General features: G+C 68.4%; 49 protein-coding genes (1 of these 49 cut by a window edge). 26 read left to right on the plus strand and 23 right to left on the minus strand.

Features of this window, described 5'->3' with window-relative positions:
- Both C9E82_RS10550 and C9E82_RS10555 read left to right on the plus strand, forming a co-directional pair.
- Window positions 1-1,073 carry the 3' portion of an AMP-binding protein gene (locus C9E82_RS10550; protein ID WP_119897006.1) on the plus strand. It extends 88 nt beyond the left edge of the window, so only the last 1,073 of its 1,161 coding nucleotides appear in the window; the start codon falls outside the window, past its left edge; its stop codon occupies window positions 1,071-1,073.
- Entirely contained in the window at window positions 1,070-2,182 is a 1,113-nt protein-coding gene (locus tag C9E82_RS10555; protein WP_119897005.1) for a thiolase family protein, read from the plus strand. Before C9E82_RS10550 ends, C9E82_RS10555 begins: the two co-directional genes overlap by 4 nt.
- Here C9E82_RS10555 and C9E82_RS10560 read toward each other — a convergent pair.
- A complete protein-coding gene (locus tag C9E82_RS10560) occupies window positions 2,179-2,853 on the minus strand; it encodes a nitroreductase (protein WP_119897004.1) in 675 nt (224 codons plus the stop codon). The genes C9E82_RS10555 and C9E82_RS10560 overlap by 4 nt on opposite strands.
- Before the next feature lie 364 nt (window positions 2,854-3,217).
- Between C9E82_RS10560 and C9E82_RS10565 the strand changes: the two genes are divergently transcribed.
- Both C9E82_RS10565 and C9E82_RS10570 read left to right on the plus strand, forming a co-directional pair.
- Window positions 3,218-5,491 carry a FepA family TonB-dependent siderophore receptor gene (locus tag C9E82_RS10565; protein WP_240643438.1) on the plus strand — a complete coding sequence of 758 codons (2,274 nt, stop codon included), beginning with the start codon at window positions 3,218-3,220 and terminating at the stop codon, window positions 5,489-5,491.
- A gap of 138 nt (window positions 5,492-5,629) precedes the next feature.
- Complete coding sequence (locus C9E82_RS10570) at window positions 5,630-7,537, plus strand: BTAD domain-containing putative transcriptional regulator (RefSeq protein WP_119897002.1); 1,908 nt, start codon at window positions 5,630-5,632, stop codon at window positions 7,535-7,537.
- Here the strand turns inward: C9E82_RS10570 and C9E82_RS10575 are convergent.
- From C9E82_RS10575 to C9E82_RS10585, 3 genes are read right to left on the minus strand one after another with little or no spacing between them, the layout of a single operon-like run.
- The gene (locus tag C9E82_RS10575) at window positions 7,534-8,262 is read right to left on the minus strand and encodes a hypothetical protein (protein WP_119897001.1); all 729 of its coding nucleotides are present in this window, start codon (window positions 8,260-8,262) and stop codon (window positions 7,534-7,536) included. The genes C9E82_RS10570 and C9E82_RS10575 overlap by 4 nt on opposite strands.
- A 1-nt stretch (window position 8,263) precedes the next feature.
- On the minus strand, window positions 8,264-9,703 hold the full coding sequence (locus C9E82_RS10580) for a peroxidase family protein (RefSeq protein WP_119897000.1): 1,440 nt from the start codon (window positions 9,701-9,703) through the stop codon (window positions 8,264-8,266).
- Between the two features lie 24 nt (window positions 9,704-9,727).
- Complete coding sequence (locus C9E82_RS10585; RefSeq protein ID WP_170162003.1) at window positions 9,728-10,612, minus strand: YcaO-like family protein; 885 nt, start codon at window positions 10,610-10,612, stop codon at window positions 9,728-9,730.
- Between the two features lie 297 nt (window positions 10,613-10,909).
- On the opposite strand from C9E82_RS10585, the gene C9E82_RS10590 reads away from it, so the two are divergent.
- The 9 genes from C9E82_RS10590 to C9E82_RS10630 all read left to right on the plus strand — a co-directional run bounded on the left by C9E82_RS10590 (window position 10,910) and on the right by C9E82_RS10630 (window position 22,873).
- Window positions 10,910-12,175 carry a nucleotide sugar dehydrogenase gene (locus C9E82_RS10590; RefSeq protein ID WP_119896998.1) on the plus strand — a complete coding sequence of 422 codons (1,266 nt, stop codon included), beginning with the start codon at window positions 10,910-10,912 and terminating at the stop codon, window positions 12,173-12,175.
- A 24-nt stretch (window positions 12,176-12,199) separates the two neighbouring features.
- Entirely contained in the window at window positions 12,200-13,600 is a 1,401-nt protein-coding gene (locus C9E82_RS10595) for a glycosyltransferase family 2 protein (RefSeq protein WP_119896997.1), read from the plus strand.
- 19 nt (window positions 13,601-13,619) lie between these two features.
- Entirely contained in the window at window positions 13,620-16,097 is a 2,478-nt protein-coding gene (locus C9E82_RS10600; RefSeq protein WP_119896996.1) for a glycosyltransferase, read from the plus strand.
- Complete coding sequence (locus C9E82_RS10605) at window positions 16,094-17,644, plus strand: hypothetical protein (protein ID WP_119896995.1); 1,551 nt, start codon at window positions 16,094-16,096, stop codon at window positions 17,642-17,644. The genes C9E82_RS10600 and C9E82_RS10605 overlap by 4 nt, the downstream gene beginning before the upstream one ends.
- 5 nt (window positions 17,645-17,649) lie before the next feature.
- Window positions 17,650-18,924: a class I SAM-dependent methyltransferase gene (locus C9E82_RS10610; RefSeq protein ID WP_170162002.1), complete on the plus strand. Its 1,275-nt coding sequence runs from the start codon at window positions 17,650-17,652 to the stop codon at window positions 18,922-18,924.
- Window positions 18,925-19,008: 84 nt separating this feature from the next.
- Complete coding sequence (locus C9E82_RS10615) at window positions 19,009-19,557, plus strand: hypothetical protein (RefSeq protein ID WP_122449266.1); 549 nt, start codon at window positions 19,009-19,011, stop codon at window positions 19,555-19,557.
- The gene (locus tag C9E82_RS10620) at window positions 19,554-20,558 is read left to right on the plus strand and encodes a glycosyltransferase family 2 protein (RefSeq protein ID WP_170162001.1); all 1,005 of its coding nucleotides are present in this window, start codon (window positions 19,554-19,556) and stop codon (window positions 20,556-20,558) included. Before C9E82_RS10615 ends, C9E82_RS10620 begins: the two co-directional genes overlap by 4 nt.
- Before the next feature lies 1 nt (window position 20,559).
- The gene (locus C9E82_RS10625; protein ID WP_119896991.1) at window positions 20,560-21,672 is read left to right on the plus strand and encodes a glycosyltransferase family 2 protein; all 1,113 of its coding nucleotides are present in this window, start codon (window positions 20,560-20,562) and stop codon (window positions 21,670-21,672) included.
- A 34-nt stretch (window positions 21,673-21,706) separates the two neighbouring features.
- Window positions 21,707-22,873: a nucleotide sugar dehydrogenase gene (locus C9E82_RS10630; RefSeq protein WP_119896990.1), complete on the plus strand. Its 1,167-nt coding sequence runs from the start codon at window positions 21,707-21,709 to the stop codon at window positions 22,871-22,873.
- A gap of 7 nt (window positions 22,874-22,880) precedes the next feature.
- Here the strand turns inward: C9E82_RS10630 and C9E82_RS10635 are convergent, their stop codons facing one another.
- From C9E82_RS10635 to ehuR, 11 genes are all read right to left on the minus strand, one after another.
- Window positions 22,881-23,156 (minus strand): DUF6522 family protein, encoded by a 276-nt coding sequence (locus C9E82_RS10635; protein ID WP_119896989.1) that lies wholly within the window; start codon window positions 23,154-23,156, stop codon window positions 22,881-22,883.
- 176 nt (window positions 23,157-23,332) lie between these two features.
- On the minus strand, window positions 23,333-24,331 hold the full coding sequence (gene doeB / locus C9E82_RS10640) for a N(2)-acetyl-L-2,4-diaminobutanoate deacetylase DoeB (RefSeq protein ID WP_119896988.1): 999 nt from the start codon (window positions 24,329-24,331) through the stop codon (window positions 23,333-23,335).
- Window positions 24,328-25,524, minus strand: a complete 1,197-nt coding sequence (gene doeA / locus C9E82_RS10645; RefSeq protein ID WP_119896987.1) for an ectoine hydrolase DoeA — start codon at window positions 25,522-25,524, stop codon at window positions 24,328-24,330. Before doeA ends, doeB begins: the two co-directional genes overlap by 4 nt.
- Window positions 25,525-26,490, minus strand: a complete 966-nt coding sequence (locus C9E82_RS10650; RefSeq protein WP_119896986.1) for a cyclodeaminase — start codon at window positions 26,488-26,490, stop codon at window positions 25,525-25,527.
- Window positions 26,487-27,452: a hydroxyectoine utilization dehydratase EutB gene (eutB, locus tag C9E82_RS10655; protein WP_119896985.1), complete on the minus strand. Its 966-nt coding sequence runs from the start codon at window positions 27,450-27,452 to the stop codon at window positions 26,487-26,489. The genes C9E82_RS10650 and eutB overlap by 4 nt, the downstream gene beginning before the upstream one ends.
- A complete protein-coding gene (locus tag C9E82_RS10660) occupies window positions 27,446-28,150 on the minus strand; it encodes a maleate cis-trans isomerase family protein (RefSeq protein WP_119896984.1) in 705 nt (234 codons plus the stop codon). Before C9E82_RS10660 ends, eutB begins: the two co-directional genes overlap by 7 nt.
- A gap of 18 nt (window positions 28,151-28,168) precedes the next feature.
- Window positions 28,169-28,612, minus strand: coding sequence for a universal stress protein (locus C9E82_RS10665; RefSeq protein ID WP_119896983.1), 444 nt, complete (start codon window positions 28,610-28,612; stop codon window positions 28,169-28,171).
- Between the two features lie 9 nt (window positions 28,613-28,621).
- Window positions 28,622-29,905: a TRAP transporter large permease gene (locus C9E82_RS10670; protein WP_119896982.1), complete on the minus strand. Its 1,284-nt coding sequence runs from the start codon at window positions 29,903-29,905 to the stop codon at window positions 28,622-28,624.
- Between the two features lie 3 nt (window positions 29,906-29,908).
- Window positions 29,909-30,496, minus strand: a complete 588-nt coding sequence (locus tag C9E82_RS10675) for a TRAP transporter small permease (RefSeq protein ID WP_119897022.1) — start codon at window positions 30,494-30,496, stop codon at window positions 29,909-29,911.
- Between the two features lie 147 nt (window positions 30,497-30,643).
- Entirely contained in the window at window positions 30,644-31,711 is a 1,068-nt protein-coding gene (dctP, locus tag C9E82_RS10680) for a TRAP transporter substrate-binding protein DctP (protein WP_119896981.1), read from the minus strand.
- 188 nt (window positions 31,712-31,899) lie between these two features.
- The gene (ehuR, locus tag C9E82_RS10685) at window positions 31,900-33,273 is read right to left on the minus strand and encodes a MocR-like ectoine utilization transcription factor EhuR (RefSeq protein WP_183154064.1); all 1,374 of its coding nucleotides are present in this window, start codon (window positions 33,271-33,273) and stop codon (window positions 31,900-31,902) included.
- A 73-nt stretch (window positions 33,274-33,346) separates the two neighbouring features.
- Between ehuR and C9E82_RS10690 the strand changes: the two genes are divergently transcribed.
- From C9E82_RS10690 to C9E82_RS10700, 3 genes are all read left to right on the plus strand, one after another.
- Window positions 33,347-33,859, plus strand: a complete 513-nt coding sequence (locus C9E82_RS10690; protein WP_119896979.1) for an Lrp/AsnC family transcriptional regulator — start codon at window positions 33,347-33,349, stop codon at window positions 33,857-33,859.
- 212 nt (window positions 33,860-34,071) lie between these two features.
- Complete coding sequence (locus C9E82_RS10695; RefSeq protein WP_119896978.1) at window positions 34,072-35,532, plus strand: NAD-dependent succinate-semialdehyde dehydrogenase; 1,461 nt, start codon at window positions 34,072-34,074, stop codon at window positions 35,530-35,532.
- Between the two features lie 39 nt (window positions 35,533-35,571).
- Window positions 35,572-36,942 (plus strand): aspartate aminotransferase family protein, encoded by a 1,371-nt coding sequence (locus C9E82_RS10700; protein WP_119896977.1) that lies wholly within the window; start codon window positions 35,572-35,574, stop codon window positions 36,940-36,942.
- A gap of 19 nt (window positions 36,943-36,961) precedes the next feature.
- On the opposite strand, the gene C9E82_RS10705 is transcribed toward C9E82_RS10700, so the two are convergent.
- From C9E82_RS10705 to C9E82_RS10735, 7 genes are all read right to left on the minus strand, one after another.
- Window positions 36,962-37,633, minus strand: coding sequence for a class I SAM-dependent methyltransferase (locus C9E82_RS10705; RefSeq protein ID WP_119896976.1), 672 nt, complete (start codon window positions 37,631-37,633; stop codon window positions 36,962-36,964).
- A 59-nt stretch (window positions 37,634-37,692) separates the two neighbouring features.
- Window positions 37,693-38,433, minus strand: a complete 741-nt coding sequence (gene pssA, locus C9E82_RS10710; protein ID WP_119896975.1) for a CDP-diacylglycerol--serine O-phosphatidyltransferase — start codon at window positions 38,431-38,433, stop codon at window positions 37,693-37,695.
- The gene (locus C9E82_RS10715) at window positions 38,433-39,116 is read right to left on the minus strand and encodes a phosphatidylserine decarboxylase (protein ID WP_119896974.1); all 684 of its coding nucleotides are present in this window, start codon (window positions 39,114-39,116) and stop codon (window positions 38,433-38,435) included. The genes pssA and C9E82_RS10715 overlap by 1 nt, the downstream gene beginning before the upstream one ends.
- Before the next feature lie 117 nt (window positions 39,117-39,233).
- Window positions 39,234-40,259 carry an L-threonine 3-dehydrogenase gene (gene tdh / locus C9E82_RS10720; RefSeq protein ID WP_119896973.1) on the minus strand — a complete coding sequence of 342 codons (1,026 nt, stop codon included), beginning with the start codon at window positions 40,257-40,259 and terminating at the stop codon, window positions 39,234-39,236.
- Window positions 40,256-41,449, minus strand: a complete 1,194-nt coding sequence (locus C9E82_RS10725) for a glycine C-acetyltransferase (protein ID WP_119896972.1) — start codon at window positions 41,447-41,449, stop codon at window positions 40,256-40,258. Before C9E82_RS10725 ends, tdh begins: the two co-directional genes overlap by 4 nt.
- Before the next feature lie 86 nt (window positions 41,450-41,535).
- Window positions 41,536-42,096: a helix-turn-helix domain-containing protein gene (locus C9E82_RS10730; RefSeq protein ID WP_119896971.1), complete on the minus strand. Its 561-nt coding sequence runs from the start codon at window positions 42,094-42,096 to the stop codon at window positions 41,536-41,538.
- A gap of 70 nt (window positions 42,097-42,166) precedes the next feature.
- Window positions 42,167-42,619 (minus strand): Lrp/AsnC family transcriptional regulator, encoded by a 453-nt coding sequence (locus tag C9E82_RS10735; protein WP_240643436.1) that lies wholly within the window; start codon window positions 42,617-42,619, stop codon window positions 42,167-42,169.
- Between the two features lie 127 nt (window positions 42,620-42,746).
- On the opposite strand from C9E82_RS10735, the gene C9E82_RS10740 reads away from it, so the two are divergent.
- The 10 genes from C9E82_RS10740 to C9E82_RS10785 all read left to right on the plus strand — a co-directional run bounded on the left by C9E82_RS10740 (window position 42,747) and on the right by C9E82_RS10785 (window position 53,570).
- A complete protein-coding gene (locus C9E82_RS10740; protein WP_119896969.1) occupies window positions 42,747-44,213 on the plus strand; it encodes an aminotransferase class V-fold PLP-dependent enzyme in 1,467 nt (488 codons plus the stop codon).
- A 220-nt stretch (window positions 44,214-44,433) separates the two neighbouring features.
- A complete protein-coding gene (locus C9E82_RS10745; protein ID WP_119896968.1) occupies window positions 44,434-45,891 on the plus strand; it encodes an NAD(P)-binding domain-containing protein in 1,458 nt (485 codons plus the stop codon).
- Complete coding sequence (locus C9E82_RS10750; protein WP_119896967.1) at window positions 45,888-46,367, plus strand: hypothetical protein; 480 nt, start codon at window positions 45,888-45,890, stop codon at window positions 46,365-46,367. Before C9E82_RS10745 ends, C9E82_RS10750 begins: the two co-directional genes overlap by 4 nt.
- The gene (locus C9E82_RS10755; protein ID WP_119896966.1) at window positions 46,364-46,951 is read left to right on the plus strand and encodes a peroxidase-related enzyme; all 588 of its coding nucleotides are present in this window, start codon (window positions 46,364-46,366) and stop codon (window positions 46,949-46,951) included. The genes C9E82_RS10750 and C9E82_RS10755 overlap by 4 nt, the downstream gene beginning before the upstream one ends.
- Window positions 46,952-46,990: 39 nt before the next feature.
- A complete protein-coding gene (locus C9E82_RS10760; RefSeq protein WP_240643435.1) occupies window positions 46,991-48,109 on the plus strand; it encodes an NAD/NADP octopine/nopaline dehydrogenase family protein in 1,119 nt (372 codons plus the stop codon).
- Between the two features lie 53 nt (window positions 48,110-48,162).
- On the plus strand, window positions 48,163-49,272 hold the full coding sequence (locus tag C9E82_RS10765; protein ID WP_119896965.1) for an ABC transporter substrate-binding protein: 1,110 nt from the start codon (window positions 48,163-48,165) through the stop codon (window positions 49,270-49,272).
- A 108-nt stretch (window positions 49,273-49,380) separates the two neighbouring features.
- On the plus strand, window positions 49,381-50,352 hold the full coding sequence (locus tag C9E82_RS10770) for an ABC transporter permease (RefSeq protein WP_119901060.1): 972 nt from the start codon (window positions 49,381-49,383) through the stop codon (window positions 50,350-50,352).
- On the plus strand, window positions 50,349-51,140 hold the full coding sequence (locus C9E82_RS10775; protein WP_119901059.1) for an ABC transporter permease: 792 nt from the start codon (window positions 50,349-50,351) through the stop codon (window positions 51,138-51,140). The genes C9E82_RS10770 and C9E82_RS10775 overlap by 4 nt, the downstream gene beginning before the upstream one ends.
- Entirely contained in the window at window positions 51,137-52,213 is a 1,077-nt protein-coding gene (locus C9E82_RS10780) for an ABC transporter ATP-binding protein (RefSeq protein ID WP_119901058.1), read from the plus strand. Before C9E82_RS10775 ends, C9E82_RS10780 begins: the two co-directional genes overlap by 4 nt.
- A gap of 7 nt (window positions 52,214-52,220) precedes the next feature.
- Window positions 52,221-53,570, plus strand: coding sequence for an MATE family efflux transporter (locus C9E82_RS10785; RefSeq protein ID WP_119901057.1), 1,350 nt, complete (start codon window positions 52,221-52,223; stop codon window positions 53,568-53,570).
- 172 nt (window positions 53,571-53,742) lie between these two features.
- Here C9E82_RS10785 and ku read toward each other — a convergent pair whose 3' ends face one another.
- Window positions 53,743-54,540: a non-homologous end joining protein Ku gene (ku, locus tag C9E82_RS10795; protein ID WP_119901056.1), complete on the minus strand. Its 798-nt coding sequence runs from the start codon at window positions 54,538-54,540 to the stop codon at window positions 53,743-53,745.
- Window positions 54,541-54,709: the final 169 nt, after the last annotated feature.

The following is a 54,709-nucleotide window of genomic DNA, read 5'->3' on the forward strand; positions in this document are numbered from 1 at the left end:
TGCGCGCGCTGCTGGACTGCCTGGCCCGCGGCCTGCCCATCCATGCCAGCCAGCAGGGCATCCGCCCCGCCACGCCCGATCCCGCGCCGTTCCTCTATTGCCAAAGCTCGGGCTCGGGCGGGCGGGTCAAGACGATCCGGCGCAGCCATGGCTCGTGGATCGCCAGTTTCGAGGTCAATCGCGACAGCTTCGGCCTCTCGGCCCATGACCGCTATGGCGTGCTGGGCAACCTGGGCCATTCGCTGTCGCTCTATGCCACGCTGGAGGCGCTGCATCTGGGCGCCGGGCTGCTGGTCCTTGCCGGAGACAGCCCGCGCAACCAGATGCGACAGCTGGCCCAGGCGGGCGTCAGCGTGCTCTACGCCACGCCGACGCAGCTGCGGCGGCTGCAACTGGCGGGCGGCCCTGGCCTGCCCGCCGTGAGCCATGTCTTCTGCGGCGGCGGCAAGCTGGACGACGCCTGCCGCGACGGCATGGCGGCGCTGTGCCCGAATGCGGCGATCCGGGAATTCTACGGCGCCTCGGAGACCAGCTTCATCACCATCGCCGATGCCGGAACCCCGGCGGGCTCGGTCGGGCGGGCCTATCCGGGGGTGCGGATCCGCCTGGGCGAGGCCGGGCGGATCTTCGTCGCCAGCCCCTATCTGTTCGACGGCTATCATGAGCCCGACCTGGCCCCGCCCCCGCGCGAGGGCAACCATATCGGCACCGGCGATATCGGCTGGCTGGATGCGGGTGGCCATCTGTTCCTGCGCGGCCGGGAAAGCCGGATGGTCACCGTCGCCGACCGCAACCTGTTCCTGGAGGATGTCGAGGCCGCGATGGCCGCGGCGGGCGCGGGCCCTTGTGCCGCCATCGCCCTGCCCGACCCGCAGCGCGGCCATGCGGTCATCGCCGCGGTCGAGGGCGCCCAGGACGACGCCCTTGCCGCCCGCCTGCGCCGCGCCTGCCGCGACGCCCTGGGCGATCATGCCGCGCCGCGCCGCGTCGTCTTCCTGCCGCGCCTGCCGCTGCTGGCCTCGGACAAGCCCGACCTGGCGGCGCTGGCGCGCCTGTTCGGCGCGGCGCCGTGATCGATCCGGTCATCGTCGCCGCCCGCCGCAGCGCCGTCACCCCGCGCGGCGGCGCCTTCCGGATGCTGGAGATCCACCAGCTTGCCGCCCCGGTCATGACCGATCTGCTGCGCGACGCGGGACTGCGCCCCGAGGACGTGGACGAGGTGATCCTGGGCAATGCGCTGGGGGCGGGCGGCAATCCGGCGCGAGTGGCCGCCCTGGCGGCGGGGCTGCCCGAGCGGGTGGCGGGCCTGTCCATCGACCGGCAATGCTGCGGCGGCCTGGACGCGGTCCTGCTGGCCGATGCGCTGATCCGCGCGGGGCGGCACGAGGTCGTCATCGCCGGCGGCGCCGAAAGCTGGTCGCGCCGCCCGCTGCGGCTGCGCACCGACCCTGACGGTGGCCCGCCCGCCGCCTATGAACAGCCGCCCTTCACCCCCTGGCCCGAGCGCGATCCCGGCATGACCGAGGCCGCCGAGGCCATCGCCGCCCGGCTGGGCATCTCGCGCGCGGAACAGGACGAATGGACCATCGCCAGCCATGCAAGCGCCCTGGCTGCCCTGCCCCGCATCCGCAGCGAAATCACTGTCATTTCAGATATATGCGCCGACAGTTTCACGCGCCGCATGAATGCGCGGACCTGCGCCCGCGCGCCGGTGCTGGCGGGCAGCGTCACCGCCGCCAATACCGCCGTGGCCGCCGATGGCGCGGGCTTCTGCCTGCTGGTCTCGGGCCGGGTCGCGCGGCGCCTGTCCACGCCCAGGCTGCGCATCCTCGCCGGCGCGACCCTTGGCGCCGATCCCGAACTGCCCGGCCTTGCGCCGGTTCCCGCCATCCGCGCGGTGCTGAAGGCCGCCGCGCTGACGCCCGACGCGCTAGATGCCATCGAGCTGATGGAGGCCTTCGCCGTCCAGGCCATCGCCTGCGCCCGGCTGGCCGGGCTGCCGGCGGACAGGATCAATCGCGGCGGCGGGGCGCTGGCACGCGGCCATCCGATCGGCGCCTCGGGCGCGATCAACCTGGTGCGGCTGTTTCACGAACTGGAAGCCGGGGGCCGGACCGGGCTGGCCGCCATCGCCGCCGCGGGCGGGCTGGGCACCGCCGCCCTGCTGGAACGCCTGGCCTAGAAGCCCCGAAAGCTGGTGAAGGCGGGCAGGTCCTCGCGCGCGGTGCGCAGGCCGTTTTCCGGCGCATCGGGATCGGGCCAGCCAAGCGCGATCCCGCAGACGACCATTTCCCGGTCCGGCAGGTCCAGCAGCCTGTGGACCGTCGGCCCGTAATTCGCCAGCGCGCCGATGCCGGTCGCGCCCAGCCCGCGATCCTCGGCCGCCAGCAGGAAGGCCATCAGGCTCATCCCCAGATCCATGAAGCCGCCCTTGCCCATGCCCCGGTCGATGGTCACGACCACGCCCACCGGCGCCCCGAAGAACGCATAGTTGCGCCGGAACTGCCGCCGCCGTCCCTCCAGGTCGCGCCGCTCGATCCCCAATTCCTGATAGAGCGCATGGCCCGCCGCCCGCTGCCGCGCCTTCAGCGCCGCGGGCATCGGATCGGGGAACCAGGAATATTCGGGCGCCTCGGGCAGGCCCGCCGCGATCGCCGCCTCAAGCCCTGCGACAACATCGCGCAGGGGCGGGCCGGTCAGCACGTGGAAATGACCGGGCTGCAGGTTGGCCCCGCTTGGCGCCATGCGCGCCAGCCGGCAGATCTCCTCGATCTCGGCGCGCGCGACCGGCCGGTCGCGATAGGCCCGAACCGAGCGCCGGCGCCGCATCAGGCTGCTGAAATCACGTTCCATTTCCCGCCTTGCGCAAGGGGCCGATGCGAGGCCGCGGCGCTTGCCGCAACGGATCGCGAACCCCGCGCAAATTGTCGGAGGCGACGCGGGGCGTCAAGCCGCGACCGATTCCCGACAATTGTTGTCGGAATACCACAGTCGCCGCGCCGGCCGATCACGGCTTCTTGACTTCGCGGCAGGGCTGGGGCCCCTGTCGCGCCCAAGGTGGTCTTTCGTTCCCCCGGTGCAGAATCCCCGTTTCCCGCGGATCGTGCCGGTGAAACGCCCGCACCGCTTCCATGCAGCTACGCCAGCTTCCCATGCCAGCAATGCCTCCTCTTTATCTGTAACCACGGAGTGAACAATGAGGTTCAAGGCGCAACGCTTGGCATCAAGCACCGCGATCGGACTGGCGCTGGCGATCCTGCCCGGCCAGCTTGCCGCGCAGGACACCGGCGAGACGCTGGTGCTGGACGATATCGTCATCACCGCGCAGGAACAGGTCAAGCAGGCGCTCGGCGTCTCGCAGATCACCGAGGAGGATCTGGAGAAGACCCCGGTCGTCAACGACATTTCCGAGGTCGTCCGCAAGATGCCCGGCGTGAACCTGACCGGCGCCACCGCCTCGGGGCAGCGCGGCAACCAGCGCCAGATCGACATTCGCGGCATGGGACCGGAGAACACGCTGATCCTGATCGACGGCAAGCCGGTCATGTCGCGCAACTCGATCCGCATGAGCCGCAACGGCGAACGCGACACGCGCGGCGATTCCAACTGGGTGCCCGCCGAGATGATCGAGCGGATCGAGGTCCTGCGCGGACCGGCTGCGGCGCGCTATGGCTCGGGTTCGTCGGGCGGCGTGGTCAACATCATCACCAAGCGCCCGGACACTTTCTCGGGCCAGGTCGGAATGCATTACAATTCGCCGGAAAGCCGCAAGGAAGGCGACACGGTGCGCTCGAATTTCATGCTGGCCGGCCCGGCGGGCGAGAATTTCACGTTCCGGCTGTTCGGAAACCATAACAAGACCGACGCCGACGCGCCCGACATCAACCTTGTCCCGGTGCTGGACGATGACGGCAATCCGGTTCTGGACGAGGAGGGCAACCCTACCTTCCGCAACCTGGCGGGACGCGAGGGTGTCGTCAACAAGGACCTTGGCGCGCTGCTGACCTGGCACGTCGCCCCCGGCCATGAGATCGACTTCGAAGCCAATTTTTCGCGTCAGGGCAACATCTTCGCCGGCGACACCATGTTCGGTTCGGTCATCGAGGACGTGAACGGCACCAACCTGATCGGCACCGAGACCAACCGGATGTATCGCCGGACGCTGGCCCTTACCCATCGGGGCGAATATGATTTCGGTGACTCGCTCAGCTATCTGCAATGGGAAAACACCCGCAACACCCGTTTCTGCGAAGGCACGGCGGGCAGCGTAGAGGGCTCGATCACCGGCTGCGTCGATACGGATGGTGACGGTGAACACGATGCGCCCGGCTACAGTACCGCCAAGCTGGATAACGTAGCCGCTAAAACCGAATGGAACATGCCCATGGATCTGGGCACAAAGCGCAGCCGCGTGACCTTCGGTGCCGAATATCGGGGCGAATTCATGGAGGACTCGGTTTCGATCCGCGGAAACCTAAACAATCCGGACGGGACGCCCAACGAAGAACTGGGAGAAGAGTTTGATATCGATCCAGTTGGCGAGAACCGCGATCCGAAGGTCGACCAGCACACGATCGGTCTCTATGTCGAAAGCAATATCGAATGGAACGACCGGCTGACGCTGACCCCGGCGCTGCGTTTCGACTATAACGACAATTTCGGCAGCGCGTGGTCGCCCAGCCTGAACGCCACCTATGCCTTCAATGACGAATGGTCGATGAAGCTGGGCGTGGCGCGGGCCTTCAAGGCGCCGAACCTGTTCCAGCTGAACCCGAACTATGTCTACACGACCATGGGCAACGGCTGTCCCTATGTCGATGGCGAACGCCTCAGCGGTCCCTGCTATGTTCTGGGCAACCCGGATCTGGAAGCGGAAACCAGCGTCAACAAGGAAATCGGCGTCGCCTATCAGGGCTTCAGCGGCATCGACGCCAGCCTGACCTACTTCCACAACGACTACAAGAACCGCATCGCCTCGGGCCAGATCCAGTACAACCCCGGCGCCGAGACCAACCGCCTGTTCCGCTGGGACAACCAGGAAAAGGCCGTCATCTCGGGGCTGGAGGGCAATTTCTCGACCCCGCTGGGTGATCGCTTCGCCTTCAACGCGAATTTCACCAAGATGATCAAGTCCGAGGACGGCGACGGCCAGCCGCTGAGCCTGGTGCCGGATCATACGATCAACGCCTCGCTGGACTGGTACGCGACCGAGGCGCTGACCCTGACGCTTTCGGCCACCCGCTATGGCGAGATCGAGGCGGCCACCGCGTCGAACACCACCGGCGGCGTCTACGAGGACCCGGAAAATCGCCCCGGCTATACGTTGGTCAATCTGGGCGCAAGCTGGGAGATCACCGATACCGCGCGGCTGTCGGCCGGGGTGACGAACCTGTTCGACAAGCAGATCCTGCGCACCAATACCAGCGACGGCGCCAACACCTTCAACGAACCGGGCCGGGCCTTCTATATCTCGCTCAACAAGTCCTTCTGAGCGGGCGGCCTGCCCGTTCCTTGCGCCGTCCCGGAAACGGGGCGGCGTTTTTCGTCGGAAGCAGCGATTGAACCATTCTGTTCTTGGCGCGACCGGGCTGCGGTGCTTAATGGAAATGCAGTAACGATCAGCCTGACGATGCCCCTGAACCGGACGCCTTCGACCTTTCTGGCGCTTTTGTCGTCACTCCGGCTGCGCCGCGCGCAGGCGCTGCTCTATTACCTGCTGGCCGATTCCGACCGCGTCCACCGGGTCGAGAAGGTCGTGGACCTGTTCTGGCAGGACTCCGACGGCCAGCGCGCGGCGGCATCATATCGGCAGGTGGTGCGCCATATCCGCCGCGCCACCGGCGATGCCGGCGGGGTCGCGCTGGATACCGGCGGCGGGCAGATCGCGCTGCGGCTGGCCGAGCCCTTCAGCCTGTCTGATTATTTCCTTGCCGGCCTTTCCGCCAATCCCTGGGACGCGGCTGCGGCCGAGCGGATCCGGGAAATCGTCGGCTTCACCCTCCGGCTTCAGGGCATCAGCAGCTCTTTCGACAGCTGGCTGGCGATCACCCGCTCGACGCTGTTGTCGGTGGTGCGCCGGGCGCTGGACCGGCGGCTGGCCGTCGCGGGCGAGGACGCGGCGGGCGAGACCCGGCTGGCAGCGGAATTCGCGCTGGAGCTGGAGCCCGCCAACGAGGTCGCCGTCCGCTATCTGATGTCGCAGGACTGGCAGGCCGGGCACGCCACCCGCGCCATCGAGCGCTACAACACGCTCTATGCCCATCTGGCCGAGGAATTCGACCAGGAGCCCGAGGCCGAGACGATCGAATTGCTGGCCGCGATCAAGCTGGACCCGGTGGCACCGCCCCGGCGGCAGGCCGCGACCGACCGGCGGCCGCAGATCAGCCTTGCGGTCGCGCTGCTGCCCGCCCAGACCGGGGACCGCGAGCTGGCCAGCTTTCACACGGTGCTGTTCGCGGACCTGCGGATGCGCATGGGGCGGTTCCGCGAATGGCGCGTGATCGAGGCCGAGGGCCCGGAACGGCCCAAGGCGCGCATCACCCTGCGGCCGGTCCTGGCCCAGGGCCTGCACCGGCTGTTCGTCGAGGTGCAGCGCGGAGAGGATGGCGATCTGCTGTGGTCAGAGGTGATCGACCAGCCCGAGGCGGATTGGGAGGCGAAGGTCCGGGTGCTGCTGGCCAATATCGCCAATGCGCTGTCGATCGTGGTCTCGGACCGCTCGCTGACCGATTTCGGTGCGGCGATCTATGACCGCTGGCTGAAGGCGCAGGCGCTCCTGGATGCCTGGTCGCCCGAGACCGAGGGCGAGGCGCTGGCCATGCTGCGCGAGATCACCGAGGAATCGCCGCGCTTCGGCCCCGCCCATGCGGAACTGGCCGGGGCGCTGAATGTGCGCCACGTCCTGCTGCCCGGCACCCGGCAGACCGAGGACGTCAAGCAGGACGCGCTGCATCACGCGATCATCGCCGTCTCGACCGATCCGATGGACACCCGCGCCCACCGGGTCCTGGGCTGGTGCTATTGCCACAAGGGGGAATTCGGGCTGGCGGGGTTCCATTTCGACCAGGCGCTGAACCTCAACCGCAGCAGCCCGCTGACGCTGGCCTCCTGCGCGCTGGGTTTCGCCTTCGCGGGCGAAGAGGCCCGCACCGCCGAGCTGGTGGCCGAGGCGCGGCGGCATTCGGCCGTGGTCGAGCCGTTCCACCTGATCTACCTGGCCGCCGCCGACTATCTGCTGGGCGACTACGAAAGCGCGGCCGAACAATGCGGGCGCGGCGCCGGGCTGATGCCGACGGTCGGCGGCTGGCACAGCGCGGCGCTGTGGCAGCTGGGCCGCCGGGACGAGGCCGCGCGGCGCCTGGCCGCCTATCTGGACGAGATCCGGGCCGAATGGTGCGGCCCGCCCGCGCCCTGCGACGGCGACATCCTGGACTGGTTCACCTCGATCTTTCCGCTGCGCGACGAGCAGATCCGCCTGGACCTGCGCGCCACGCTGGAAGGGATCGCCCGCGCCGCGACGCCGCGCCGCGCCGGCTAGCGGCACATGTTCGTCGCATAGATCCCGACCGAGCGGTGGAAGGCGCGCATCGGGCTGGTCATGATCTCGTTCTTGACGTCGTCGGCGGGCAGCCCGCCGCCATCCTTGAAGACCGAGCGTTCGGCCACGGCCTCTGCCATATGCGTCTCCAGAGCGGCCTGCAGTTCCGGGGTCCACTTGTCCGGCGGCGCCTTTCCGGCGAATTCGCGCACCATCGCGAGGATCTCGGATTTCAGGCTGGCCAGCATCAGCGACTTGTCCAGCTCGTAGGACAGCGGCGGGCGAAAGCCCTCGGCCTTGCCCTGCCGTTCCAGCATCTCCTGGGTGATCTCCAGCGTCTTGTCCGAAGGCACGACCAGGATGCGGCTGTTGCGGTCCGGGCCGCAGGCATCCCGGCTGCGGCTCTCGAACTCGATGCGGACGGTGGTCCGCTCCAGGATCGCGGCGCGTTCGGCATCGCTCAGACCCGCGCTGCCGTCCAGCGCCGAGAAATCCTGTACCATCAGCGCCGCCCTGACCTGCTCTTGCGCGCGGTCCAGTTCCTGCCTGGACAGCTGCGCCTTGCCGCGGATCGACAGCTCGACCATCAGCCGGCCGATGAATTCCACGTTCAGCGGGATCGCCCCCGGCGCCGGCTGATCGGCGATCGTGCCATCGGGCAGCAGCCAGCGCTCGGTCTGGTCGACCTCGGCGCCCACGATCACATAATGCTTTTCGTCACTCATCTCACACTCCCTCTCGAACAAGATTGATCAGCTCCAGCATCGTTGCCGGCACCGGCAGCGCGCGCGCCGCCTCGGGTTCGGGCGCAAGCCGCACGCGGCGCATGGATTCGGTGATCGAGCGGCGCAGAAGCGCGCTGCCCAGGGGGCCGAAACCGCCGGCCTGGCCATGCAGCTGCGCCTCGACCATCAGCGCCTGGAACAGCGGCCCCCATTCGATCACCGGACCGGTCAGGCGGACCGGCGCGTCGGGATAGCGGGCGGCGAAGTCGCGGGCCATGGCCTCGGGGCGCAGCTGCCGGGGCCAGTCGTCGGGCAGCCTTGCCAGCGCGGCGCGCAGTTCGTCATTGCCCAGGCGCAGCGGCTTGGCCTGGATTTCCGTCTGATCGTCCATCTGGATCACGGCGGCGGCGCTGACCGGCGCGCGCAGTTCCGGCGCGACGCTGGCCGACAGCCCGCTTATCGGCCCGCCCGGCCTCTGGCCGAAGAACAGCGGCCAGTCGACATGCCAGTCGGTCTCGGCCTCGCTGGGGCCGAAGCCGGTCTTCAGCAGGGCCGACAGATTGTGCAGCCCCGAGCGGCCCAGCTGATAGGCGGCCAGCGGCATGGCGTGGAAGGCGCGGAACAGCCCCTGCAGCAGCGTCGCCTCGTCCAGGTGCCATTCGTCGGCCAGCGCCTCTTCGGGCAGGGCGGCGATCCGGGGATGCAGGAAGCGCGGCAGCACGTCGGTGCGGATGATGCCGTGCCAGACCCGCACCGCATGGCCGCGCGTGGCGACATAGGCGGCGAAGGGCGGCATTCCGCCCGCCATCAGCCGGCGCGCGCAGAGATTGTGGAACTGCATCCAGGCGACGGCCAGCTCGTGCAGCATCAGCGTGTCGCGGTTGCGTTCGTCGTAAAGCGCGCGGAACGGCACCGGGTCCGGGTCGCGCCCGGCGCCGCGGCCATAGACCCGCGCCAGCCGCGCCCCCGGCGTCAGGCGGAACAGCATCGTCCCCGGATCGTAGAGATGCGACAGCATCATCGGGCCGGGGCCATAGACCGTCTCCAGCGTCAGCGGATTGTCGATCAGGTTGTAGTGATGTTCCCCCAGCAGCGCCGCCGCGCCGGTCGCATTGCCGCGCGTCACATGCGGCACGCTGTCCTGCGTCACGCTGCTGCCGATGTCATGGCCCATCAGCTGGCCCAGATAGGTATAGCCCGCCGGCACATGCGAAACCTCGGCCAGGCAGGCGCGGCGCCAGGCGGGTGTCGTGCGCAGCAGGATCTCGGGCATCTGCCGCGCCCCTTCGACGCGGATGTCCGCGGCCGACGGCTGCACGGCGGCGTTCCCGCCCGCATCCGCGCCATTGACGGCGACGGGCAGGGCCGTGTCGATCGGGCCGGGGCTGCAACCGAAACGACAGACGGGGGCGAAGCGTCGGGTGGCGGTCGTCTGTGGCATTGCATCCTCCATCTTGTTGCGGCCCTAGAGAAAGGGCAGGCCATGCGCCGCGTCCTCTGCGGGCGCCGGCAGGTCGGGACGGCACAGCCAGACGGCAAGCGGGCCGTCGGCGGGGGTAATGGCGTGAAGCGAAAGCCCGGTCCCGAACCATTCGCGCGGCGCGGGCAGCGCGGCGGGCTGGACCGGCGTCACCGGCGGGCTGGCCGGCAGAAGCTGCGGCCCGCGCCGCGCATAGGCCAGGATGCGGTCCTGCACATGCTGCAGTTCCGCCTCGCGCCCGGTGCGCCGCGCCGCCATCAGCTCCATCAGGTTCATCTCCATCAGGAACAGCTCGCGCAGCGCCTTGCGCGCGGCGCGCAGCGGATCGGGATCGGCGCCGAAGCCCAGGACCGGGTCCTGCCCCTCGGGGCTCATGCTGCGGCAGATCATCACCGTGGGCCCGGCGCTGCCCGCGATCCGCCACCAGCCCGTGCGCCGCCTCAGCGCCGCCCCCCAGCGCGCCGTCTCCAGGTGCGAGCCAAGCCCCTGCCCCGCCAGCCAGCGTTCCGACAGCGGCTGCGCCTCGGCCAGCCCGTGCCACCAGCGCAGCACCGCAAATCGTTCATAGGCCTCCAGCAGCGCGGCCTGGCGGGCGCGGTCGGCATCGGGATGGGCGGCGATCCCGTCGCGCCGGGCCGCGAAATCATTCGCCCCCACATGCGCGCGCGCGGCCAGCGCGTGAAGCTCGGCGGTCTCGCCCAGGCAGCGCAGGAAGGCCGCCTCGCGCGTGCGGCCGGCGCCGCTGGCGGTGCGGCCGTCCAGCGTCAGGGCCTGCAGGATGTGGATGCTGGGGGTAAAAAAGCTTTCGCGCCAATCATATCGTTGCCAATAGCCAACCAACTCGTTCGGCTTGCGCTGCAATTCGGTCATTGTCGTTCTCACGTCGCGGGGCATTTTCTGCTCATGTCAGCGATGTTCGAAACCGAACGTGATCTTTTCGTGATACACGCCCCTTGCGGTGAACCAAGCGGTTTCTTGCCTGACCCGCGAAATAGCCCCCGCCCCTCCGATATGTATGCACAATCAAGCCGTTGCGGCGCGCCCGGCCCGGCGAAAATCTTCACGATCTGCAACTCCGCGGGGCCATTTCCTGTCGCGGTCCGGTTGCAGCCGGGGCCGGAATTCTCCATACAGGGCGGGTTGCCGCTGTAAGAATGTGTAGGAAGTATGGATCTGGAACGCGCCCGCATCGCGATCATCGGGCTGGGCTATGTCGGCCTGCCGCTGGCGGTAGAATTCGGAAAACAATATCAGACCGTTGGCTTCGACGTCTCGCGCAAGCGCGTGGACGAGCTGCGCCGGGGCGAGGACCGCACCGGCGAGGTCGAGGACCTGGGCGTCGCCCCGCATCTGCGCTACAGTTCGGATCTGGACGACATCCGCGACTGCAACGTCTATGTCATCGCCGTCCCGACGCCGATCGACGACAATCGCAAGCCGGACCTGACGCCGCTCGTCTCGGCCTCGGAAACGGTCGGGCAGGTCATCGCGAAGGGCGATATCGTCATCTATGAATCGACCGTCTATCCCGGCGCGACCGAGGACGACTGCATCCCGGTGGTCGAGGCGCGCTCGGGCCTGCGCTTCAACCGCGACTTCTTCGCCGGATACAGCCCCGAGCGGATCAATCCCGGCGACAAGGCCCGGCCGATCACCAATATCGTCAAGGTCACATCCGGCTCGACCCCCAAGATCGCGGATTTCGTCGACGCCCTCTACGGCTCGATCATCCCGGCGGGCACCTTCAAGGCCAGCTCGATCCGCGTGGCCGAGGCCGCGAAGGTGATCGAGAACACCCAGCGCGACGTCAACATCGCGCTGATCAACGAGCTGTCGATGGTCTTCGCGCGGCTGGGCATCGACACCTCGGACGTGATCGACGCGGCCTCGACCAAGTGGAACTTCATGCGCCTGAAACCGGGGCTGGTCGGCGGCCATTGTATCGGCGTCGATCCCTATTACCTGCTGCACCGCTCCGAGAAGGCCGGGCATATTCCCGACATCATCCGCCTGTCGCGCGAGATCAATGACGGGATGCCGCGCGAGGTGGCGCGGCGGCTGGTCAGGGCGATGATCGACAGGGACCTGCCGGTCAAGGATGCCCGCGTGATGATCCTGGGCGCGACCTTCAAGGAAAACTGCCCCGACGTGCGCAATACCAAGGTGGTCAACCTGATCTCGGCCCTGCGGGAATGGGGGATCGAGGCCATGGTGGACGATCCCCATGCCGATCCCGAGGAACTGGCCCAGGAATATGGCGTGACGCTGTCGCCGGCCAGCGAAGCGGCCTATGATGCACTGGTCCTTGCCGTGCCGCATGACGACTATGTCCGGCAGGGGGCGGATCGGCTGCGGCGTTTCCTGCGGCCGGGCGGGGTCTTCTTCGACATGAAGGCGGCATTCGCGAAATCGGCCAGCGACCTGCGGCTCTAGTCATCGGCGCGAGGGGAGGCGGCCATGGCGGCGATCGACAAGACGGAACGGCTGCGCAAGGCGCTGCTGGCATCGGGCCTGTTCGATGCCGGCTGGTATGCCGCCGCCTATCCCGACGTGGCGCTGACCGGGATGGACCCGCTGGAGCATTTCCTGCGCATCGGGCTGCTGACCCATCGCGATCCGGGCCCCGATTTCAGCGAGACCTTCTTTCGCATCGCCGCGCCCGGCATCGGCAATTCGGGCGGATCGGCGCTGATCCACCGGCTGGAGCACGGCCCGCTGCCGGTCCAGGCAAGCCGGGTGATGATGGCGGCCATGGCGCTGGCCCGGACCGGCCGCGACGGTGACGCGATGCGCCTTGCCCGCGCCCATCTGGGACCCGAGGCGGACCGGCCGCTGCAGCTGTTCCAGGCGAACAAGGCCGTCGCCGCGGGCGGCTGGAACGCGTGGCTGGCGCATCTGAACGCCTACCTGGCCCCCTACCGGATCGCACCCGTCGCGCTGCGGGACGGCGGCTCGCTGCTGCACCGGCTGACCACCGCGCCCCTGCCCGCCGTCACCGGCGGCCCGAAGGTCAGCATCATCATGCCCGCCCATGACGCGGCCGCGACGGTCGGGGCCGCGGCGGGCTCGATCCTGCGCCAGACCTGGACCAACCTGGAGCTGCTGATCGTCGACGACGCCAGCAGCGACGGCACCTGGCGGGTGCTTGAGGGGCTGGCCGCCGCCGATCCGCGGGTCAGGATCCGCCGCAATCCGCGCAATGTCGGCCCCTACGTGTCCAAGAACCTCGCCCTGCGCGAAGCCAGCGGCGACTGGATCACCGGCCATGACGCCGACGACTGGGCCCATCCGCAGCGGATCGAGAACCACGTCGCGGCCGTGCTGCAGACGCAGGGCGCGATCCGGGCCGGGACGAATTTCATGCTGCGCGTCGCCTCCTCGGGCCGGTTCGGCAACGTGATCGGCACCAGCCCGCATCATTCTCCCGACGGGATCCGCAGGCGGGCCTTCATCTCGTGCCTGTTTCATCGTCAGACGATGGACAGGCAGCTGGGCTTCTGGGATTCGGTGCGCTTCGGCGCGGATGGAGAGATGCTGAACCGCGTGCAGCGGGTGCTGGGCCCGGCCTATCGGGATTTCGACCTCTTCGCGATGCTCTGCCTGGACCTGACCGGCAGCCTGACCAACGACGCGGAGCACGGGCTGAACACCGCAAGCGGGGTCTCCGAGACCCGCCGCAGCTACAACGCCGCCTATGAGGTCTGGCACGCAAGCGCCGATCCGGCAACGCTGAGGCTGGACTTCCCGCCCGCGGCGCGGCCCTTTCCGGTCCCGGAGGCCGTGACCGTCCCGGCCGCCGACATCGCCGCCTGCGAGGCGGACGAAACGGCGCGCCGCCAGCCATCCGCGGCCGGCTAGCATATCGGGGGAGCAGAGAATGGCAGACAAGACTTCCACCGCGATCGACTGGATCTTCTCCAGCCGCCAGTTCGATCCCGCATGGTATCGGGACGCCTTCCCCGACGTCGCCGCGCTGAAGATGGACCCGGCGCTGCATTACCGCCGCTATGGCAGCCGCATGGGCCGCGCGCCCAACGCCGCGCTGGCCGCCGACCCGGAACAGCTGCAGGCGCTGATGCTGCCGCCCCCGGCGAAGGGGCGCGAGCTGCTGAGGGCGCACGAGATCGCCCTCTCGGGCGCCCATGACCGCGCCATCCACTACGCCCGCCGGCATCTTCCGCCCGACCTGGCCCATACGCTGAGCGTCCTGCAGGCGAACCGCGCCCTGGCCCAGGGCGACATGGAGGGCTGGCTGGCGCATGTGAACGGTTATCTGCGTCACTTCGGGGTCGCGACGCTGCGGCTGGGCGAAGGCCCCCTGCTGATGGACCGGCTGATGACAGATCCGGCGCCGCAGACCGCCGACGGCCCGCTGATCTCGGTCATCATGTCAGCATGGAACGCCGAAAAGACCATCGGCTATGCAATACGCTCCGTTCTGATGCAGACTTGGCGCAACCTTGAACTGCTGATCGTGGATGATGTCAGCACTGACAGCACATGGGAGATTATCCAGAAATTTGCCGATAGCGATAGCCGCATCCGCACATTTCGCAACTCGGTAAATGTCGGGCCATATGTATCGAGAAACGTCGCAGTTTCACAGGCAAGGGGCGAGTGGATCACCGGCCACGACGCCGATGACTGGGCGCACCCGGAACGGCTCACGCGGCAGATGAAATTCTGCGCCGAGCAGAAAACGCCTGTCTCCATGTCGGGAATGGTGCGCATGGCCGAGAACGGCCAGTTCGTTCGCCTGAACAAGACCGGGGGATTCGTCCATGACGGCGCATGTCGGAGCGCCTTCATCTCGATGCTGATAGAGGCAACTTATTTTCACGATCTCCTGGGCTTCTGGGATCCGGTGCGCGTAGGCGCTGATTCCGAGCTTTTGGGCCGGATCGAGCATTTGCGACGCAAACCCGTGCCTGCACTTCCGACATTGACGATGTTCTGCCTCGACAACCCGGAGGGCCTGACGAACCATCCGACATTAGGCTATTCTGAAACGGTCGGTGTATCGCCGCACGCCCGGGCCTATATTGATGCCTTCAGGACGTATCACAAAGGGATGGACAGGTTCACAAGCCGGATACCCAGCAGAAGCGCACCTATAAGGTATTCGGTGCCGCCCGAAATGGTAAATGCACCGGGGGTGACAGATCTACTCTTCAAGACGTATCAGGAGAGCAATGTTCCAGCCGAGATGGACATTACCGCCGAAGTCTCGATTGCCACTCACCTGCCCTTCACAGGGGGAAGCTCTTCATCAACCCTGGACGAACTTGCATTCCTGGATCAGCATATAAGATCTATTTCCCTGATCAACTGCCCTGTCGACAATGAATTGGGATTCCCGATCTACAACCGATTCACTCCGTGGAAAGATAGAATCACCAACTGGTCACGTCTGGGACATCTCAAAACCAAGGTGTTCATCTGTCGTCATCCAAGGGTGATTGTATCCCATGCCTTCCGTCATATTGCTCCCAGGATCAGGGCCGAAGATACATTCATCGTGGTGAACAACTCACATTTGCGCGCTACCGGCGAACCTGTCTATGACCGCGGCATGTTGATCTCGATGGCAAAGCAACTGAATACCGGCAGTCTCACCTTTTGCCCGATCAGTCCTGCAATTCGCGCCGAGCTTGAGGAATACCGCCTGCAATCTGGCGACAATTTCATTCTATCCGAAACGGACTGGACGCCGACATTCGACCTTTCTCTCTATCGGCACGATCCCAGGGCGCGGATGGCGCCACCCTATCGCATCGGGCGACACAGCCGCGACGGCGCGGAAAAATGGCACGAGGATCCCGAAAGCCTGCGACAGATCTTTCCGGCAAGCGACGATTTCCGCATTTCCATCCTTGGCGGTGCCGCGCGGGCGCGCGACATCCTGGGGGGTCTGCCCGGCAACTGGACGGTCCATGAATTCGGTTCGCTTGAGCCTTATGATTACCTGCGCGATCTGGATGCCTTCGTCTATTTCCCGAACACGGGCCTTGTGGAAGGTTTCGGCCGCACCATCGCCGAGGCCATGCTGGCGGCCGTTCCGGTCATCCTGCCGCGCAGTTTCGAGCCGACCTTCGGCCCCCTGCCGATCTATGCCGCACCCGAACAGGTGGCGCAGATCGTGCGGACCCTTGCCCAGGACGATGCCGCGCGGATCGCCTATCTGGCCGAGGTGCAGGAGGTGGCGATACAGCGATTTTCAAGCAGCGCCATCGCCCGGCGTCTGGCTGCAACGGCCCTGGACATCGGGCCGGGCCCGCAAGGCAATGGCAGGCTTGCGCTGTCGGCGGATGCGCTCGGCTTCAAACGCCGCATCGAAGAGGCGGCAGCAGCATGAGCGAAAGGCGTCGCGTAACCATCCATATCGGCCAGACCAAGGCCGGCAGCACCTCGTTCCAGAATTACATGGACAGCCAGCGCAAGGCGCTGATGATCGAGGGCACGCTTTTCCCGCAGTCGCCTCTGGGCCGCCAGAACCCTTATGACCGGGACCGGACACCGGGTCATATCGAACTGCTGCGCAAACTCGCCAGCGGCGACCTCGCCGAATTCGAACGGGAGCTGGCCGACCACCCGCGCGCGCATGTCGTCCTCAGCATCGAGAACCTGTTCGTCGACCAGCCCGATGCCGCGCTCGCCCGCCTGGGCGACTATTTCCGCAACTGGGATGTCCGGATCCTCGCCGTGCTGCGGCCGCAGCTGGACTGGCTGCGCTCGCGCCATGTCGAGAACGTGCTGAGCGGGTTTCACAGCTCGACCGACGGTTTCGCGACCCATGTCCGCGCGGCGATGGACAGCGGCGCGCTGGATTACCGCGGGCGGCTGGCGCATCTCGGCGCGCTGCTGGGCGCGCGGCAGGTCCGGGCGATCCGATTTCAAGACGATGCGCGCCCGCTGGTGCCGCGCTTCCTGGAGGCGCTCGGCCTGCCGCTGACCGATCCCGGACTGGCGCAGCAGATCCACGCGAACCGGCGCGAGAAGGCGCCGGTCCTGATCGAGGCGAAGCGGCGGCTGAACAGTCTGACCGGCGCGCTTCGGCTGACCGAGCGGCTGGAGCTGGAACACCGGCTGCGCCAGGCGGCAGCGCGGATCAACGGCGGCGAAGGTGAGTCGCTGCCGGAGGTCCCGCTGAGCGCGGAAGAGCTGGAGCTGCTGCAGGCCGGCAACGACGCCCTGCTGGCCGAGGGCATCCTGGATGCGCCGCTGGACCTGGGCCAGCCGGGGGAACCGGCGCGGCCGCCTGAGCCCCGGACGCGCGAGGCGACCGACAGCCTGTTCGCCGAGGGGCTGACCCTGGCCACCCGCATCGCCCGGCGGGCGGGGGATCCGGCGCGTTTCGCGGGCTCGGCGCTGGGGCTGTCGCGGGAACAGATCGCGGCCATTCGCGAGGCGGTCGCGCGCCATCCGGTGTCGCTGCACCTCGATGCGCCGGAAAGCGCGACGCTGGCCGCCTGCAGCGAGGGGCGGCTGGTCGCCCTGCTGCTGCCGCAGCGCCGCGAGGCCTGGCCCGCCATGGCGCGCCTCGACCGGCTGGAAACCGCCTCGCCGCTGATCGCGGTTGCGCCCGATGCGAGCTGCGCCGATGATCCGGCGCTGTGCCTGGCGCGGTATCACCTGCCCTCTCCGGGGCTGATCGTCGCGGGGGCGGGAACCGGGGCCGGGATGCTGCGCGCCATCCTGGGCGGGATGGCGGCGGAAAGGGTGATCCTGCTGGGGGATGCGCGCCGCCATCTGCCGGAGCTGCCCACGGACGGCTGGCGGGGCCGGCCCCTGGGTGATGCGATGCTGCTGTCGCGCCGCCATGGCGCGGGCCATGCAGTTCCGGCGATGGCCGGCGGCGGCGTGGCGAGGCGCGGAAACGATCTGGAGGTCAGGTTTCGATGACGAGGATGCAATTGTCGCCGGCGGGGGAAGGCCTGCCCGACCGCCGCGAGGATCTTCTGTCTCCGGCGGCGGTCGAGACGCTGTTCTGGCAGCCGCGCTTCATCGCCGATCCCGCGCTGATGCTGCATGTGCCGCTGCTGTTCTGGCTGGCCGAGGCGGCCCGGCCCGCGCGGCTGGCGGTCCTGGGCGCGGGCGAGGGCGCGGCGCTGTTCGCGCTGTGCCAGGCGCTGGACAAGCTGAACATCGCCGGGCGCTGCGAGGGCATCGGCTTCTGGACGGATGCCCGGACCGGCGCGCCGCTGGCCAGTCCGCCCGGCGCCATCCGCGACCATGCGCGCCAGCTCTATGCCGATCTGGCCCAGGTCCGGGCGGCGGCGGATGCCGGCGCGGCGCTTGACGGCTTCCGCGACGGCAGCCTGGACCTGCTGCTGGTCGACCTGTGCCGGCTGCCGGCGGGGGCCGCGCCCGATCTTGCCGAATGGCGGCGGGTGGTGAAGCGCGACGGGTTGCTGGTCCTGCACGGGATCGCGCAATCCGGCGCCGCCGGGACGGGCCGGCTGATCGACCAGGGGCCGCGGCTGGAATTCCCCGACGGCGCCGGGCTGGCGCTGCTGCCGCAAGGCGAGGACCTTCCGCCCCGGCTGCGGGCGCTGATGCGTGCCGCCCCGGATGGCGTCGTCGCGGGCGAGATCGGCCTGGTCTTCCGCCGGCTGGGTCAGGGCCTGGAGGCGATGGCGCGGCAGGTGGCGGATGCGGCGCGGGCCGATGCCGGCCAGAAGGCGCTGGCGGCGGCCCAGAAAGGCCAGGCCGAGGCCGAAAAGGCGCTGGCCGAGCTGCGCGATGCCTATGACAGCCACAGCCGCAGGCTGGGCGAATTGCAGGCCGAGTTGTTCTCGCTGCGCCACGAGACCGACCAGCTGCACGAGGATCTTGCCGCGCTGACCTGGCAACTGGAGGAAAGCCGCAGCAACGAGAAGGCGCAGCGCGAACGGGCCGAGACCGAGCGCGCGACCCGCTTCAGGGAGACCGCCGCGCTGACGGACTATCTGGAAGAGCTGCGCGACGGCGGCCCCGCGCTGGAGGAGCTGCGCGCGCAGCTGAAGCGCAGCGAGGAACGAAACGGCGGATTGCAGGCCGAACTGGGCGCGGCGCGGCAGGAGCTGGAGTCGCTGCGGGCGGAAAACAGGCGGCTGTCCGACTATACGGCGGAACTGCTGAACAGCACCTCGTGGCGGATCACCGCACCGATGCGCAAGGTCAAGGATACGTTCCGCGGCTGATCCCGGATGGCCGGTCAGGCGTGCCCGCATTGACTTGCCCCGGCTCATGCGCGCAATTGCGCGAAAGGTAATCTGGTGGTGCAGATGGATATGACGAACAACCTCTTCCTTGGCCCGGACGCCCAGGCCCGCTTCCTGATGCAGAGCCTGATGGCCCATGACGGCAAGGGCGAGATCACCCGGACCGAGACCCATGTCATCGACGGCGTCCACCTGTCCAACGACCCCGAGGCCGAGATCACCGGCACCTATGAATCGCGGCCGGGCGAGCTGCTGCGGCTGAAGTCTGTCCCGCGCGGCGATGCGCGCCCCCGCTGGCAGGCGCTGCATGTGGCGATGGGCCCGGCGGACCTGTCCGAGGCCGGCGTGCTGGGCGTCGTGATCCGCAGCCGCGCGCCGGCCTCGATCACCACGCGGGTCTGCCTGCGCTCGGGCCGCGACGGCGCCTTCGTGGACAATTTCTTCGCCAAGTCGATGATCTCCTTCGCGCAGGAAAGCACGCATCTGGACGTCATCGACCTGGCGCGCACGCCCGACCTGCCGCGCAGCGCCCAATGGCGCGACCTGGTGCTGTTCTTCCGCGCCGGAGAGGTCGAGCTGGAACTTCTGGACCTGCGCCTGTTCATCGTATGACAGCTTCCGCCCCTGCGGCCGGCTCTGATCTGGCGATCGTGATCCCGGTCTGGAACCTGCCCGACGACCTGTCCGCCCTGCTGGCGCAGGTCGCCGCGATGGGCATCTTCGCGCAGGTGATCGTCGTCGACGACGCCTCGGACCCGCCCTGCGACCCCGCGGCCTTGGGCTTCGACCGGGACCGGCTGGGCGCGGCCCTGGTCTATCTGCGCAGCCACCAGCGCCGGGGCGCCGGCCATGCGCGCAATATCGGGCTTCAGCGGGTGACGGCGGCCAATGTGCTGTTCTTCGATGCCGACGACCAGCTTGCCCCCGACCTGGCCGCGATCTGGCACCGCCACGCCGCCGATCCCGAGGGCCTTCCCGACTTCACCATCTTTCGCCACAACGACACCCGCGTGCAGGCGAAGGAGGGCCGCGACGGCTCTTTCCAGGCCGAGGAAGAGCTGTGGGACCGGGCGCTCGGCAATGCCGGGCTGCTGTTTCTGAACCGCGACGAGCGCGCGCTCCTCAGCACCATCAGCGCCTATCCCTGGAACAAGATCTACCGCACCGCCTTCCTGCGCGACCATGCCATCACCTGTTCGGAAACGCCGGTGCATAACGACATCCGCCTGCATTGGCTCAGCTTCGCCCATGCGCGGCGGGTGCTGGCGATGCGCCTGATCGGCGCCACCCATGTGATCGGGGGGCGCGACCACCACCTGACGGCGCGGCGCGGGCCCGAGCGGCTGTGCCTGTTCGAGATCCTGGCCGACCTGACCCCACGGCTGCGCGAGGCGCCGGACCATCTGCGGCTGATGCGGCAATTCATCCGCTTCACCGACAACATCTGCCGGTGGAACCTGCGCCAGATCGACCCGGACCTGTCCGCGCGCTTCCGGCAGCTGACCCGCCGCGCCTATCTGGATTTCCGCCCCGAGGAATTCATCCTGTTTGCGCAGGAAAATCCCGAGCAGGCGGAGCGCATGGTGGATTTCCTGATCCGAGAGGGGCACTGACATGGCGATCAGCTTCATCGTCACCATCCGCGACGTCGCCCCTACCATCACGGACTGCCTGGCCGACCTCGCCGCCGTGGCGCGCGCCAGGGATGAGGTGATCCTTGTCGATGACGGCTCGCAGGACGGCACGGTCGATGCCGCCACGGCATGCCTCGCGGATCCCGGCTTCGCCGAGGGCGTCGCCGTCAACCCGATCTGGCTGGGCACCCGCACGCCGGGCGGGATCGGCATCCGCGCCAATGTCGGCCTGTCGGCGGCAAGCCGCGAGACGGTCGTCTTCGTCGATGGCGACGGCCGGATCCAGCACGACGGCTTCCAGCGCGCCCGCGCCCATTGGGTGATGCACCCGGCCGACATCCTGCTGACCGGCTATCAGGAGCTGGACCCCTCCGGCGCGGCCACCCGGCCGGCCGCCGAGGCGCGATGCTGGAACCAGCTGGACCGCGCCGCCAGCCTTGCCCGCCTGCGCGATCAGGCGCTGGCCTTCGCCGCCGCGCCCTGGCGGGTCTTCCATCGCCGCACCTTTCTGGAACGGCACGGCTTGCGCTTTTCCGAAACGGATGCGCCGCTGGCCGAGGTTCCCTTCCACTGGGCCACCTGCCTTGCCGCCGACAGCATCGGCTTCCTCGATACCGTGACCTGCCATCGCCCGGTGCCACCCGAGGACAGCCTCGATCCGGCCGCCGTCTTCACCCGCTTCGCCGCGATCCTGGAGCTGCTGCCGGCGGACGAATTGGCGCTTCAGGAAACCGCCGCATGCTGGCTGCTGGATCGCATGGAGGCGCAGGCCGGGCACCTGCCCGCCACCGGCCTGCACGCCTATGCCACCGCGGGCGCGACGGCCTTGGCCGCGATCGCCGATCCGGTCTGGGCGCGGCTGGCCGCGCGCCATGGCGACAGGCCCATCTGGACCGAGGCATTGCGGCTGCGGGCGGGCGACATCTGGGGCCAGCTCGATGCCTGGGACCGGGCGGCGCTGGACCGGCGGATCGCGCGGATCGAGGCGCGGGCCGAGGGTTCCGAGCGGACGCTGGAGCGCGCGGGCCGGGACCTGCGCGCCCTTGCCGCAAGCCGGGCCTTCGCGGCGATCCAACAGCTTGAGCGCGGGTGACGCCTGCGCAGGACAAGGGGGAAGGGCAGCGGCCATGAAGATCACCGTCGCGGGCATCGGCTATGTCGGGCTGTCCATCGCGCTTCTGATCGCGCGCCGGCACCGGGTCGTGGCGCTGGATGTCGATGCGGCGCGGGTGGCGGCGGTGAATGCCGGCCGCTCGCCGGTCAAGGATGCCGAGATCGAGGCGATGCTGGCCCAGGGCGTGCCGCATCTGCAGGCGACGACCGATGCGGCGCAGGCGATGGCGGATGCCGATTTCGTCGTCATCGCCACGCCCACCTCCTACGACCCGGAAACGGACCGCTTCGACACCGCCTCGGTCGAGGCGGTCGCGGCAAGCGCCCGGCAGCTTGCCCCCGGCGCGACCATCGTGGTCAGATCGACCGTGCCCGTGGGCTTCACCGACGCGCTGAACGCCAGGCTGGGCACCGACCGGATCCTGTTCTCGCCCGAATTCCTGCGCGAGGGGCGCGCGCTTCACGACAACCTGCACCCCTCGCGCATCGTCGTCGGCGCGCGCAGCGAACCCGCCCGGCGCTTCGGCGAGCTGCTGCGCGCGGCGGCGCTGGATCCCGACGTGCCGCTGCTGCTGTGCGACGCGCGCGAGGCCGAGGCGATCAAGCTGTTCGCCAATACCTTCCTGGCGCTGCGCGTGGCCTTCTTCAACGAGCTGGACAGCTATGCCATGGCCCATGGGCTGAATGCGCGCGACATCGTCCAGGGCGTCTGCCTGGATCCGCGCATCGGCGCGCATTACAACAACCCCTCCTTCGGCTATGGCGGCTATTGCCTGCCCAAGGACACGAGGCAGCTTCTGGCGAATTACGACCGGGTGCCGCAGAACCTGATCCGCGCGGTGATCGACGCCAACACCACGCGCATGGATGTCATCGCCGATGCCGTGATGGCGCGGAAACCCGCCCGGATCGGCATCTTCCGGCTAGTGATGAAGGCGGGGTCGGACAATTTCCGCGACAGCTCGGTCGCCGGCGTGATCGAGCGGCTGCGGGACAGGGGCGCGGAACTGGCGATCCACGAGCCGCGGCTGAGCGGCACCGATTACCGGGGCATTCCGCTGATCGCCGACCTGGACCGCTTCAAGCGCGATTGCGACCTGATCGTCGCCAATCGCATGACCCCGGCGCTGCGGGATGTCGCGGAAAAGGTCTTCACCCGCGACCTGTTCGGCGAGAACTGAGCCAGCCTCAGCCCGCCTGTGCCCCGCCGCGTCGCGGGGCCGCGAAACGGGCACGGCTGAGGACCTGCCCCCCGGCATCCACGGTCAGGCGCAGGGCGCGGTCGCCCAGATAGAAGGTCAGGCGCCAGCGGCCGGCATCGGCCTCGATCCCCTCTTCGCAGCGGCTGGTGATGCGCCCGTCGCGCATGAAGGCCGCGACCTGGGCCGCATCGATCCCGAAGCCGTCGGCGATCATCGCCGCATCGACCTCGAAGCGGTTGTCGTCGTGACGGATGGCGGGCATCGCATCCCCTCCTGCGCTGGACGGATCGGCTGCGCCGTCGGGCGGGCGGCGACGCAACCCTCTGCCCATCAGATGCGATGCGCGGACCATGGGTGCAAGACCCGCGGCCCGCGCGCCGGGAAAAGAAGGAACAGGTCCCGGCCAGGGCGGGCCAGCCGGGACGATATCCCCGAAGATCAGCCCGCCGCGATATCGGCGATCACCGCAAGGCAGTCGCCGCTCTGGACCAGGCCGGGGAAATGGCGCGCGGCGATCACGCCGTCGCGATTGGCAAGAACCTCGACCGGGGCGGTGCCGGTGCGGTCGGGCGGCCAGATCCGCGCGATGGGCTGGCCGGCGCGGACCCGATCGCCCAGATCGGCCAGCGGATGGATCAGCCCGTCGCGGGTGGCGAAGTGGAAGCAATCCTCGGCCGGCATGTCCAGCATGATGCTGTCGCCCTCGCGCTCGATCTCGCCCGCCAGGATGCCCGCGTGGCGCAGCACGTTCCGCGCCCCCCGGATCGCGATCGCGGCCGAGCGCGCGGTGGCCGTGCCGCCGCCGCCCAGTTCGGTGGTGACGAAGACCTTGCCCTGCGATTCCACCGCCGTGTCGAACATGCCGACCGCGTCGATTTCCAGCATCATCATGCTGTAGGGCGCGGCGAAGGCCCGGACCGCCGCCACGCAACCCGCCTGCTGGTCCTGGTCCTCCAGGTAATGCGCCGCCGCATAGGGCAGGAAGTCCAGCGTCTTGCCGCCCGAGTGGTAGTCCAGCACCAGATCCGCCATCGGCACCAGCACATCGTTGAAATAGCTGGCGATCTTCTGGGTCGGGCTGCCATCCGCCCGGCCCGGAAAGCAGCGGTTCATGTTCACCTGGTCGATCGGGCTGACCCGCGCCCCGGCCCGGAAGGCGGGATAGTTCAGATAGGGCACGATGATGACCCGGCCGCTGACATCGGCCGGATCGATCTCCCATGCCAGCTGCTGCAGCGCGATGGGCCCCTCGTATTCGTCGCCGTGATTGCCGCCGGTCAGAAGCGCCGTCGGTCCTTCGCCATTGGCGATCACCGTCAGCGGGATCATCACGCTGCCCCAGGCGCTGTCGTTGCGCGAATAGGGCAGGCGCAGGAAGCCATGCGCCTTGCCGGAGGCGTCCAGCGCGATGGTCGGGTGGATCGGATGGGCGCTCATGCCTTCACCAGCATCCGGCGGGGGATGTTGCAGAACAGTTCCGGCTCGCGCTCGGTGATGACGATGGATTCGGTGGTCTCGTAGCCCCAGTCCTCCATCCACAGCCCGGTCATGAAATGGAAGGTCATGCCCGGCTTCAGCTCGGTGCGGTCGCCGCGGCGCAGGGACATGGTGCGCTCGCCCCAGTCGGGCGGATAGCTGAGCCCGATCGGATAGCCGGTGCGGTTGTCCTTGACGATGCCATGGCGGTCCAGGACGGTGAAGAAGGCGGCCGCGACATCCTCGCAGGTATTGCCGGCGCGGGCGGCGTTCAGGCCGGCATCCATCCCCTCCAGGACGGCCTTTTCGGCCTCCAGCATCTCGGCCGGCGGCTTGCCCAGGAAGATCGTGCGCGACAGCGGCACATGGTAACGCTGATAGCAGCCGGCGATCTCGAAGAAGGTGCCCTCGTTCGGCTTCATCGGCTGGTCGTCCCAGGTCAGGTGCGGGGCTGCGGCATCGGGACCCGAGGGCAGCAGCGGCACGATGGCGGGATAGTCGCCGCCATGGCTGGCCCATTCGTCATAGCGCAGGCCCGCGTCATAGATCTCGGCCACCAGGTCGCATTTGCGCATCCCCACCTCGACCTTGTCGGCGATGCGGCGGTGCATCCGCTCGACGATGCGGGCGGCCTTGCGCATGTATTCCAGCTCCTTGGGGGTCTTGACCGCCCGCTGCCAATTCACGAGGCCCGTGGCATCCAGGATCTGCGCCTCGGGCAGGCCGTGGACCAGCCGCTCATGCGCCTTGGCGGAATACCAGTAATTGTCCATCTCGACGCCGATGAAGCCGCGATGCCAGCCCCGGTCGGCCAGCTGCGCCCACAGGTAATCCATCGGGTGGCGTTCCACCGACTGCACGTAATAGTCGGGATAGCCGATGATGTTGTCGTCAGGCATCCAGACGGTGCGCAGCGCGCCATTGGCGTCCTGACCGCGTCCGAACCAGATCGGCGGGCCGTCCGGGCCGACGATCACGCATTGATGGACATAGAAGGACCAGCCGTCATAGCCGGTCAGCCAGGCCATGTTCGACGGGTCGCTGACGATCAGCAGGTCCAGGCCAAGCCTGGCCATGCTGCTGCGCGTCTTCGTCAGGCGCTCTTCATATTCCTCGGTCGAGAAACGTTCGGGGGTCCTTTGCAGTTCTGGCATTCAGGTCTCATGTGAAAACGCGGCAAGCGCGTGGGTGGCAATGGCGGTGTCCTGCACGCCGGTCCCGGTCAGGTCGGCGATGGTGATCTGATCCAGGCCGGTGCGGCCGGGATGGCGGCCGATGATGACCTGGCCCAGTTCGGGATATTCGCCCTCGGGCATGGCACCGGCGGCAAGCGCGGCGCGCAGCTCTCCCATCAGGCGGGTCTGCGACAGCCGATCGGCGACATAGAGATCGGCGCGGGACAGGCAGTCAGGGTGCAATTCGTTCTTGCCCGACTGGTCGCTGCCCATGGCGGTGACATGCTGGCCCGGACGCAGCCATTCGGCCCGCAGGATCGGGCGGGTGGCCGGGGTCGTGGTCACGATGATGTCCGCGAAACCGGCGGCGGCGGCCGGGTCGGGCTCGGCGCGCACGGCCAGGCCGTCGCCGGTCAGCTGATCGGCCAGCGCCTGCGCCCTGGCCGCGTCGCGCGCCCAGATCACGGCATCAGAGATGGGCCGGACCAGCCGCAGCGCCTGCAGCTGCATCCGCGCCTGCAGCCCGGCGCCGAAGATCGCGGCGCGGGTCGCATCCGGGCGCGACAGGTGCCGCGCGGCGACGGCCCCCGCGGCGGCGGTGCGCAGGTCGGTCAGATAGCCGTTGTCCAGCAGCACCGCCATGACCCGTCCGGTCTCGACCGACAGCACCACCATCAGCCCCGAGGTCGAGGGCAGCCCCTTCGCCGGATTGTCGAAGAAGCCGGGCGAGATCTTGACCGCGAAGCCCGCCAGCCCCGACACATAGGCGGTCTTCACGTCCACCTCGCCATTCACCTGGGGCATGTGCATGGACAGGATCGGCGGCATCTCGACTCCGCCCTCGGCCAGCCGGGCGAAGGCGTTCTCGACCACGTCGACGGCAGCGCGGTCCAGGGGCAGGCGCCGGCGCAGCTGGTCTTCATGCAGGATCAGGATATCGCTCATGTCTGCCCCCGAAGGATCGCGGCGTGGCGGGCGGGATCGATATTCGCGCCCGACAGGATCAGGACCAGCGGACCGTCCGCGCGCAGCTTGCCCGCAAGGATCGCGCCCGCGCCGACGGCGGCGGCGCCCTCGACCGTCTCGCCATCCTGTTGCGCCAGGTGGCGGATGCCGGCGGCGATCTCCTCCTCGGTCAGCAGGATCAAATCGTCCATCAGCTCGCGCACCATCGGATAGGTCAGCCGGTTCCGCATCCCGATCCCGCCGCCCAGGCTGTCGGCCAGGGTCTGCCTCTCCTCGACCTCGACCGGGCGACCGGCCTTGAGGCTGGCGGCCATGGCGGCGCCGCGCTCCATGCTGATGCCGATGATGCGGATCGCGGGGTTCAGCGACTTCGCCGCCAGCGCCACCCCGGCCAGCAGCCCGCCCCCCGACAGCGGCACGGCGATGGCGGCGGCGTCGGGGACCTGGCGCAATATCTCCAGCCCCAGCGTCCCCTGCCCCGCGATCACGTCCGCATGGTCGAAGGGCGGGATCAGCGCGAAGCCTTCCTCGCGCTGCAACCGGCGGGCTTCCTCGAAGGCCTCGTCCTGGCTGGCGCCGATGACGCGGGCCTCGGCCCCCAGCGCGGCGATGGCGTCCAGCTTGTTCTGCGGCACCAGGCGCGAGACGCAGATCACCGCCGCCAGCCCCTGCGCCCGCGCCGCATGGGCCAGCGCGCGGCCGTGATTGCCGGTCGAGGCGGTCGTCACCCCCGCGACATCCCCCAGCCGCGCCACGGCATTGGCCGCGCCGCGCAGCTTGAAGGCGCCGGTTTCCTGGCGGTGTTCGCATTTCAGCCAGACCGGCCCGCCCGCCAGCCGCGACAGGCCCGGCGCGGGCTTCACCGGCGTTTCGCGCACCATCCCGGCGATGCGGTCGCGGGCGGCGTGGATGTCGTCAAGCGTCACCATGCCCGTCACCATGTCCGCGCCCGAAACAGCCGGCCCGGCCCGATGGCGGGGATCTGCGCCAGGTCCAGCATCGACCAGAACAGCGCCTGGTTGGCGCTGAGGACGGGCTTGCCCAGCCGGGACTCGATCTCGTCGATGACCGGCAGGGCGGCCAGCGCGGTGCAGGACATGAACAGGGCTTCGGCCTGCGGATGGTCCGAGCTTTCCGCCATCTCGACGATCTCGCGCGCGGGCAGCAGCGCCATGTCGCGGTCGTCGGCATGGCCCATCGAATGGCGCGCCAGCACCTCGATCCCCTGCGCCTGGAACCAGTCGCCGACCAGATCGGTGGTTTCCGCCAGATAGGGCGTCATCAGCGAGATCCGCCCGATGCCAAGCGCCCTCAGCCCGCGCAGCGCCCCGCCGGTGGGCGTGGACAGGGGCGCGCGGTTGCCGGCCAGCGCGCCGATCCCCTCGCCCAGCACGGCCGAGGCCGAGGTGCAGCCGAAGCCGATCCCCTTCAGCTCGACCCCCGGCACGATCAGGTCGGCGGCCGCCTTCAGCCGCGGGCCGGTCTGGCGCAGGTTCTCGGCGGTGGTGGGGTTGTCAAAGGCGATGCGGGTGACGTGCAGCCGCGTGCCGGGCGGCATCAGCCGCGCCGCATCGGCTTCGATGGTCAGGTCGGTAGCCAAGGCTATCAGCCCGAAGCGGTTCAGGTCGTCGCGCCACATATGCCGTTCCGCCCTTCCTCACACGACCATGACCGGGCAGGTCGCAAGGCCGGTGACCTTGTGACTGACCGATCCCAGAAGGTAGCCCTCGGTCGCGCCCAGCCCGCGCGAGCCCAGCACGATCAGGTCGCAGCCCTTTTCCTTCGCGAAGGCGACGATGGTGCGGGCGGGCGGCCCGGCCTTGATGAAGGCGCTGACCTTCTCGACCCCGGCATCCTTCGCGTGGCTTTTGGCGTAATCCGCCGCGTCGCGGGCGGTGCCGCGCATCGCCTCGTCCAGGCTGCCGCCGATCTCGGCGGCGCCGCGCACCATCGACAGCGAGGCCTCCAGCATCGAGTGATGGCGATAGACCGTCAGCACCGTCAGCTGCGCCCCGCACAGCTTGGCCAGCTCGACCGCCTTGATCAGCGCCCGCTCGGCGCCGTTCGAGCCGTCATAGGGAACCAGTATCCGTTGGAACATGACGCCCCCCTATCTGAAGGCCAGGTCGCGCAGGAACAGCGCGATCTGCGGGAAGAAGATCAGCGCGACCGTCAGCCCCAGCAGCATCACGATGAAGGGCGGCGTGCCGCGGATCACCTCCAGATACGGGCGCTTGAAGATGGCGATGGCGGTGAAGATGTCGCAGCCGAAGGGTGGGGTCGAGCTGCCGATGGCCATCTGCAGGGTGATGATCGTGCCGACCAGCACCGGGTCCAGCCCCGTCGCCTGCACCACCGGCGCGAAGATCGGCACCAGGATCAGCACCACGACGATGGAATCGACGAACATGCAGCCGATGAAGAAGGCGATCGAGATGGTGAACAGCACGCCATAGGGGCCCATCTCGTCGATGCCGATGCCGGCAAGGATCGCCTGCGGGATCTGCGCGAAGCTGATGACATAGGAGAAGGCGGCCCCCGCGCCCACCAGGATGAAGACCACCGCCGTGATCAGCCCGGTCGATTTCGCCGTGGCATAGAGCTGCCGGAAGCCCATCTCGCGGAAGACGATCATCTCCAGGAACAGCGCATAGAGCACGCAGGCGGCGGCGGCTTCGGTGGGCGAGAAGACCCCGCCATAGATGCCGCCGATGATGATCGCCGGGAAACCCATCGGCCACAGCGCCCGCAGCAGCGCGCGGCGACGCTCGGCCCAGCTGGCCCTCGGCTCGGTCGGAACGTCGTGGCGCAGCGCGTGGAAATAGGAGTAGATCGAGAACATCAGCAGGATCGTCAGCCCCGGCCCGATGCCGGCGATGAACAGCTCGGCGATCGAGGTGCCCGAGACGACGCCATAGATGATCATCCCGATCGAGGGCGGGATCAGGAAGGCGATGTCCGAGGCGTTGATGATCAGCGCCAGCGTGAACTTGTCGCTGTAGCCCGCCTTCAGCATCCGCGGCCGCAAGGGCCCGCCGACCGCGACCACCGTCGCCTGGGTCGAGCCCGAGACCGCGCCGAACATGGTGCAGGCCCCGGCCGTCGAAATCGCCAGCCCGCCCCTGACATGGCCGAAGAAGGCCATCACCACGTCGATCAGCCGGTTGGCCGACTGCCCGCGCGTCATGATGTCGGCGGCGAAGATGAACATCGGCACGGCGATCAGGCTGGCCGGGCGGATGCCGCCCAGGATCTGTTGGACCATCGTGTCCAGCTGGCCGATGCCGCCGAACAGCATCACGAAGCCGATCAGCGAACCGGCGACCAGCGGGATCATCATCGGAAAGCCCAGCAGCAGCAGGACGACCATGGTGCCGAAGATTGCCCAGATCATGGATCAGACCTCCTCTTCGCGGCTGTCGTCATAGCCTTCCAGCGTATTGGTCGACAGCCAGATATCCTTGTCGATGACGTTCTTGACCGCCGTCAGCGCGTATTGCACCCCGGTCAGGAAGAACCCCAGCGGCACCCAGACGATGATCCACCATTGCGGGATCTGCAGCGCGGGCAATTGCCGGCCGCGCGACGCCTGCGTCAGGACGTAGTCGAAGGAATACCAGGCCAGCAGGAACATCCCCGCCGCCGTCACCACGGTGATCACGATCATCATCACCTTGCGCAGCCGGAAGGGCAGCGCGTCGAAGAAGGCCGACATGCGGATATGGCGGCCGTGCCGCGCAGCATAGGAGATGCCGGCGAAGGTGATCAGGATGATCAGCGCCTGGTTGAGTTCCTCCGAGAAATAGATGCTGCGTCCCAGCACATAGCGGCCGACCACGTTCGCGACCGTGTTGGCGGCCATCAGCATGACGCCGATCGCCAGCAGCACGGCCTCGAGCCGGGCAATCACCGCATCCAGCACACCCAGCGGGCCGGGCAGGCCGGAGACGTATTGGGAATCGTCGATGTCGTCGCCCTCGAGCATCGTCGCCTGCGCCGCGGCAAGCAGGTCGGGGTCGGGCTTGGGGGCGTGCTTGTCGTCAAGCGTCATGCCGCAGTCCCTTCAGGCTGAAGGTTGCAAGAAAGGCGATCCGGCCGGATGCCGGCCGGACCCGTGTGCCGCGGGACCGGCTCAGTCGGCGGGGGCTTCCGCTTCCTCGGTCGGCGTCTCGTCGGCCACCGGGCCGCCGGCCGCTTCCGCCGCCGCCGCAAGGTCGGCCTTCATCTGTTCCAGGATGGCTTCCGCCTGCGGGCCGCCGATCTTCAGGAATTCCTGCTCGACCGCCTCGGCCGTGGCCATGAAGGGCTGGCGCTGTTCCTCGGTCAGCTCGGTGATGGTGATCGAGGGCTTGGCCTCCTCGATCTTGGCCAGGGATTCGTCGCTGAGCCCGGTCTGGTAGTCGATGATATAGTCGAAGGCCGCGTCCACGGCGTCGCGGATGACCTGCTGATCCTCTTCCGGCAGCCCGTCGAAGAAGTCCTTGTTGGCCATCAGCGCGGTGGTGAAATTGTTGTGGCCCAACCGGGTGATATGGTCGGTCACTTCATACATCTTGGTCGATTCGATGAAGAAGGCCGGGTTTTCCTGACCCTGGATGATGCCGGTCTGCAAGGCGCCATAGGTCTCGCCCCAGGGCAGCGGGGTCGGGGTCGCGCCGAAGGCCTGATAGGCCGAGACCAGCAGCGGATTGGTCATCACCCGCACCTTGACCTCGTTCAGGTCCTCGGGCGACGCCACCGGGGCCTTGGTGGTCAGCATGACCTCGCCCTCGGGATACATGGTCAGAAGCTCCAGCCCCTGCTGCTCGTAAAGCGGCGGGAACAGTTCGTGGATGGCCTTGGAATTGCGGAAGAAGCTGACCAGCTGGTCCTGGTTCTGCGGCAGCAGATAGGGCACGAAGAAGACCTGCGCCTCGGGGATCAGCGCGCCGGTGAAGCCGGGCGACTGGTTCACGAAATGCAGGATGCCGGACTGCGTCTGCTCCATGATGTCGGCCGATTCCCCCAGCGTGCCGAAGGGGAACAGCTGGACGGTGTGGTCGGAATTGGCCTCGACCTCTTCCTTGAACTTCTGGGCGAACTGGCCCTGCACCTCGTGCAGCGCCTCCTCGAAGGCATAGCGCCATGTGTCGGCCATCGCGCCCCCCGAGCCCAGGATCAGGGCGGTCAGGCTGGCGGCGGTCAATGTCTTGCGGTTCATGTTACCTCCTGTGAGCGGGCCTGCTGGCGCGTGCGGCGCCGCGGACCTCCGAAGTTGCAGGATTCGGGTCGTTCCTGCCCGATCTGGCTGGCGACGAGAGTTCGTGCCAAGTCGATTTCAAGTCAATTTCTATATTAAACCATGACAATTTTCCCGGAGGGTGTCAAACGACCCGCCCGCGGAAACCGTCAGGCTGTGGTCCCGGCGGGCAGCAGTGCCGAAAGGATGTTCAGCCCCTGTTCGAGATCGCGCAGGCTTGGCGTGCCCAGGGACAGCCGCAGCGCGGGGCCGGAATCGATGACCGCGAAGCCCGATCCGGGCGCCAGCGCGACATCCTGGGCCAGCGCCCGGCGCAACAGCTCGCCCTCGTCGCTGCCCTCGGGCAGGGGCAGCCAGCGGTGCAACCCGTGCAGGAAGCCGCGGCTGCGCCCGCCGAGGACGCGCTGCGCAAGCCGGTTGCGGGCGGCAAGCTCGACGCGCTGCGCGGCCAGAAGATCGTCGGCGATGCCGGTCTCGATCCAGTCGCGGGCGATCTCGGCGATCATCGGCGTGGCCATCCAGGCGACCGACAGGTGCCGGTTCAGCGCCCGTTCCGCCAGATGCTCGGGCATGGCCAGGAAGCCCAGCCGCAACCCCGGCGACAGGCATTTCGACAGGCCGGTGAAATAGAAGCTGTGGTCCGGCGCGAAGCTGCTGACCGAGGGCGGGCGGCGCAGCGCCACGGGTCCCAGCGGGTCGCTTTCCAGGATGACCAGCCCGGCATCGCGCGCGGCATCGGCCAGTTCCTCGCGCCGGTCGCGGTCGATCATCCGCGCGAAGGGCCCCGCCCCCGAGGGCAGCAGGAAGACCGCCTTCATCCGCCCGCCCGAGGATCGCGCGGCGGCGACCAGCGCCTCGGGGATCATGCCGCGATCGTCGCCCGCGATCCCGCGCATCCGCAGGTGCAGGTGCTGGACCGCCGGCTTCAGCGTGTGGCAGGTCGAGCTTTCGGTGGCGATCTCGTCGCCCGCCGCGGCGGCGGTCATCAGCGCGATGAACATCGCGGGCGTGGTGCCGTTGGTCACCAGGATGCGCTGCGCCGGCACCACCAGCCCGCAGCGCGCCAGCCAGCCCGCCGCCATCCCGCCATAGAGCGCCATGGTCTGCCGCGGCCGGAAGGAAAAGATCGCCGGGTCGGGCAGTTGCGCGGCCACCCGCATCATGCTGTCGCGCCAGGCCTTGGCGATCTGCGGCAGCGCCACCGGCGTCATCATCGACAGATCGATCGGCGGCCGGTCGGTCGCGGCGCGGAACCACGGCACCTCGACCGTCTCGCGCGGGCCGGATTTCACGAAGCTGCCGCGCCCGACCTCGCCCGAGATCAGGCCGGCGCGAATCAGCTCCTCATAGGCGCGGCTGACGGTCTGCACGGACAGGCCCAGCTTCCAGGCCAGGTCGCGATGCGGCGGCAGCCGGTCGCCGGGGCGCAGGCTGCCCGAATCGATGGCCGCGGCGATCCCCTGCGCCAGCGCGCGATAGGCGGGACGGGTGATATCTTCCTTGGTCAGGGGCCAGTGCGACATGCCCGGCAGTTGAGCCAAGCCCGCCCTGCTTGTCCAGATTGACATTCGAGGGCCCTGCGGAAACAAGCGGGACATGAGCCCGCCACACCCCAACCCGCGCCCCGAACTTCGTCTCGACGACCGCGACATCGCCATCCTGGCGACGCTGTCGCGCGAGGGGCGCATCGCCAAGACCGACCTGGCCGGGCGGGTGAACCTGTCGCCGACGCCGTGCTGGGAGCGGATGAAGCGGCTGGAAAAGGCCGGGCTGATCCGCGGCTATCGGGCCGAGATCGACCTGGCCGGGCTGGGCCCGCATGTGCAGGTCTTCGTCACCGTCGAGCTGGAGAGCCACCGCGCCGAGAGCTTCCAGATCTTCGAGCGCACCATCGCCCGCATGGAGCAGATCACTGGCTGCTGGGCGATCGGCGGCGGCTACGACTATCTGATGCAGGTGATCGCGCGCGACGTCGCGGCCTTCCAAGTGCTGATGGACGGGCTTCTGGAAAGCCGCGCCGGGGTCAGGCGCTATTTCAGCTATATCGTGACCAAGCCGGTCAAGGAATTGCCGCCCGCCTCGGCGCTGCTGGGCGCCGGCGGGGGCTGAGCGCGGCGCATCGGGCTGGCCGGGAAGAAGGGGCTTTGCCCCTCGGCGCGTGCCGCGCCTCACCCCAGGATATTTGGGCCAAGATGAAAGGGCCCGAGGATTTCCCCGGCACGGGGGGCGAGAAAAGAGGATTTCTCTGCCCGGCCCCGGCCGCTTTGGTGAAATCGCCTGGACCGGCCGCGCCATTTTCCGGGGCAACAAGGAGGTGCGCGATGCTTGACGATCCGTCCTGCAACCTGAGAGACCGGCTGAACGATGCCGGCCTGCTGCCCGGCCGCGGCGATTTCGCGGGCGAAGGCCGCCTGGCCGTGCGCGACCCCGCCACGGGCGAGCCGGTGGCGCAGGTGGCCGTCAGCGACGCGGCCGGCGCGCAGGCCGCCGTGGATGCCGCAGAGGCCGCCTTTGCCGGCTGGGCGGGGATGCTGCCGCAGGACCGCGCCGCCATCCTGCATCGCTGGCACGCGCTGATCCTTGGCGCGAAGGAGGACCTGGCCCGGATCATGGTGGCCGAGCAGGGCAAGCCCGTCAGCGAGGCGCGAGGCGAGATCGGTTATGCCGCCAGCTTCGTGCAGTTCTATGCCGAGGAGGCGCTGCGCCCCAATATCGAGGGCGTCACCAGCCATCTTCCCGATGCCGAGATGGAGCTGTGGCGCGAGCCGGTGGGCGTCGCCGCCCTGGTCACGCCGTGGAACTTCCCCTCGGCGATGATCACCCGCAAGGCCGCCGCCGCACTTGGCGCGGGCTGCACGGTGGTCATCCATCCCTCGGCCGAGACGCCGCTGTCGGCCCTGGCGCTGGCGGAACTGGCGCGGCGGGCGGGCTTTCCCGAGGGCGTGGTCAATACGGTGATCGGCGATGCCGCGACCATCGTCGGCGAATGGACCGCCGATACGCGCGTGCGGGCGCTGTCCTTCACCGGCTCGACCGAGGTGGGGCGGCTGCTCTATCGGCAATCGGCCGATACCGTGAAGCGGCTGGTGCTGGAGCTGGGCGGCCATGCCCCGTTCATCGTCTTCAAGGGCGCCGACATGGAGCGCGCGGTGGCCGAGGCCGTCAAGGCGAAATTCGCCACCTCGGGGCAGGATTGCCTGGGCGCCAACCGTTTCTATGTGCAGCGCCCGGTCTATGACGAATTCTGCGCCCGCTTCACCGAGGCCGTGGAGAAGCTGACGCTTGGCCCCGGCCTGCAGGACCCCGATATCGGCCCGCTGATCCACGACCGCGCCATCGCCAAGCAGATCGCCCATATCGACGATGCCGTCGCCAGGGGCGCGCGCGTGCTGACCGGGGGCGGCGTGGCCGAGGAGCTGGGGCCGCTGTTCTTCCATCCGACCCTGCTGGCCGACGTGCCCGACGCGGCGGCGATCATGCGCGAGGAAACCTTCGGCCCCGTCGCGCCCCTGTCGCCCTTCGACGAGGAGGACGAGGTGATCGCGCGGGCCAACGCGACCGAATACGGGCTGGTCGCCTATGTCCACAGTCTGGATCCGCGGCGGATCTATCGGATGACGCGGGCACTGCAATACGGCATGGTGGCCGTGAACCGCACCAAGGTCACCGGCGCGCCGATCCCCTTCGGGGGAATGAAACAGTCCGGGATCGGCCGCGAGGGCGCCCGGCAGGGCCTCGAGGCCTTTACCGAGATCAAGTATGTCTGCCGCGACTGGGCCTGAGTGACGCAGGCCGACGGACAGGGGATGAAAGGAAACAACATGCTGACGAATGACGAACTGGCGAAATGGGATCGCGAGAGCTTCTTCCACCCCTCGACGCATCTGGGCCAGTTCGCCCGCGGCGAGGCGCCGCAGCGCATCGTGACCGGGGGCGAGGGCGTCTTCATCACCGACCGCGACGGCAACCGCCTGCTGGACGGCTTCGCCGGGCTTTACTGCGTGAATGTCGGCTATGGCCGCCCCGAGATCGCCGAGGCCATCGCCGCGCAGGCGCGCGAGCTGTCCTATTACCACGCCTATGCGGGCCATGGATCCGAGGCCTCGATCACGCTCTCGAAGATGGTCATGGACCGCGCGCCCGCGGGCATGGCGCGGGTCTATTTCGGGCTTGGCGGCTCGGACGCGAACGAGACGAACATCAAGCTGGTCTGGTATTACAACAACATCCTGGGCCGGCCCGAGAAGAAGAAGATCATCTCGCGCTGGCGGGGCTATCACGGCAGCGGGCTGATGACCGGATCGCTGACCGGGCTGGAGCTGTTCCACAAGAAGTTCGACCTGCCGCTGTCGCAGGTGATCCATACCGAGGCGCCCTATCATTTCCGCCGCCCCGACCCGGCGATGGGCGAGGCCGATTTCACCGCCCATTGCGTGGCCAGGCTGGAGGAGTTGATCGCGGCCGAGGGCGCCGATACCATCGCCGCCTTCATCGGCGAGCCGGTGCTGGGCACGGGCGGCATCGTGCCGCCGCCCGAGGGCTACTGGCCGGCGATCAAGGCGGTTCTGGACCGCCACGACATCCTGCTGATCATGGACGAGGTCGTGACCGGCTTCGGCCGCCTGGGGTCGATGTTCGGCGCCGATCACTATGGCGTGCGGCCCGACCTGATCACCTGCGCCAAGGGGCTGACCTCGGCCTATGCGCCGCTGTCGGCCTCGATCGTCGGGCAGCGGATGTGGGATGTGCTGATGCAGGGCACGGACGAAAACGGCGTGTTGGGCCATGGCTGGACCTATTCGGCCCATCCCATCGGCGCGGCGGCGGGCATCGCCAACCTGAAGCTGATCGACGATCTGGGCCTGGTCGAGAATGCCGGAACCGTCGGCCGCTATCTGGTCGAGACGATGCGCGCGGCGGTGGGCGATCATCCCCATGTCGGCGATGTGCGCGGCGAAGGGATGCTGTGTGCGGTGGAACTGGTCGCCGACCGCGACAAGCGGGCCTTCTTCGATGCCGCCGAGGGCAAGGGCGCCAAGGTCGTCGCGGCGATGCTGAAGCGCGGGGTGATCGCGCGGGCGATGCCGCAGGGCGACATCCTGGGCTTCGCGCCGCCGCTGTGCCTGACGCGGGCCGAGGCCGACCAGATCGTTTCCGCAACCAGGGACGCCATCGCCGAAGTGCTTGGCTGACGCGGCCGCCGCGGCCGGATCAGGCGGGGTTTCCGTCCGCCGCCTGACCCGCCACCGCCTGACCTGCCGCCTGATCCGGGCCGGCGCCCAGCACCAGCATGGTCATCATCCCCAGCGGCGGCAGGGTGCGGCGCTCTTCCAGGGTCAGGGTGTTTTCCTGCAGCACCGTCTCGATCCGGAAATCGGAATGCCAGCCGATGGTGTTCGCAAGCGGGGCCAGGACCCGCTCCAGCAGGGCAAGCCCGCCGCGTTCCCGCGCGAAATGGTTGGTGATGACCACCTTGCCGCCCGGCTTGCAGACCCGCGCGATCTCGGCCATCACCTTTTCCGGCTCGGGCACCACCGATAGGACATGCATCGCCGCGACCGTGTCGAAATGGTCGTCCGGGAAGTCCAGCGCCCGCGCATCCATCTGCCGCAGCTCGCGCACCTGACCCAGCCCCAGCCGCTTAACCTTGGCGACGGCCTTTTCCAGCATCTCCTCGCTGAAATCGATGCCGGTCACCTGCATTTCCGGGGCGTAATGTTCCAGCGACAGCCCGGTGCCCACGCCGACCTCCAGCACGGTTCCGCCGCGACGGTTGATATAGTCCACCGCCCGGCGCCTGCCGATGCTGGTCGCCGCCCCGAAGGTCCGGTCATAGATCGGCGCCCACCGGGAATAAGAGGATCGGATCGCTTCGATGTCCATTGCCGTTCCTTGTCAGATTGGGGCCTTGTCAGATTGGGGGCCTTGCCAGCTTGAGGGCCTTATCGGGTCGGGGGGCGGTCGCTGTCGATCCAGGCCCAGATCACCATGCCGATATAGCCGAGGCAAAGCGCGATCAGCGTGACCCAGGCGAAGGTCAGCAGCGCGGCCCCGACAAAGGCGACACCGACCAGGAAGAACTTGACGTTCTCGCGCGAGATGCGGGTGGTCTTGAAAGACCAGGTCGGGACCCGGCTGATCAGCAACAGGCCCACGACGATCATGTGGAGGCAGATCACTAGGTCGGGCAGCACCGGCCGGTCGGCGAAGGCGAAGGACAGATACATCGGCAGCATCACCAGCAGCGCGCCGGCCGGGGACGGCACCCCCTCGAAATAGGCGCTGTCGCGTGGCGCGGTCTCGGACTTGCTGGAGACGTTGAACCTGGCCAGCCGGATCACGCAGCAGACCGCGAAGACCAGCACGCAGATCCAGCCCAGGCTGCGGATGTCCTGGAGCGCCCAGAAATACAGGATCAGCGGCGGGGCAACCCCGAAATTCAGGAAATCGGCCAGCGAATCCAGCTCGGCGCCCATCTTGCTGGCGCTGCCCAGAAGCCGCGCGATGCGCCCGTCGATCCCGTCCAGGATGCCGGCCGCGATGATCAGCAGCACCGCCGGCGTATAGTCGCCCTGCACGCCGAAGCGGATGGCGGACAGCCCGGCGCAGACCGCCACGATGGTCAGCACGTTGGGCAGCAGCTGCAGCAGCGAGAACTCGGTCTGCGGGCCAGAAGGATCCATCACGCCCCTGTCCGGTCGTCCTGCGCGTCCAGCACGGCGATCACGGTCTCGCCGGCGACCATGGTCTGGCCGATGCTGACCAGCGGCGCCACGCCGGGCGGCAGGTAGACATCCAGCCGAGAGCCGAAGCGGATCAGGCCGAAGCGCTCGCCGGTCGCCAGCCGCTCGCCCGGCTTCACGAAGCAGACGATGCGGCGGGCGACCAGACCGGCGATCTGCACCACCGCCAGTTCCCGCCCGCCCTCCATGCGGATGCGCAGGCCGTTTCGTTCGTTATCCACGCTGGCCTTGTCCAGCGAGGCGTTGAGGAACTTGCCGGGGCGATAGGCGACCGAGACGATCTCGCCCGCCACCGGGGCGCGGTTCACATGGCAGTTGAACACGCTCATGAACACGCTGACGCGGGTCAGGGGCACGTCCGCCATCCCCAGCTCGGCCGGCGGCACCGCCGGCTCGATCAGCGACACGATCCCGTCCGCCGGGCTGACGACCAAGCCAGGCCGGGCCGGCGTGACCCGTTCCGGGTCGCGGAAGAAGTAATAGCACCAGATGGTCAGGCCAAGCCCGATCCAGCCCAGGGGCGCCCACAGCAGGAACAGCACCAGCGTCACCGCGGCGAAGATCGCCACGAAGCGGATGCCCTCGCGGTGCATCGGCTTGATGAAAGTGTCGCGCATACGCATCAGGCGTCCCCCCCGGCTGGACTGCCGCGCCAGTCATAAAGGGATTGGCCCGCGATACAATAGCCTGGCGCGCCCTTGCGGGCGGCGGCGGCCCCTTGCCGGTCGCCGCGCCCGGTCCTAGCCCCAGTCCAGCACGATCTTGCCGCTTTCGCCCTGGCGCATGATCTGGAAACCGCAGGCGAAATCCGCCGCCGGCATCTCATGCGTGATCACGCCGCCGATATCGAGCCCGTTTTCCAGCATCGCCAGCATCTTGTACCAGGTCTCGAAGATCTCGCGGCCATAGATCCCCTTGATCGTCAGCGACTTGAACACGACCCGGTTCCAGTCGAACGGCGCCGGCCGGGGCGGGATGCCCAGCATGGCGATGCGCCCGCCCATGACCATCGAGTCGATCATCTGGTCGAAGGCGGCCGCGTTGCCGGACATCTCCAGCCCCACGTCGAAGCCCTGGCGCATGGCCAGGCGGGCGCAGACCGCCGCCAGGTCCTCGGTCGCGACATTGACCGGCACGACATCGGCGACGCTGGCGGCCAGGTCCAGGCGGGTCTGGTTGACATCGGTGATCACCACATGCCGCGCGCCGACATGGCGCGCGACCGCGGCCGCCATGATGCCGATCGGCCCGGCGCCGGTGATCAGCACGTCCTCGCCGATCAGGTTGAAGCTCAGCGCGGTGTGGACGGCATTGCCAAGCGGGTCGAGGATCGCGCCGATCCGGTCGGGCACCGAATCCGGCAGCGGGACGACGTTGAAGGCCGGCAGGCGCAGGTATTCGGCAAAGGCGCCGGGCATGTTGACGCCGATGCCGCGCGTCTCGGGGTCCAGGTGGAACTGGCCCGAGCGGCTCTGGCGGCTGGACTGCCCGACCAGGTGCCCCTCGCCCGAGCAGCGCTGCCCGACCGCCAGCCCGCTGACGTCGCGGCCCAGCTCCACGATCTCGCCGGCGAATTCGTGGCCGACGACCATCGGCACCGGCACCGTCCGCCGCGCCCAGTCGTCCCAGTTCCAGATATGCACGTCGGTGCCGCAGATGCCGGTCTTGCGCACCCGGATCAGCACGTCGCCGGGGCCGATCTCGGGGACCGGCTCGTCGCGCAGCCACAGGCCCTCGCGCGACTCGGCCTTGACCAGGGCCCTCATCGGATCGCCCCCGTCTCGCGCCCCGCCGCGCGGAAAGCGTCCAGGGCGGTGTCGAGATCGGCCATGTCGATGGCCGCGTTCATCTGCGTGCGGATCCGCGCCTGTCCGCGCGGCACGACCGGGAAGAAGAATCCGGCCACATGGACGCCGCGCCGGTCCAGCGCCTCGGCCATGGCCTGGGCCATGCGCGCCTCGCCCAGCATGACGGGCACGATGGGATGCGCGCCGGGCAGCAGCTCGAACCCCGCCTCGGCCAGCCCGGTCCGCCAGTATCCGGTCTTGCGGGCCAGGGCCGCGCGCAGATCCTCGGCCGCCTCGACCAGGTCGATGGCGGCCAGGGCGGCGGCGACGATGGCGGGCGGCAGCGCGTTCGAGAACAGATAGGGCCGCGCCCGCTGCCGCAGCAGGTCGATGACCGGCTGCGGCCCGGCGATATAGCCGCCAAGCGCGCCGCCAAGCGCCTTGCCCAGGGTGCCGGTCAGCAGATCGACGCGGGCGCCCAGTTGCGCCGGTGTGCCCGCCCCTTTCGGCCCCAGGATCCCCGTCGCATGGCAATCGTCGACCATGACCAGCGCGCCGTGGCGATCGGCCAGCGCGCGGATCTCGGGCAGCTTCGCCAGATAGCCGTCCATCGAGAACACGCCATCGGTCGCGATCAGGATGAAGCGCGCGCCATCCGCCCGCGCCTCGACCAGCCGGGCCTCCAGTTCCGCCATGTCGGAATTCGCGTAACGATAGCGCCGCGCCTTGCACAGCCGGATCCCGTCGATGATCGAGGCATGGTTCAGCGCGTCCGAGATGATCGCGTCTTCGGGGCCCAGAAGCGGCTCGAACAGCGCGCCGTTGGCATCGAAGCACGAGGCGAACAGGATGCTGTCGTCATGGCCCAGCCAGCCGGCGAGCCGCTGCTCCAGCCGGCGATGCAGGTCCTGGGTGCCGCAGATGAACCGCACCGAGGCCATGCCGTAGCCATGCGTCTCCATCGCCTCGATGGCGGCCCGCTTCAGCGCCGGATGATCGGCCAGGCCCAGGTAGTTGTTGGCGCAGAGGTTGATCCTGCCCTGCCCGCCCACGCGGATCCGGCCGCCCTGGGGGCCGGTGATCTGCCTTTCGCGCTTGGTCAGGCCGTCCGCCTCGATCCGCGCCAGCTCGGCCGCCGCATGTCCAAGGAAATCCGCTGTATCCGCCATACCGACACTTCCTCCGTTTTGACGGACAATACCCCTCGCCCGTCCTTCGTGCAATATACAAGATGAAAATCCGCCATGACGGATTCTCAGCTGTTCCGCACGATCATCAGCACCCGCGCCGGCTCTGCCCCGGCGGTCACGCTGTGCGGGCAGTCGGCGGCATAGTTCGCGGTATCGTTCACCGACAGCTCGACCTGCTCGTCGCCCGAGACGACCGAGACCGAGCCCTCCAGGACCACCAGATCCTCGCGGCAGCCGGCCCGGTGCGGGGCGGAATCCAGCGAGGCATGGGGCTGGAAGCGGATCTCGTAGATCTCATGCTCGCCCACGGTCTGCGGCGCGCTGAGGATGCGGATCACCAGGTCGCGCCCGCGATCGTTGATGACCGGGGCCGAATCGGCCTTGACCACGCGGATGTCGCGTTCGATCCGCCCCTCCAGCAGCCCGGCGAAATCGACCTGCAGCGCCTGGGTCAGGTTCCACAGCGTGGCAACCGTCGGGCTCGATTCGCCGCGCTCGATCTGGCTGACCATCGAGCGGCTGACCCCCGACAGCTTCGCCACGCCGTCGAGGCTGAGCCCCTTGGCCTGGCGGGCCTCTTTCAGGCGATTGGCAAGGCGGGCGACGATATCGGGGTTCTGGGCCATGGCGACAGGCTGCGGCGCAGGGCGGTCTTCTGTCAATATGGCTGCGCCGGGCGGGTCGGCCGGGCGCGGCTCAGGGCAGCGGGATGGGCCGCTGTTCCTCGATCGCCTCCATCGCGAAATGCGAGGTGACGGTGTGCAGCTCGATCCCCGAGATCAGCCTGCGATAGAAGGAATCATAGCGCGCCATGTCCGGCGTCACCACCTTCAGCATATAGTCGTATTCGCCGCCGATGCGGAAGAAGTCGATCACCTCGGGAATGGCCGAGACATGGTTGCGGAACATGTCCAGCCAGTCGGCCGAATGGTGCCGCGTCTTGATCATCACGAAGACCACCAGCCCGACCCCCAGCCGTTCGCGGTCCAGCGTGATGGTCCGGTTGCGGATCACCCCGGCCTTTTCCATCGCCTGCAAACGGCGCCAGCAGGCGTTCTGCGACAAGCCGACCCGCTCGGCGATGACCCGCTGCGAGGCAGAGCTGTCGCGCTGCAATTCCTCCAGAATGCGCTTGTCGATCCTGTCCATGTTTCCGAACCCGGTGGTTTGAAAGATCATATGACACAATTCATGCCGATCTACGCAGTAATCAAGTGATGATTTCGCACTAGAACAAAAGATAGACTGCGGCAAACGGGCAAAAATCGGAGAAATCATGTCAGTCCTGTCGGATTTCGAGACCTCGCTTCACGGCGCGGATGTGATCGCGGCCCTGCGCGGCGGGTTGATCGGCGACGATTTGCGGATCGACGGCCCCTTCGGCCCGGTGCCCCTGATCTATGCGGATTACGTCGCCTCGGGCCGGGCGCTGCGCCAGGTCGAGGATTTCGTGATGGCCCGCATCCTGCCCTATTACGCGAACACCCATACCCAGGCCTCCTTCGTCGGCGCCTATTGCACCCGGCTGCGGGACGAGGCGCGCGGCCGCATCGCGGCGATGGTCGGGGCCGGGCCGGGCTACAGCACCATCTTCGCCGGCTCGGGATCGACGGCGGGCCTGAACCGGCTGGTCGCCCTGCTGGACATTCCGGGCATCGTCGCGCAAGGCGGGCGCGCCGTGGTGCTGATCGGCCCCTACGAGCATCATTCGAACATCCTGCCCTGGCGCGAAAGCGGGGCCGAGGTGATCGAGATCCCCGAAGGCCCCGCCGGCGGGCCGGATCTGGCGGCGCTGAGCGAGGCGCTGGCCCGGAACGGCGATGCGGCGCTGCTGGTGGGCAGTTTCTCGGCCGCCTCGAACGTCACCGGCATCGTCACCGATACCGATGCCGTGACCCGGATCCTGCGCCGTCACGGGGCGGTGTCGATCTGGGACTATGGCGCCGGCGGGCCCTATCTGCCGATGTCGATGCGCGCGGGCACCGACGCGGCCAAGGACGCCATCGTCTTTTCGCCGCACAAGTTTCCCGGCGGGCCGGGGGCCTCGGGCGTGCTGGTGCTGCGCGACGCCATCGCCCGCCGCCGCACGCCCACCTGGCCCGGCGGCGGCACGGTCGGCTTCGTCTCGCCCTGGGGGCACGAATATGCGACCGCCCTTGGCGAGCGCGAGGAAGGCGGCACCCCGAATGTCATCGGCGACATCCGCGTCGCACTGGCCATGATCGTCAAGGCGGCGATGGGCGAGGACTTCATCGCCCGGCGCGGCCAGGAACTGCGCGCCCGCGCGCTGGCCGCCTGGCGCCGCAATCCGCGCATCGAGATCCTGGCCGCCGACGCCCCCGACGGCAGCCTGCCGATCTTTTCCTTCCGCATCCGCGACGGAGAAGGCGGGCATGTCCATCACCAGTTGTTCAGCCGGATGCTCAGCGACCTGCATGGCGTCCAGGTCCGCGGCGGCTGCGCCTGCGCCGGCAGCTATGCCCATCGCCTGCTGGAGATCTCGGCCGAGGAATCGGCGCGGCTGGCCGACCGGATCCGGCAGGGCGACGACATCGCGAAGCCGGGCTGGGTGCGGCTGAACTTTTCGGCATTGCTGGACGATGAAAAGGCGGATGCGATCATCCGCGCGGTCGACGACCTGGCATGGCGCGCGCCCGATCTTTGCCGGTTTTACGACGTGGATTCACGCCACTCGCGGTTTTTCGCCCGCCCCCAGGCCTCGCTGGAGGTGACAGGCGCATGAGGGCGGGCGACAATGGGCGGATGACCCGCGAATCAAAACGCTTGCACGGCCAGGAAATCCGCCATACCGTCATGTTTATCCGCTATGGCGGAACCGATGGCACGGGACCTGGTGCCCGGCCCCTGCGGGATGGTCAGGGGCCGACCGGCGGGTCTGGCGCAAGGCTGATGGCTGCCGCAGGATGGCGGCCCGAGATGCCCGGCAGCACGGAGATGACGGCATGAACGAGGCAGGTCTGAACGAGTTGGAACGGCGCCTGGCGCGCGACCTGTCCTGCCTGTGCTATCCGCCGGAGAACTGGGTGGTGCCGCGCCGGCGCGGGAACGAACCCGTCAGCGATGCGGTGATCGTCGGCGGCGGCATGTGCGGCATGGTCGCCTGGTTCGCGCTGCAACGCGCCGGCATCCGCAACATCCGCATCCTCGACCGCAGCCCCGAGGGGCTGGAAGGCCCCTGGCTGACCTATGCCCGGATGGAGACGCTGCGCTCGCCCAAGCAGCTGGTCGGCCCGGCCTCGAGCCAGCCCTCGCTGACCTTCCAGGCCTGGTATCGCGCGCAGTTCGGGGACGCTGCCTGGGAGGCGCTGGACAGGATCCCGCGCCCGATGTGGATGGATTACCTGCGCTGGTATCGCAAGGTGCTGGGCATCCCGATCGAGAACGGCGTGTCGCTGGACCGGGTGGAGCCCGAGGACGGGCTGCTGCGGCTGCATCTGTCGGGCGCGGCGGACGGCTCGATCCTGGCGCGCAAGCTGGTCATGGCGACGGGCCGCGACGGCACCGGCGCGCCGGCGATTCCCGCCTTCGTCGAGGGCCTGGACCGCGCCTTCTGGGCGCATTCCTCGGACCAGATCGACTTCGCCGCCCTGAAGGGCAGGCGCGTCGCGGTGGTGGGCGTCGGCGCCTCTGCCGTGGACAATGCCGCCGAGGCGCTGGAGGCCGGCGCGGCCGAGGTCCGCCACCTGATCCGCCGCCCCCGGATGCCGGTCGTCAACAAGCTGATGGGCATCGGCAGCTATGGCTTCACCGCCGCCTATGCGCAGATGTCGGACGAATGGCGCTGGCGGTTCATGAACTATTCCTTCGTGACCCAGACGCCGCCGCCGCGCGGCTCGACCCTGCGGGTCAGCCGCCACCCGAACGCCTATTTCCACTTCGGCAAGGCCGTCGCCTCGGTCCGCCAACAGGGGCAGGAACTGCGCATCGACTTCGCCGACGGCACCAGCCTGGCGACCGATTTCCTGATCCTGGGGACCGGCTTCACCGTCGATCCGCTGTCGCGCACCGAATTCGGCGGGGCGGCCGACAAGATCCAGCTGTGGCGCGACGTCTATACCCCGCCGCCGGGCGAGGAATCGCGCGAACTGGGCCTGTTCCCCTATCTGAACCCCGATTTCACCTTCCGCGAGGCCACACCCGGCGCCGCGCCCTGGCTGGGCCATGTCCATTGCTTCAACTTCGGCTCGACCGTCAGCCTGGGCAAGGTCAGCGGCGACATTCCCGCCGTCTCGGAAGGCGGCGTCTGGCTGGCGCGCGAGATGGCCGCGACGCTCTACAAGGAAGACATCGCCACCCATTGGCAAGGGCTTCAGGACTATGCCAGGCCGGAACTGCTGGGCGACGAATGGACGCCCTCGGACCTGCCGCAGGGCGCCGAACCGATGGAGGTCTCGCGATGAGCCTGCCCGCAACGACCGCGCTGGACGGCGTGACCATCGCCCCCAGCAGCGCGCTGGCCGAGGCCATCGGCGCGCGGGACGCGATCTTCGCGATGACCCGGACCGCCGAGGAGGCAGTGCTGCGCCCGGCGGAAACCGGCGCCTGGAGCCACGCGCTGCGCCATGCGCTGGCCGCGCGGATCGCCGCCCGGAACGGGCTGCCCGACCTGGCCGCGCGCCATGCCGAAGGCGCGGGCGAACATGCCGGCCTGGCCGATCCCGGCCACCTGCCCGACGGCGATCTGCGGATCGTGCTGGCCTTCATGGATGTCGTCGCCGCCCATCCACGCGACGTGACCGCCGCGGCCGTCGCCGGGCTGCAAGGGGCGGGGATCGCCGATGCCGACATCGTCCGGCTGGCCGAGCTGAATGCCTTCATGGCCTATCACTGCCGCCTGATCGCCGGGCTGCGCCTGCTGGCGGGGGACAGCGCATGAGCCAGACCGTCATTCACCGCTTCACCCGCACCGTGCCGCGTTGGCGGCCCCGCGTGACGCCCGTGAAGCTGGACGAGGCGACGCCCGCGCAGCTGGACGCCCTGCAGGTCACGCCCTCGAACACCAGGGTTTCGGACTATGTGCTGGTGCTGGCCCATGACGTCGAGACGCTGAAGGTCCGCTCGCCCCTGTTCAACGCCATCATGTATGGCAGGGACGGGCTGTCGCGGGCCGAGCGCGAGCTGGGCGCCATCGCCGCCTCGATCGTGAACCGCTGCATCTATTGCGCCGCCGTCCATGCCGACCGCCATGCGCAGCTGACCGGGGACACGGGCGTCACCGACGCGATCTTCCTCAACGGGGAAAAGGCCGATCTGGCCCCGCGCGACCGGGCGATCTTCGATTTCGCGGTGAAGCTGTCGCAGACCCCGCCGGCGGCGGGCCCGGCGGATCTTCAGGCCCTGCGCGATGCCGGGCTGGACGAGGGCGAGATCATCGACCTGATCCTGTCGAACGCGCTGTTCGGCTGGGCCAACCGCCTGATGCATGTCCTGGGCGACCCGGTCAGGCAAGAGGCCAGCTGACGACCCCGCATATTCCGAACCGACCGCAAAGGAGAGAAGATGGCCCTGTTCGACAGCAAGATGACCGTAGGCATCGCCGGCGCGGGGTCGGTCGCCTTCGCGACCGCCGCCTGGCTGGAACAGGCCGGCCATCATGCGATCCTCTGGTCGCCCTCGGGCAAGCGCACCCGGCGCCTGGCGGCGGGCGAACCGCTGGTCGCCAGGAACGCCATCGAGGGCAGCTTCCGCCCCGGCACCGCCGCGGATGCCGCCGACCTGGCGGCGCGCGCCGATGTGGTGCTGATCGCGCTGCCCGGCTATGGCCACAAGGCGGTGCTGGACGCACTGGCGCCGCATCTGCGCAACGGGCAGGCGGTGATCTTCAGCTCTCACGCCTCTTTCGGGGCGCTGTATCTGGGCACGAAGCTTGCCGCGCGCGGGATCACGCTGCCCATCGTTGCCTGGGGCACCACACTGGCGACCGCGCGGCAGGCGGATCTCACCACCGTCAACGTCAACACCGTGCGCAGCAAGATCGACCTGGCCACCATCCCCGAGGACCGCGCCGAGGAGGGGCTGCGGCTGTGCCAGGCGCTGTTCGGCGACCGCTTCGTGGCCCGCGAGGGGCTGCTGTCCATCGCGCTCAGCAATCTCAATCCGCAGAACCACATGGGCATCGCGCTGTGCAACATGACCCGGATGGAACATGGCGAGACCTGGGGCCAGGGCGCGAACATCACCCCCAATGTCGGCCGTCTGCTGGAACGGCTGGACGAGGAGCGGCTGGCCATCGCCGAGGCCCTGGGGCTGCAGGTGCGCACGATCTTCGATCACTTCCACCTGTCCTATCACGTCCCGCGCGCCTCCATCTCGGAGATGAACCAGGAGATGCACCGCCAGGGCGTGGGCGGCACCGGCCCCGCGACCGCCGACAGCCGCTATGCGACCGAGGATGTCCCCTACGGGCTGCATGTGACCGCGGTGCTGGGCGATCTGGTCGGCCGGCCCGCGGTGCTGCACCGCGCCGGGGTGCAGATCTTCTCGGCCATGTATGGCCGCGACTTCGCCGCCGAGAATACCCTGCTGACCGACATGGGATTCGACCGGCTGGACCTCGACCAGGTGAAGCGGGCCTGCCGGACCGGCATCCTGCCCGCGCATGACGGGGCGCCGGCCTGAGCGGAACGAGAGGACGACAACGACAAGAACACGCTCAACAGAGAGGATAAGCCATGAAAGACCTAGTGCTGAACCGCCGCCGCCTGATCGCCTCTGCCGCCGCCGGGGCCGGGCTTCTGGCCAGCCCCGCCTATCTGCGCCGCGCCCATGCGCAGACCGGCGGCGTGCTGAACATCTGGACCTATAACGGCTTCGTGCCCGATGATTTCCTGCGCCAGTTCCAGTCCGACACCGGCATCAGGGTGAACATCCGGCTGGTGGACGACCAGGGCAAGCAGTTCAACCTGCTGGCCGCCGAGGCTCCGAACCCGACCGTCGACATCCTGACCGTCGCCGGCCACCGCTTCCTGCAATTCATCGACTCGGACCTGCTGGCCCCCGTCGACACGGACCGGCTGCAGAACTGGGGCAACATCAACCCGGTCTTCTCGGAAAGCGACTGGGCGACGATCCGGGACAACAAATGGGGCGTGCCGATCCTGTCGGGCGCCGAGGTGCTGGCCTACAATACCGAATTCGTGACGCCCGAGGAAGCCCAGACCTGGGACACGCTGTTCGCCGAGAAATATTCCAGGCGCAACGCCTATATCCTCCAGGACATGATGTCGGTGCTGATGCTGAAGATGGGCTATGACGGCAACATGATCGCCTATCAGGACGACGAGGCCGAGGCCGCGCGGATCGTCAACGAGGTCCGCGACTTCCTGATCGCCCACAAGCCCCATGTCCGCAACTATTACGACGGCGCCGCCGAGATCCAGCAGATGTTCGTCAACCTGGACGTCGAGGTCGCCCATGCCTGGAACGGCCCGATCGCCGGGCTGATGAATGACGGCTTCCCGGTCGCCATGGCGATCCCGACCGAGGGCACCTATGGCTTCGTCTATACGCTGAACGTCGCCAACAACGCGCCGAACGCCGACAATGCCTATCTGTTCCTGGACGCGCTGCTCTCCAGCCCCGAGATCGGCGCCGCGCTCAGCCGCAGCTCGGGCTTCATCTCGACCTACAAGGACGCGGCCGACCACCTGAGCGACCTGGAGCGGCAGTCGACCTCGTTCCCCGAGGAGCAGCTGGCCCGGATGCAGTTCTTCCGGGCCGAGGCGAACGACCTGAAATACAGCCTGGTCGATCCGGCGGTCGAGCAGATCAAGGCAGCCTGACCTGCGCCCCCAGCCCCCCGGCCTGCGGCCTGCGGCCCCCGCCCGCGCCGCAGGCCGCCCCCGCCCCGCAAGCCGTCGCAGCCCGCCGCGACAGGAGAGCCCTTCTCTATGCCAGACCTTCCCCCGCAATCCCCGGCCGACCCGTCCGGCCCGCCGACCTTCTGGGGCCGGCTGACGGCGTGGTCGCTCTATCGCGCCCTGACCGGGCTGGTCTTCGCCTCGCCCCGCCGGCAGTTCTGGATGCTGATCCTGTTTCCGGTGATCTGGGTGCTGGTCGCCCATCTGGGGCCGATCCTGCAGATGATGCAGGTCAGCTTCCTGTCCTCCTACCCGCCAAGCGCCGGCAAGGAGGTCGTGCTGACCACCGCGAATTACAGCCGCTTCTTCGGCGACAGCATCTTCCTGGTGCCGTTCTGGCGCACGATGGTGTTCTCGGTGGTGCTGACGCTGACCACGCTGGTCCTGATGTATCCGGTCGCCTATTTCCTGGCCCGCCATGTCAGGCGCGACAACCAGCTGCTGTTCCTGATGCTGCTGCTGATCCCCTTCTGGGTGGGCGAGATCGTGCGGATCTATGCGGTCATGATCATCCTGGGCAATAACGGCGCGCTGAACCTGCTGCTGCGCTGGCTGGGCCTGATCGAGCGGCCGATCCCCTTCATGTACACGAATTTCTCGCTCAGCGTGGGCATCGTCTATCTGACCGCGCTCTACATGCTGATGCCGCTCTATTCGGCGCTGGAAAAGATCCCCGCCAACTATTCCGAGGCCGCGGCCGACCTGGGCGCGGGGCCCTGGACGCGGTTCTTCCGGGTGACGCTGCCCCTGTCGCTGGAGGGCGTCGGGGCGGGCTGCACGCTGGTCTTCCTGATCGCGACCGGCATGTATGCCACGCCGGTCCTGCTGGGCGGGCCGAACACGACGCTGTTTTCCCAGACCATCGCCGGCTTCTTCCATGTCGCGGGCGACCAGTGGCCCACCGGGGCGGCCTTCTCGACCATCATGCTGGTGACGGCGCTGGTCGTGGCGGGCGCCTTCAACCGCATCATCGCGCTGCTGTCGGGGAGGGTCGCGAAATGACCCGCCATACCCGCATCCTAATGAGCTGCATCTACTGGGCCTTCGCGCTCTACCTGCTGCTGCCGCTGGCGCTGATGATGCTGATGGGCTTCAAGGACGCCCGCTTCATCGGCTTTCCGATCACCTCCTGGACGCTGGACTGGTATATCGGCGTCTTCGCCGACCGGCAGGTGATGTTCACCTTCGGCTATTCGACGCTGATCGCGATCCTCAGCACGGCGATCGCGCTGGTGGTGGGCACCTGGATCGCGGTCACGCTGACCGGCCGGGCCTTCTTCGGCCGGGCGGTGATCCTGGGGCTGACCCTGCTGCCCGCCGTCATTCCGGGTGTGATCTCGGCCATCGCCTTCCGCATCTATGCGCGGGTCCTGGGGATCGAGCCGGGCATGTGGGCGATCATCTGGTCGCATGCGGTCCATAACGTGCCCTTCGTGGTGCTGGTGGTGATGGCGCGGCTGTCGACCCTGCCCAGAAGCCAGGCCGAGGCGGCGCGCGACCTGGGCGCCGACCCGCTGGTGGTGTTCTTCCGCATCACCATGCCCTACCTGACCCCGGCGATGATCGGGGCCGGGGTGTTCTGCATGTTGCTCAGCTTCGACGATTTCGTGCGCTCGTATTTCCTGGGCGGCTATGACCCGACCCTGCCGGTGCTGATCTTCGCCAAGCTGCGCTCGGGCATGTCGCCCGAGGTCAACGCCATCTCGACGGTCGTGCTGGTGCTGACCGCCGTTCTCGGCATCTGGGCGGAACGCTCGATGCGCCGGATCAAGAAACAGGCCAACCGATGACCCAGAGAACCGACCCCGTCGCCCGGATCGAGGGCGTGACCAAATCCTTCGGCAAGACCATCGCCCTGCATCAGATGAACCTGCAGATCGCCAGCGGCGAATTCGTGACCTTCCTGGGCCCCTCGGGCTGCGGCAAGTCCACCACGCTGCGCATCCTGGGCGGGTTCGAGACCCCCGATACCGGCCGCATCATCCTGAACGGCCAGGACGTGACGGCGCTGCCGCCGAACCGGCGCAAGGTGAACATGGTGTTTCAGGACTATGCGCTGTTTCCCCACATGACCACCCGGCGCAACATCGCCTTCGGGCTGGAGCTGAAGGGCCTGTCGCGCCGCGCCATCGATGCGCGGATCGACGAGCTGGCCGCGTTCCTGCAGCTGGCCGACTATCTGGACCGCCGCCCCGACCAGCTGTCGGGGGGCCAGCGCCAGCGCGTGGCGCTGGCCCGCGCCCTGGCCCCGGACCCCGAGATGCTGCTGCTGGACGAGCCGCTCGGCGCGCTGGACGCCAAGCTGCGCACCCAGGTGCAGATCGAGCTGAAGAACATCCAGCGGCGCACCAACAAGGCGTTCTTCTTCGTCACCCACGACCAGGAAGAGGCGCTGACCATGTCCGACCGGATCGTGGTCATGAACCAGGGCCGGATCGAACAGGACGGCACGCCCGAGGAGCTGTATTTCCGCCCCGCCAGCCGCTTCGTCGCCGAGTTCATCGGCGAGACCAACCTGCTGGAGGCCACCTTCCGCGGGATCGAGGGCGATGCGGCGGTCATCGACTGGCTGGGCAACCCGCTGCGCTGCAACCCCGCCGGCCAGGGCTTCGCGCCCGGCGCGGCGGTCACGGCCTCGGTCCGGCCCGAGCGGATCGCCGTCTCGGCCGACCGGCCCGCGACCGAAAACGCCGTCGAGGCCCGGATCGTCACCTCGATCTTCAAGGGCAGCCGCTACCTACTGGAACTGGCGGTGAACGGCACCCGCGTCAGCGCCTATGCCGACAGCCCGGTCGCCGCCGATCAGGGCGCCTCGGTCTGGCTGGGCTGGTCGCGATCGAGCATCAGCCTGATCGGCGACTAGGCCCGCGATGACCCCCCTGCCCGACGAGATCACCAATCGCCGCGTGTTGCGGATCGCCCTGCCGATCCTTCTGTCCAACGCGACGATCCCGCTGCTGGGGCTGGTGGACACGGCGGTGATCGGCCAGCTCGGCTCGGCCCCGGCGATCGGGGCGGTCGCCATGGGCGCCGTGATCCTGTCCAGCATCTACCTGCTGTTCGGCTTCCTGCGCATGGGCACCTCGGGCCTTGCGGCGCAGGCCTGGGGCCGGGGCGAGCCGCAGGCGGTCTCGACCGTCCTCTATCGGGCGCTGATCATCGCCGCGCTGGCGGGCCTGGCGCTGATCCTGCTGCAGGCGCCGATCATGGCCGGGACCTTCGCGCTCGCCCCCGCCTCGGACCAGGTCGAGACGGGGGCGCGGACCTATATCGGCATCCGCATCTGGGGCGCGCCGGCGACGATCAGCATCTATGCGATCACCGGGCTTCTGATCGCGCTGGAGCGGACCCGCGCGGTGCTGGCCCTGCAGATCTGGATCAACATGGTGAACATCCTGCTGGACCTGTGGTTCGTGCTTGGCCTGGGCTGGGGCGTGGCGGGGATCGCCGCGGCCACGCTGGTCGCGGAATATTCGGGCCTCGCGCTTGGCCTGTGGTTCTGCCGCGCGCATTTCGCCCCCCATCTGCGCGCCACATGGACCGAGCTTCTGGACCGGGCGGAGCTGCGGGTGATGATGGCGATGAATGTCGACCTGATCATCCGCGCGCTGCTCTTGCAGTTCAGCTTCACCTCCTTCGTGTTCCTGTCGGCGGGCCTGGGCGACGTCAAGCTGGCGGCCAACCAGGTGCTGATGCAGTTCATGCACCTGATCGCCTATGTGCTGGACGGTTTCGCCTTCGCGGCCGAGGCGCTGGTCGGGCAGGCCGTGGGCGCGAAGGCGCTGCACCGGCTGCGCCGCGCCGCCAGCCTGTCGGGCCAATGGGCGCTTGGCGGCGCGCTGCTGCTGTCCGTCGCCCTGCTGCTGGGCGGCCCGTCGCTGATCCGGCTGATGACCACCTCGCCCGAGGTCCAGGCCGAGGCGATGCGCTATCTGCCTTGGCTGGCCGTCGCGCCGATCGCCAGCGTGGCCAGCTATATCTTCGACGGCATCTTCGTCGGCGCGACCATGACCCGGCAGATGCGGCAGGCGATGCTGATCTCGGTGCTGCTCTACGGGGCGACGATCGCGCTGCTGCTGCCGGTCTGGGGCAACCACGCGCTGTGGGCGGCGCTGATCGTCATGAATGTCAGCCGCAGCATCACCATGGCGCTGCGCTATCCGCTGGCCGAGGCCCGGCTTCGCGAACCGGCCGAGGCGATGCGCCGGGACGGGGGCTAGTTGTTCAGTCCCGGCATCTGGTGGATCGGATTGACGATGAATCTGTCTGGCTCTGAAGTCCGGACCTTGCAGATGTATTCGTAGGGCGTAAGGCCATGCGCCCACTCGGCTGGCAGCGACGGGCGATCCGTGGCAGGATTTCCGCTCGGCCGAGGTGCCGCTCAAGGCGTGATCATTTCCGCTCCGACCGGATGCTCTTGCGCAGCGCGTCCATGATGTCGATGACATTGCCGGTCTCGGCCGCCTTTTCCGGTGCCTTGGCCCGAACCCGGCGTTTCGGGCTTTTCTTCTTGGCGGCGATGATGTCCAGAAGCCGCGCCTGCACCGGGTCGTCGACCATCGAAGGATCCCAGGGCACCGTGCGTTCATCGATCAGCTTGCGCATCAGCGTCATCAGCCGGGCCTGCGGCTTTTCGTCGGGCGGGTCGCCGAAATAATCGGCCTCGTCGCGCACCTCGTCGCCATAGCGCAGGGTCCAGAGCGTGATCCCCTTGCCATGCGGCTCCAGCATGACCGCCCTTTCGCGGCGATACATCACCAGCCGCGAGATGCCGACCGTCTTCGTCCTGGCCATCGCGTCGCGGATGACGGCGAAAGCCTCGGCCCCGATCTTGTCGGCGGGGGTCAGGTAATGCGCCTGGTCGAGCCAGACCCAGCCGATGGAATCGGCCGGCACGAACATGTCGATGTCGATGGTGCGGGTGCTGTCCAGGGCGACGGCCTCGATTTCCGCGTCCTCGAGGACGACATAATCGTCCTCGCCCCGCTGATAGCCCTTGACCTCGTCATCCTCGGCCACCGGCTTGCCCGAGACGGCATCGACATACTGGCTGGCGACGCGATTGCCGGTCCGGGCGTTCAGCGTGTGGAAGCGGACCTTCTCGGCATCGCTGGTGGCCGGGATCATCGAAACCGGACAGGTGACCAGAGACAGCTTGAGATAGCCTTTCCAGTAGGAACGCGGTGCCATTCGTCGGGCTCCTTGGCGAGAGGGCGCAGGAAGGGAACGGGGGACGTCGCCGATGGTTCCGGCAAAACGCGCCGGCGCACCGATCCGCCTCCCCCACCGCCGGAAAGGCCCCGCCTCGGAACGTCGGCGCTGGGGGGACCTTCCGTGAGCGAGCGGCCCGCTCCGGCGC

It is taken from the genome of Paracoccus sigandri (genome assembly GCF_003709565.1).
Lineage (GTDB): Bacteria > Pseudomonadota > Alphaproteobacteria > Rhodobacterales > Rhodobacteraceae > Paracoccus > Paracoccus siganidrum.

Excerpts from the sequence above, each read along its gene's own strand:
- C9E82_RS10600 (WP_119896996.1), top strand. The coding sequence starts at position 13,620 with ATGGCAGACAAGACTTCCACCGCGATCGACTGGATCTTCTCCAGCCGC.
- C9E82_RS10580 (WP_119897000.1), bottom strand. The coding sequence starts at position 9,703 with ATGCCACAGACGACCGCCACCCGACGCTTCGCCCCCGTCTGTCGTTTC.
- doeB (WP_119896988.1), bottom strand. The coding sequence starts at position 24,331 with ATGAGCGCCCATCCGATCCACCCGACCATCGCGCTGGACGCCTCCGGC.
- C9E82_RS10605 (WP_119896995.1), top strand. The coding sequence starts at position 16,094 with ATGAGCGAAAGGCGTCGCGTAACCATCCATATCGGCCAGACCAAGGCC.
- C9E82_RS10780 (WP_119901058.1), top strand. The coding sequence starts at position 51,137 with ATGACCCAGAGAACCGACCCCGTCGCCCGGATCGAGGGCGTGACCAAA.
- C9E82_RS10725 (WP_119896972.1), bottom strand. The coding sequence starts at position 41,449 with ATGGCGGATACAGCGGATTTCCTTGGACATGCGGCGGCCGAGCTGGCG.
- C9E82_RS10705 (WP_119896976.1), bottom strand. The coding sequence starts at position 37,633 with ATGGACATCGAAGCGATCCGATCCTCTTATTCCCGGTGGGCGCCGATC.
- C9E82_RS10675 (WP_119897022.1), bottom strand. The coding sequence starts at position 30,496 with ATGCTCGAGGGCGACGACATCGACGATTCCCAATACGTCTCCGGCCTG.
- pssA (WP_119896975.1), bottom strand. The coding sequence starts at position 38,433 with ATGGATCCTTCTGGCCCGCAGACCGAGTTCTCGCTGCTGCAGCTGCTG.
- C9E82_RS10760 (WP_240643435.1), top strand. The coding sequence starts at position 46,991 with ATGGCCCTGTTCGACAGCAAGATGACCGTAGGCATCGCCGGCGCGGGG.
- C9E82_RS10740 (WP_119896969.1), top strand. The coding sequence starts at position 42,747 with ATGTCAGTCCTGTCGGATTTCGAGACCTCGCTTCACGGCGCGGATGTG.
- ku (WP_119901056.1), bottom strand. The coding sequence starts at position 54,540 with ATGGCACCGCGTTCCTACTGGAAAGGCTATCTCAAGCTGTCTCTGGTC.
- doeA (WP_119896987.1), bottom strand. The coding sequence starts at position 25,524 with ATGCCAGAACTGCAAAGGACCCCCGAACGTTTCTCGACCGAGGAATAT.
- C9E82_RS10615 (WP_122449266.1), top strand. The coding sequence starts at position 19,009 with ATGGATATGACGAACAACCTCTTCCTTGGCCCGGACGCCCAGGCCCGC.
- C9E82_RS10625 (WP_119896991.1), top strand. The coding sequence starts at position 20,560 with ATGGCGATCAGCTTCATCGTCACCATCCGCGACGTCGCCCCTACCATC.
- C9E82_RS10585 (WP_170162003.1), bottom strand. The coding sequence starts at position 10,612 with ATGACCGAATTGCAGCGCAAGCCGAACGAGTTGGTTGGCTATTGGCAA.
- ehuR (WP_183154064.1), bottom strand. The coding sequence starts at position 33,273 with ATGTCGCACTGGCCCCTGACCAAGGAAGATATCACCCGTCCCGCCTAT.
- dctP (WP_119896981.1), bottom strand. The coding sequence starts at position 31,711 with ATGAACCGCAAGACATTGACCGCCGCCAGCCTGACCGCCCTGATCCTG.
- C9E82_RS10650 (WP_119896986.1), bottom strand. The coding sequence starts at position 26,490 with ATGAGCGATATCCTGATCCTGCATGAAGACCAGCTGCGCCGGCGCCTG.
- C9E82_RS10730 (WP_119896971.1), bottom strand. The coding sequence starts at position 42,096 with ATGGCCCAGAACCCCGATATCGTCGCCCGCCTTGCCAATCGCCTGAAA.
- C9E82_RS10670 (WP_119896982.1), bottom strand. The coding sequence starts at position 29,905 with ATGATCTGGGCAATCTTCGGCACCATGGTCGTCCTGCTGCTGCTGGGC.
- C9E82_RS10695 (WP_119896978.1), top strand. The coding sequence starts at position 34,072 with ATGCTTGACGATCCGTCCTGCAACCTGAGAGACCGGCTGAACGATGCC.
- C9E82_RS10610 (WP_170162002.1), top strand. The coding sequence starts at position 17,650 with ATGCAATTGTCGCCGGCGGGGGAAGGCCTGCCCGACCGCCGCGAGGAT.
- C9E82_RS10770 (WP_119901060.1), top strand. The coding sequence starts at position 49,381 with ATGCCAGACCTTCCCCCGCAATCCCCGGCCGACCCGTCCGGCCCGCCG.
- C9E82_RS10570 (WP_119897002.1), top strand. The coding sequence starts at position 5,630 with ATGCCCCTGAACCGGACGCCTTCGACCTTTCTGGCGCTTTTGTCGTCA.
- C9E82_RS10700 (WP_119896977.1), top strand. The coding sequence starts at position 35,572 with ATGCTGACGAATGACGAACTGGCGAAATGGGATCGCGAGAGCTTCTTC.
- C9E82_RS10785 (WP_119901057.1), top strand. The coding sequence starts at position 52,221 with ATGACCCCCCTGCCCGACGAGATCACCAATCGCCGCGTGTTGCGGATC.
- C9E82_RS10750 (WP_119896967.1), top strand. The coding sequence starts at position 45,888 with ATGAGCCTGCCCGCAACGACCGCGCTGGACGGCGTGACCATCGCCCCC.
- C9E82_RS10595 (WP_119896997.1), top strand. The coding sequence starts at position 12,200 with ATGGCGGCGATCGACAAGACGGAACGGCTGCGCAAGGCGCTGCTGGCA.
- C9E82_RS10660 (WP_119896984.1), bottom strand. The coding sequence starts at position 28,150 with ATGTGGCGCGACGACCTGAACCGCTTCGGGCTGATAGCCTTGGCTACC.
- C9E82_RS10575 (WP_119897001.1), bottom strand. The coding sequence starts at position 8,262 with ATGAGTGACGAAAAGCATTATGTGATCGTGGGCGCCGAGGTCGACCAG.
- C9E82_RS10690 (WP_119896979.1), top strand. The coding sequence starts at position 33,347 with ATGAGCCCGCCACACCCCAACCCGCGCCCCGAACTTCGTCTCGACGAC.
- tdh (WP_119896973.1), bottom strand. The coding sequence starts at position 40,259 with ATGAGGGCCCTGGTCAAGGCCGAGTCGCGCGAGGGCCTGTGGCTGCGC.
- C9E82_RS10735 (WP_240643436.1), bottom strand. The coding sequence starts at position 42,619 with ATGGACAGGATCGACAAGCGCATTCTGGAGGAATTGCAGCGCGACAGC.
- C9E82_RS10765 (WP_119896965.1), top strand. The coding sequence starts at position 48,163 with ATGAAAGACCTAGTGCTGAACCGCCGCCGCCTGATCGCCTCTGCCGCC.
- C9E82_RS10635 (WP_119896989.1), bottom strand. The coding sequence starts at position 23,156 with ATGCCCGCCATCCGTCACGACGACAACCGCTTCGAGGTCGATGCGGCG.
- C9E82_RS10590 (WP_119896998.1), top strand. The coding sequence starts at position 10,910 with ATGGATCTGGAACGCGCCCGCATCGCGATCATCGGGCTGGGCTATGTC.
- C9E82_RS10630 (WP_119896990.1), top strand. The coding sequence starts at position 21,707 with ATGAAGATCACCGTCGCGGGCATCGGCTATGTCGGGCTGTCCATCGCG.
- C9E82_RS10560 (WP_119897004.1), bottom strand. The coding sequence starts at position 2,853 with ATGGAACGTGATTTCAGCAGCCTGATGCGGCGCCGGCGCTCGGTTCGG.
- C9E82_RS10775 (WP_119901059.1), top strand. The coding sequence starts at position 50,349 with ATGACCCGCCATACCCGCATCCTAATGAGCTGCATCTACTGGGCCTTC.
- C9E82_RS10665 (WP_119896983.1), bottom strand. The coding sequence starts at position 28,612 with ATGTTCCAACGGATACTGGTTCCCTATGACGGCTCGAACGGCGCCGAG.
- C9E82_RS10715 (WP_119896974.1), bottom strand. The coding sequence starts at position 39,116 with ATGCGTATGCGCGACACTTTCATCAAGCCGATGCACCGCGAGGGCATC.
- eutB (WP_119896985.1), bottom strand. The coding sequence starts at position 27,452 with ATGGTGACGGGCATGGTGACGCTTGACGACATCCACGCCGCCCGCGAC.
- C9E82_RS10755 (WP_119896966.1), top strand. The coding sequence starts at position 46,364 with ATGAGCCAGACCGTCATTCACCGCTTCACCCGCACCGTGCCGCGTTGG.
- C9E82_RS10745 (WP_119896968.1), top strand. The coding sequence starts at position 44,434 with ATGAACGAGGCAGGTCTGAACGAGTTGGAACGGCGCCTGGCGCGCGAC.
- C9E82_RS10620 (WP_170162001.1), top strand. The coding sequence starts at position 19,554 with ATGACAGCTTCCGCCCCTGCGGCCGGCTCTGATCTGGCGATCGTGATC.